The following is a 44,773-nucleotide window of genomic DNA, read 5'->3' as shown; positions in this document are numbered from 1 at the left end:
GCCGACGCGACGGCGGGCAGCGCGAGCGCCGGGGCGGGCACGGGCGCGGTCTCGACGGGCACGCCCTGCGGCGGGACGGCCGCGCCGAGCGCCGGCCGGGCCTGCGCGCCCTCGGCGGCGGTCACGACGGCGCCCTCGGCGGGCCGGCCACGGCGCCGCCCGGTCCCGGAGGGATCCGTACCGGTGGTGTTCTGGGCGGGGATCAGCTCATGGGGCGTACCGGCGGCCGGGGTGTCGTCCATGCGGCCGCGGCGGCGCCCGGTCGGCCGGGCGGTCTCCGGGGCGAGCGGGCTCTCCAGGAACGCGTCCGTGGAGGCCCGGCGGGCGCGCCGGCGCCCGCTGCCGAGAGTGGCGTCGGCGGACGCCTGCGCGGGCAGCGAGGGAACGGGGGGCAGCGCGAGCTGCTCGGAGCCCTCCTCCTTCGCGGGCTCCGGCTCCGGCTCGGGCTCCGCGGGGACGGTCCCGCGTCCGGCGCCGAGGGGAACCTCGACGACGTACGCGCCGCCGGTCGTCCCCGGCACCTCGTGGGTCTGCACGACACCGCCGTGCGCGGCGACGATCCCGCGCACGACGGGCTGGTGGACGGGGTCGCCGCCCGTGTACGGGCCGCGGACCTCGATCCGTACGACGTCACCGCGCTGGGCGGCGGCGACGACGATCGTGGAGTCGCCGGACGCCTCGCCCGGCGCGGCCTTGCTCTTGCCGGTGGCGTCGACGCCGGCCACGTCCGCGACGAGGTGCGCGAGCGCGGTGGTGAGCCGTGCCGCGTCCACCTCGGCCTCGATCGGCGGCGCGTGCACGGCGAACTGCGCCCGCCCGGGCCCGATCAGCTCGACGGCCGCGTCGATGCCGCCCGTGACGATGCCGTGGAGCAGGGCGGGGGCCTTCTCCAGCTCCTCGGCGCCGGAGTCGAGGCGCTGGTAGCCGAGGACGTTGTCGACGAGGGTGGTCATCCGGGTGTAGCCGGCGGCCAGATGGTGCAGCACCTGGTTGGCCTCGGGCCACAGCTGCCCGGCGTCGTCGGCGGCGAGGGTGCCGAGCTCGGTGCGCAGCTCCTCCAGGGGCCCGCGCAGCGACTCGGCGAGCACGGCGGTCAGCTGCTCGTGCCGGGCGGCGAGCGCCTCGTACCGCTCCTTCTGCTGCTCCAGCTCGGTCGAGTACCGCTCGGCGCGGTCGGCGAGCTCGACGGCGTGCTCCTCGACCAGCTGCTCGTACGGCCTGCGGTCGGTGAAGGTCATGACGGCGCCGACGAGCTGGTCCCCGTCCCGTACCGGCGCGGTGGTCAGGTCGACCGGCACCCGGTCGCCGTTCTTCGCCCACAGCACCTGGCCGCGGACGCGGTGCTTGCGCCCGGACTTGAGCGTGTCGGCGAGCGGCGACTCCTCGTACGGGAACTCGGTGCCGTCCGGGCGCTTGGCGAGGATCAGCGGGTGCAGCTCGGCGCCGCCCAGCTCGCCGGCGCGGTAGCCGAGGATCTGCGCGAAGGCCGGGTTCACGAGGACCACGCGGCCCTCGGTGTCCGTGCCCACGACGCCCTCGGACGCGGCGCGCAGGATCATCTCCGTCTGGCGCTGGGAGCGGGCGAGTTCGGCCTCGGTGTCGACGGTGCCGGTGAGGTCCCGTACGACCAGCATGAGGAGTTCGTCGCCGGTGTAGCCGCTGTACGAGTCGTACGCCTCGCGCCCGTCCTCCAGGCTGGCGCTGGTCACCTCGACCGGGAACTCGCTGCCGTCCGTGCGGCGCGCGACCATCCGGCTCGGGCGGGTGCGGCCCCGGTCGTCGGCCGGGTCGGGCCGGCGCATCGAACCGGGGATGAGCCGCGAGTCGAACTCCGGCAGCAGATCGAGCAGCCCGCGCCCGACGAGCGCGGTGCCGGGGGTCTCGAACATGCCGAGCGCGATGGTGTTGGCGTTGACGACCGTGCCGTTGCAGTTGACGAGGACGAGGCCGTCGGGGAGCGCGTCGAGTATGGCGGCGAGGCGAGCAGCGCCTCGGGATGGCCTGCTGCTCACGAGACGCTTCCTCCCTGAACCCACTGCCTGCATGTTGCCTGCAGCCCTTGCCTGGTGCGTGTGCCTGGTGCGTGGTGCCTGGTGCCAGTGACGGGGGCCGACGGGCCCCTATCTTGCCGCCGGGGGCCCCGGCCTGTCACGGAGGGAGTCTAAGGGAGGACGGCCCTCCGCCTGGGGACACGGGGTGCGGGTTTGGTGATCAGCCCTTGACGTGCGGAAGGACGGGGCGGAGGTTCTCCCAGCGGTCGATCTCGCAGCCGTTCACGCGGGAGAAGCGGGCGTCGACGGTCCGCCCCTGCCAGTTCCCGGTGATGTGCGCGGTGGCCGGGCCGCCGTACTGCTCCGTGCACATCTGCCCCTCCGGCACCGCCGCGAACGGATCGTCCGCGCCCCCGCCGGCGCGCGTCAGCTGTTCGAGCCGCTTGCACGCGTTCTCCGCCGCCGGATGCGTCCCGCCCGGCGCCGCCGTCCCTCCGTTCCCCCCGTTCCCGCCGCTCCCCCCGCACTCCAGCCGGAACGTCCCGTCCGCCTCCGCGTACCCGCTGCGCTCGATGCTCACCGTCAGCGAGGTCGCCGGGGCCGGCGCCGAGAGCAACGGCAGCGGCGGCAGCGGCCCGACCCCCACGGCAGAGGCGGCGACGGTCGCGAGGAGAAGAGGGCTGAGCATGCGGACTCCTGTCGGGTGGCGGGGCAGGGCCTGCCCCTGCGGCGTTCCTCCCTCCCTAACGCTCCCGCCCCCGCTCCGTTGCGCAACCGGAACGCGCCGGCCGAGCGGGGCCGAGCGGGGCCACGCGGTCCGCCCAGGGCTTTGCCCTCGGCCCCCGGCGCCTAGTACGGTGATAAGCGATTGGTGGCACACGGTTCGTCTGTGTCATCATCTGCACGCACCACTCGCGTACGCGCGGGGTGCATGGAGGCGTCGCCTAGTCCGGTCTATGGCGCCGCACTGCTAATGCGGTTTGGGTCTTAAAGCCCATCGAGGGTTCAAATCCCTCCGCCTCCGCAGAACGATCGAAGCCCCGGCCCTTGTGGCCGGGGCTTCGATCGTTTTCACGCGGTGCCCTCTTCACGTAGTCACGCAATGCCCTCGCGAGGCGATGGTGTGACCCCGGTCTCTTTCCGCTCGTTTCCGGCCCCCGGCACGCTTCCGCTTCGGGTCGCAGCCCCTCCGGGTGACTCCGCCGCGCAGAGCGTTTCCGCAGGTCAGATGGGGTGCGGTCAATGGATTTCACATGACGCCGGGACTCATGTAATGTTCTTCCTGTCGCCGGGACAGCGGGCCGAAAGGCCGGGAAACGGAGACAAAAACTAAAAACAAGCACTCGTAGCTTAACGGATAGAGCATCTGACTACGGATCAGAAGGTTGCAGGTTCGAATCCTGCCGAGTGCACAGAGTCGAGAGGCCCGGACGAGAGTCCGGGCCTCTCGCGTTATGCAGGCGGACCGCGGACGTGCCGGACGGCGCGGCCGCCAGTGGCCGGTGAGGAGGCCGCCGCCCTGAACCGGGATCAGCCGAGCAGACGCACGAAGCCGCCACGGGTCGCGGGGTCGTGCGCGACCGCGCGGACGTCTGTCGGGGCGGGAAGGGTGGGCGTGGAGAGGACGAGCGCGCCGCCCGCGTGTTCCGCGTCCGCGCACCAGTCGGCGATCGCTCCGTCCCCGACGAGCGGGGCGACGAAGGCCGGGATCATCACCCCGAGGTCGCCCGGGCCGTCCACGACACACAGGGTGAGCCTGGGGACGAGGCCCCAGCCGTCGAGGGGCGGGGCCTCGCCGTCCGGAGCGAGGACGAAGGGCGGGAGGGCGTCGTGGAGGGCGGACTCGGCGAGGACGAGGGCCGGGGTGGTGCCACGGACGAAGAGCGTGGACTCAGGGGACTGAAGCATGGCGCCACTGTCGCACGCCCGCGTTAGCCTCGATCCCGTGGACGAGGGGGAGTTGGCGCCGGGGAAGAAGTGGGCCGCGCGGGGGTTCGTCCTGCTGGTCGGGGCGGCGGTCACCGTGTCCGGGGTGCTGCTGGCCGTGCGGCTGTGGGGCGAGGCCGGGGTCGGGATGGGGTTCGGCGGGGAGCCGGGGCGGTTCGTCGCCACGGCCTGCACGAAGGAGGGGGGCGGGCGCGGGGGGCCGCGGACCGTCTGTACGGGGACGTTCACTTCCGACGACGGGCGAACGGTCGCGCGGGGCAGCATGAGCTCGCCCGGAGCGGACAGCATGGCGGTGGGGGACGCGTTCGACGTGCGGCGGGGCGGCGACGGCACGTGCGTGCGGGTCGGGGTGACGGACGTGGCGGGGGCGGTCGTGAGCGCCCTGATGACCACCCTCCTCACCCTCGTCGTCGCCGTGGCGAGCGTCGTCCTGGCAAGGCGCGTCGGGGACCGGCGGACGGCCCTCGCCGAGAACGGCTGGGATCCCTTCGACAGGGCCGTGCCCGCCCGGCGGCCGCCACGCCCGCCCTCCTACGGCTACCGCAAGCGCCGTCGTCCCAGGCGGTAGCGTCCGGCGGCATGGTCGCCGAGGTCTGGTACGTCGCTTACGGGTCGAACATGTGCGGGGCGCGGCTCAGCCGCTACCTGGCGAAGTGCCGGGACCGGTGCGCGCCGCGGGAGTCGCGGGCGGTGGTGGTGCCCGGGGCGGTGTACTTCGCGACCGAGTCGGCGGTGTGGGGCGGCGGGCGCGGGTTCTACGACCCGGGGGCGGACGGGGTCGTGTGGGCGCGGGCACATCTGCTGACCGCCGGGCAGTTCTCGGACATCGTCACGCAGGAGATGTACCGGGAGGTGGGGGCGGGAGCGGGAGGGGGCGGGGGCGCGGACGGGGACGGGGAGCTGGATCTGGCCTCGGTCGTGGCGTGCGGGCGGGTGGAGTTCGGGACCGGGCGGTACGAGACGGTGGTGTGCGCCGGGGAGCTCGACGGGCTGCCGATGCTGACGTTCACCGCGCCGTGGGCGATGGACGAGGTGGAGCACCGGGAGCCCTCGGAGGCGTATCTGCGGCAGCTCGTGGCCGGGTTGCGGGAGGCCGGCGCCTGGAGCGCCGACGAGATCGCCGGCTACCTCGCGGCCCTGCCCGGGGCCGTGGGCCGGTGGTCGGTCGAGGAGATTCTTGGGATCGCTCCCACACCTTCGGGTGAACCGGGCTGATTTCCATGTCAGTTGAATATGCCCTCGGCTTAACGTGCAGACGGAGGTGAAGTCCGATGAACGCCACCGATGCCATCGACGTCGACGACTTCGTGTACGCCGCCACCGGAGCGCGGCTCCGCAGGCTCACGCTCCCGGACGGGACGCACTGGTTCCCCGCCGTGGACGCCGCCCGCCAACTCGGCTACGCCAGCGCCCGCCAGGCCCTCCGGGCCCATGTCGCCCCCGCACTCCACACCACCGTCGCCGAACTGCCCACCGGCGGCGACGGCGACGACGCCGGCCTGAAGGCCGCCACCCGCGTCGTCTGCCTCGAAGGCCTCGTCCAGCTCGTCAACGCCTCCGCCCGCCCCGCCGCCGCGCCCTTCAAGGCATGGGTCGCCGAGGTCGTCGCCGGCGTGCAGCGCGACGGCTCGTACGGTCTCGAACTCTCGCCCCTCCGCGCCGCCGGGTTCGTCCTGCCGCAGCACCTCCTCGACGTCCTCGTGCGCCTGGAGGAGGGCGACCTCCGGCTCGACGAGGAGCAGACCGCCCTGCTGCGCGAGGCCGGGCGGGAGCTCCACCGGATCGCCGAGTCCCTCCAACGGATCCCGCTTCCCGCGATCCCGGCGATCCCGGCCCAGCGCGGTGTCCCCGCCCTCACCTCCCAGGAACTCCTCGACTCCTGGCGCGCCCGCAACCTCGTCGTCGGCGCCGACGTCCACGCCGTCGCCGCCTATCTCGCCCCCGCGCTCGTCCGCGGCGGCGTCCGCTACCGCCTCGAAGAGGTCGCCCGCCGCACCGGCCTCACCGCCGAACGCGTCCGCGACTGCGTCCGCACGCTCGTCGAGCGCGGCTGCATGCGGTACGCGGGAAGCGGTGGCGCCGACGGAGGGCTGCTGTACGTGCTCCCCTGAACCCGCGCTGAAACCCCGCGTTGTCCGCGTTGTCAGCGTTGTCAGTGGGGCGTACGACACTGGACGCATGGTCGGCATGGGCGTGTGGCGCAGCAAGGGTGTCTCCTGGCGCGACGGCGTCCCCGCCCTGCGCTGGGCGGGCGGTCGCGTCAGCCCGCTCGCGTACGGGCGGGACATCGCCTTCCGGGCCGTGGGCGAGCGGCACTGCGCCGGCGCCCGCGGCAACGCCTGTCCGACGGCCGCCGTCGTGCCCGGGCGCAGTACGGGCGGGCGGTGCGCCGAGTGCGCGCGGCTCGACCGGGCGCACTCCGTGGCCGCCGACACGATCGCCGACGACCCCCGCCCCTACCGCGTCTACCTCGCGTGGTCGGGGCCCGGGATGGTGAAGGTCGGCATCACCGCCGAGGAGCGCGGCGACGCCCGGCTGCTCGAACAGGGCGCGGTCGCGTTCAGCTGGCTCGGACGCGGGCCGCTCATGGCCGCGCGGCGCACGGAGGAGGTGCTGCGGCACGCGCTCGCCGTGCCCGACCGCGTCCCGTACGCCCGCAAGCGCGCCGTCCGGCACACCCTGCCGCCGGCCACCGAGCGGGCGCGCGAGATCGGCGAGCTGTACGGGCGCGCGACCGACGTCCCCGCCTGGGCGGAGACCCTGGAGGTGCTGCCCTGCGAGGTCCACGACCACGCGCGGCTCTTCGGGCTCGACGCCCTCACGTCGTACGACGCCGCGGTCACCGCACTCGTCGACGGCGGAGTCGTCGCCGGCCGGCTCCTCGCCGCCGCCGGGCCCGACCTGCACCTCCTCGACCGCGCCGGGCGGACCGTCGTCCTCGACACCCGGCTGCTCACGGGCTGGGACCTCCACCGCGCCGCACCCGACGAGGCCGTGACCGTGCCACTGGCCTGCGAGGACCGACAGGACTCCCTCTTCTGAGGTCCTGAGGTCCTGAGGTCCTGGAGCCCCGAGGCCCCGAGGCCCTGAAGCCCCGAAGCGCCGAAGTCCCGAGGCCCTGAAGCCCCGAGGCCCTGAAGTCCCGAGGCCCTGAAGCCCCGAAGCGCCGAAGTCCTGAACCGTAAAGTCTTGGATCCCTTCGCCGGGCTCCCATGGACACCGGCCGCCCGGCCCCCGCAGGGTGATCACATGACCCAGAGCCTGGTGGCGGGCCTCGAACCGCCTTACTACACCGCTGTCTTCACCTCGATCCGGCCCGACGCCCCCGAGGGCTACGCCGAGACCGCCGCCCGTCTGAACGAGGTCGTCAAGGACATCCCCGGCTTCCTCGGCTACGAGTCCGCCCGCACGCCCGGCGGCATCGGCATCACCGTCGCCTACTTCCGCGACGAGGAGGGCCTCATGGCCTGGCGGCAGAACCCGGAGCACGCCGCCGCCCAGCGGCGCGGCCGCGCCGAGTGGTACGAGGCGTACAGCCTGCACATCGCGAAGGTCGAGCGGAGCTACAGCTTTGTCCGCGAGTGAGGCCGAGGGGGTCCGGGCCTTCGCCCGGCGCCTCGGGCTACCCGGGCTCGTCGACGTCCACACCCACTTCATGCCGCAGAACGTCCTCGACAAGGTGTGGGCCTACTTCGACTCCGCCGGGCCGCTCACCGGCCGCCCGTGGCCCATCACCTACCGTGCGGAGGAGGAACGCCGGGTCGAGCTGCTGCGCGAGTTCGGGGTGAGCGCGTTCACCTCGATGGTCTATCCGCACAAGCCCGGCATGGCGGCCTGGCTCAACGACTGGGCCGCCGGCTTCGCCGCCCGCACCCCCGGCTGTCTGCACACCGCGACCCTCTTCCCCGAGCCCGGGGCCGCCGGCTACGTCCGCCGGGCCCTCGACGAGGGCGCCCGGGTCTTCAAGGTGCACGTCCAGGTCGGCGGCTTCGACCCGGGCGACCCGCTCCTCGACGAGGTGTGGGGGCTGCTCGAGGAGACGGTGACGCCCGTCGTCATCCACTGCGGGTCCGGTCCCGCGCCCGGCGCGCACACCGGCCCGGCGCCGGTCGCGGCGCTCCTCGCCCGCCATCCCCGCCTGCGGCTGATCGTCGCGCACATGGGGATGCCGGAGTACGGGGAGTTCCTGGACCTCGCCGAGCGGTACGAGGGCGTCCACCTCGACACCACCATGGCCTTCACCGACTTCGCCGAGGAGCTCGCGCCCTTCCCGGCGGGCGAACTCAAGCGGCTGGAGGTCCTCGGGGAACAGGCCGGCCGGATCCTGCTCGGCACCGACTTCCCCAACATCCCCTATCCGTACGTCCACCAGCTCCACGCCCTCGAACGGCTCGGCCTCGGCGACGACTGGCTCCGGGCGGTCTGCCACGACAACGCCGTGCGGCTGTTCCGCCTCTCCGCTCTTCCGCTTTCTCAGGAAATTCACAGGGAAGCGAAAGAAACGTCTCACTAGCCGTGGACACCTTGGTCGCATGACTGCTGCGACCACTTCCCGCTCGCGGACCACCTCGCGGACCACCTCGCGGACCTCGCGGACCACTTCGCGCACCGCCGCCGATGCCTCCGCCGTCCGCGTCCTCGTCGTCGACGACGAGGCGTCGCTCGCCGAGCTCCTCTCGATGGCCCTGCGCTACGAGGGCTGGCAGGTGCACAGCGCGGGCGACGGGGCCGGCGCGCTGCGGACCGCGCGGAGCTTCCGGCCCGACGTCGTCGTGCTCGACATGATGCTGCCCGACATGGACGGGCTCTCGGTCCTCGGGCGGCTGCGGCGCGAGCTGCCCGACGTGCCGGTGCTGTTCCTGACGGCGAAGGACGCCGTCGAGGACCGGATCGCCGGGCTGACGGCGGGCGGCGACGACTACGTCACCAAGCCGTTCAGCCTGGAGGAGGTGGTGGCCCGGCTGCGCGGGCTCATCCGGCGCTCCGGGGCCGCGCAGGCGCGCAGCGAGTCGCTGCTCACGGTCGGCGACCTCACCCTGGACGAGGACAGCCACGAGGTGACCCGGGGCGGCGACTCGATCCACCTCACCGCCACCGAGTTCGAGCTGCTGCGCTATCTGATGCGCAACCCGCGCCGGGTGCTCAGCAAGGCGCAGATCCTGGACCGGGTGTGGTCGTACGACTTCGGCGGCCAGGCGAACGTCGTCGAGCTCTACATCTCCTACCTGCGGCGGAAGATCGACGCCGGGCGCGAGCCGATGATCCACACCCGGCGCGGGGCCGGCTATCTGATCAAGGCGGCGGAGTAGCCCCCTGTGAAGTCCCTCAGAGCGGGCGGTCGCCCCTGCGTTCGCTCCTGCCGTCGCCCCTGGTCGCTGCGCACCCGCCTCGTCCTCTCCGCCGTCGGCCTGATCGCGGTCGTCTGCGCGGTCATCGGGACGGTGACGACGATCGCGTTCCGGTCGTACCTGTACGAGCAGGTCGACCGGCAGGTGCAGGAGGTCGCCAACCGGGCCGCCGGGCCGCCGGCCTCCGCGCCCGGTCCGGGCCCCGGTCCCGGTCCCGGCCGCTCCGGGACCCCGCTGGGCTTCGTCATCGGGCCCGGCGCGCCGCTCGGGACGGTCGGCGCCCGGGTGGTGGACGGGGAGGTGACGTCCGCGGACGTCTCCGTGGCGCCGCCGGAAGGGGTGTACGGGCCGCTGTACGTACGCCGGCAGCTCGACGCCGGGCAGCTCGCCGCCCTCGCGGCCGTGCCCCGCGACGCCGACCCGCACACCGTGGCGCTGCCGGGCGGCCTCGGCGACTACCGGGTGGTGTACGGGACCGGCAAGAACGGCGACTTCCTCATCGGCATCCCCCTCACCGGCCTCCAGGACTCCCTCTCCACCCTCGTCGTCGTCGAGCTGAGCGTGACCGCCGCCGGGCTGGTCGCCGCCTCGCTCGCCGGGACGGTGCTCGTACGGGTCGCGCTGCGGCCGCTGCGGCGGGTGGCGGCGACGGCGGCGCAGGTCGCGCGGTTGCCGCTGCACAGCGGTGAGGTGGCGCTCGACCACCGGGTGCCGGAGGCCGAGGCGGATCCGCGTACGGAGGTCGGGCAGGTCGGCGCGGCGATCAACCACATGCTGGACCACGTGCATGCGGCGCTCGACGCCCGGCAGCGGAGCGAGACCCGGGTCCGCCAGTTCGTCGCGGACGCCAGCCATGAGCTGCGCACGCCGCTGGCCTCGATCCGCGGGTACGCGGAGCTGACCCGGCGCGGCCGCGAGGAGCAGGGGCCCGACACCCGGCACGCGCTCGGGCGGATCGAGTCCGAGGCCGTCCGCATGACGGGCCTGGTGGAGGACCTGCTGCTGCTCGCGCGGCTCGACAACGGACGCCCGCTCTCGTACGAGAGCACCGATCTCGCCCTGCTCGTCGTCGACGCCCTCTCCGACGCCCGCGCCGCCGGACCCGACCACCACTGGCGCCTCGAACTCCCCGAGGGCGACGCCGCGGTGAAGATCCCCGCCGACGGCGCCCGGCTCCACCAGGTCCTGGTCAACCTGCTCGCCAACGCCCGCACCCACACCCCGCCCGGCACCACCGTCACCGCCCGCCTGCGCGAGACCCCGGGCCACGCGGTCGTGGAGGTCGAGGACGACGGACCGGGCATCCCGGCCGACCTCCTGCCCTCCGTCTTCGAACGGTTCGCGCGCGGCGACGCCTCACGGTCCCGGGCCGACGGAAGCGCCGGCAGTACGGGCCTGGGCCTGGCCATCGTCCGGGCCGTCACCCTCGCCCACGGCGGCGAGGTGACCGTCGACAGCGCGCCCGGCCGCACCCTCTTCGCCGTGAGGCTCCCGCGCCGTCCGTGAGGCTCCCGCGCCGTCCGTGAGGCTCCCGCGCCGTCCGTGAGGCTCCCGGGCCGGCCGTGAGAATCCCGCGTGGCCGCTGAACTCACAGGCCGGCCACAGCCTCAGCACACGGTCATGACAGCCGCCCCGCCGAGGCTCTCCGTCATGCGAACGCTTCCCGCGCGGGAGCACCTTCCCGTGGGCGCGGCCGGCGGTCCCAGCCGCCGGCCCGTCCTCGACGTGGTGATCCCCGTCTACAACGAGGAGAAGGACCTGGAGCCGTGCGTGCTGCGGCTCCACGACCACCTCTCCCGCACCTTCCCGTACGCCTTCCGCATCACCGTCGCCGACAACGCCTCCACCGACTCCACCCCCGACGTGGCCCGGGCGCTCGCCGCCCGCCTCCCGGACGCCGTCCGCTCCGTACGGCTGGAGGAGAAGGGCCGCGGCCGGGCCCTCCGTACGGTCTGGTCGGCCTCGGACGCGCCGGTCCTCGCGTACATGGACGTGGACCTGTCCACCGACCTCAACGCGCTCCTGCCGCTCGTCGCCCCGCTCATCTCCGGCCACTCCGACCTGGCGATCGGCTCCCGGCTCGCCCGCTCCTCCCGGGTCGTGCGCGGGCCGAAGCGGGAGTTCGTCTCCCGCGCCTACAACCTGATCCTGCGCGGCTCGCTCGCCGCCCGCTTCTCGGACGCCCAGTGCGGCTTCAAGGCGATCCGGCGGGAGGTGGCCGAGCGGCTGCTGCCGATGGTCGAGGACTCGGGGTGGTTCTTCGACACCGAGATGCTGGTGCTCGCCGAGCGGGCCGGGCTGCGGATCCACGAGGTGCCGGTCGACTGGGTCGACGACCCGGACTCGACCGTGCACATCGTCCGTACCGCCACCGAGGACCTGAAGGGCGTGCTGCGGGTCGGGCGGGCGCTCGCGACCGGGTCGCTGCCGCTCGACCGGCTGGCCCGGCCCTTCGGCGACGACCCGCGCGACCGCGAACTGAGCGGCGTGCCCCGCGGTCTTGCCCGCCAGTTGGTCGGCTTCTGCGTGATCGGCGCCCTCTCCACCCTCTTCTACCTCGCCCTCTACTCCCTCTTCCGGCTCGGCGCGGGCCCCCAACTCGCCAACGCCGCCGCCCTCCTCGTCTCCGCCGTCGCCAACACGGCCGCCAACCGGCGCCTCACCTTCGGCGTCCGCGGCCGCGAACGCGCCGCCCGCCACCAGGCGCAGGGCCTCGTCGTCTTCGGCATCGGCCTCGCCCTGACCAGCGGCTCGCTCCTGGCGCTCGGCGCGGCGACCGGCGAACCCGCGCACTCCACCGAAATCGCCGTGCTGATCGTCGCCAACCTGGCCGCGACCGTCGTGCGCTTCCTCCTCTTCCGGCTCTGGGTCTTCCCGGAGCGCTCCCCTCGTACAAGGACCTCCACTCGATGAACTCGCCGAACGCACGGCTCCGACGCCTCTGGCGCGGCCGGCCCGAGGACGCGCCCTGGGTGCGGCCCGCCTTCCTGGGCCTGCTCCTCGCCACCGCCGCCCTCTACCTGTGGAACCTGGGCGCCAGCGGCTACGCCAACTCCTTCTACTCGGCGGCCGTCCAGGCCGGCAGCCAGAGCTGGAAGGCGTTCTTCTTCGGCTCGCTCGACGCGGCCAACGCCATCACCGTCGACAAGCCGCCGGCCGCGCTGTGGCCGATGGCGCTGTCCGTCCGGCTCTTCGGGCTCGGCTCCTGGCAGATCCTCGTCCCCGAGGTGCTGATGGGGGTCGCCACGGTCGCCGTCCTGTACGCGGCGGTCCGCCGCCGCTTCGGCGCGGGCGCCGGCCTGCTCGCGGGCGCGGTGCTCGCGCTCACCCCGGTCGCCGCGCTGATGTTCCGCTTCAACAACCCGGACGCGCTGCTCGCGCTCCTGATGACCGTCGCCGTCTACTGCGTGCTGCGCGCCCTGGAGCTGGACGAGGGCGCGGCGCGGTGGCTGGTGTGGGCCGGGGTGGCGCTCGGGTTCGCGTTCCTCGCCAAGACCCTGCAGGCGTTCCTGATCCTGCCGGCGCTCGCGCTGGTGTACGTGGTGTGCGCGCCGGGCGGCCTGGCGCGGCGGCTCGGACGGCTCGGCCTGGGCGGGCTCGCGCTGGTCGGGTCGGCGGGCTGGTGGGTGGCGCTGGTCGAACTGTGGCCGGCGTCCTCGCGCCCGTACATCGGAGGCTCGCAGAAGAACAGCTTCCTGGAACTCACCTTCGGCTACAACGGACTCGGCCGGCTCAACGGCGACGAGGTCGGCAGCGTGGGCGGGGGCGGCAAGGGCGGCGGCCCCGGCCGGATGACGGTCGACCTGCCGGCCGGCATGGAGCTGCCCGGGCGCGGCGGCGCCGGGGGCGGGCCCGGTGGCGGCTGGGGCGAGACGGGCCTCGGGCGCATGTTCAACGAGCAGCTCGGCGGCCAGATCTCCTGGCTGCTCCCGGCCGCGCTGATCCTCCTCGTCGCCGGGCTCGTGGTGACCTGCCGGGCGGGCCGCACGGACACGGCCCGTTCGGCGTTCCTGGTGTGGGGCGGCTCGCTGCTGCTCACGACGGGCGTTTTCAGCTTCATGGCCGGCATCTTCCACGAGTACTACACGGTGGCCATGGCCCCGTACGTCGCCGCTCTCATCGGCATGGGCGCGGCGGTCCTGTGGGAGGAGCGGAACCGGTTCCTCGCCTCGGCGACCCTGGCGGCGACGGTCGCGGTGACGGCGGTGTGGGGATGGCTGCTCCTCGGCCGTACGCCCGACTGGCAGCCGTGGCTGCGCTGGCCGGTGCTCGTCGGCGGCTGCGTGGCGGCCCTGGGGCTGCTCCTCGCGGGCCGGATCGACCGTCGGCTCGGCCTCGCGGCGGCGGGCCTCGCCGTCGCGGCCGGTCTCGCGGGCCCCTTCGCGTACACCCTCACCACGCTCGCGGAGGGCCACCGGGGCTCGATCGTGACGGCGGGCCCGGGCGGCATGCGCGGCCCCGGCGGGCAGAGGATGCCTGGCAACGGCCGGATGCTCGTCCTGTACGGGCCGGGGCCGGGCGGCGGTCAGGGCATGGGGCAGCCCCCGGCGGGCGGTCAGGCTCCCGGCGGCCCCGGAGGCGCGCCTGGCGGCCCCGGAGGTGCGCCTGGCGGCCCCGGAGGTGCGCCCGGAGGCGGCCCCGGCGGTTCCGGAAACGGCCCCGGCGGTCCCGGCGGCGAGAACCAGGGCGGCCCCGGCGGAATCGGCGGTCTCCTCAACGGCCCGACCGTCGGCACCGAGGCCAAGCGGAAGCTGCTCGCCGACGCCGACTCCTACACCTGGGTCGCCGCCGCCGTCGGCTCGCAGAACGCCGCCGGCTATCAACTGGCCACCGAGAAGCCGGTGATGGCGATCGGCGGCTTCAACGGCAGCGACCCGTCGCCGACCCTCGCGCAGTTCAGGCAGTACGTGGCGGAGGGGCGGATCCACTACTTCATCGCGTCCGGCGGCGGTTTCGGCGGCGGCATGGGCGGCGGGAGCACGATCAGCTCCTGGGTCGAGTCCACCTTCGAGAAGGTCACCGTCGGCAGCGCCACCTTCTACGACCTGACCAGCAGGAAGTAGCCTCGCCTCCGAGAAAAAACCCCTATACAGCGTAAGAGAGCTCCTATACGGTGTACGAGAACTCGCCTCGTACACCGTATAAGGAGTTGCCATGTCGGCGTCGACCGCCGCGAACGAACCGGCCGCCACCGGCGGCCACCCGCAGCGCTGGCTGATCCTCGGCGTCATCTGCCTCGCCCAGCTGACCGTGCTGCTCGACAACACCGTGCTCAGCGTCGCCATCCCCTCCCTCACCGCCGAACTCCACGCGTCCACCAGCGACATCCAGTGGATGATCAACGCGTACTCGCTCGTCCAGTCCGGCCTGCTGCTCACCGCCGGCAACGCCGCCGACCGCTACGGCCGCAAGAAGCTCCTGGCCCTCGGCCTCGCGCTCTTCGGCCTCGGCTCGCTCACCGCCGGACTGGCCGGATCCACCGCCCAGTTGATCGCCGCGCGCGCCGGAATGGGCGTCGGCGGGGCGCTGTTGATGACCACCACGCTCGCCGTCGTCATGCAGATCTTCGACGACTCGCAGCGGGTCAAGGCCATCGCCGTCTGGGCAACCATCGGCTCCCTCGGCTTCGCCGCGGGCCCGCTGATCGGCGGCGCGATCCTGAACCACTTCTGGTGGGGAGCGATCTTCCTCGTCAACCTGCCGGTCGCCGTCATCGGCCTGGTCGCCGTGCTCAAGCTGGTCCCGGAGTCGAAGAACCCGCAGGGCGAGCGCCCGGACCTGCTCGGCGCGCTGCTCTCCACCATCGGCATGGCCTCGGTCGTCTACGCGATCATCTCGGGCCCGACCCACGGCTGGACCTCCGCGCAGGTCCTCGTCCCGGCCGCGATCGGCGTCGCCGTGCTCGCCGCCTTCGCGTGGTGGGAGCTGCGCATCCCCTACCCGATGCTCGACATGCACTTCTTCCGCAACCAGAAGTTCGTGGGCGCGGTCGCCGGCGCGATCCTGGTGATGCTCGGCATGGGCGGTTCGCTCTTCCTGCTCACCCAGCACCTGCAGTTCGTGCTCGGTTACGAGCCGCTGGAGGCCGGTCTGCGGATGGCGCCGCTCGCGCTCACCATCGTCGTGCTCAACCTCTCCGGCATCGGCCCGAAGCTCGTCATGAAGATCGGCACGCCGCCGGCCGTAGCGCTCGGGCTGTCGCTCGTCGCCGCTGGTCTGACCTCGATCGCCGTGCTCGGCGGCGGCACCGACGGTTCGTACGGCGGCATGCTGCTCGGCCTGGTCCTGATGGGCGCGGGCATCGCGCTCTCCAACCCGGCCATGGCCAACGCCATCATGAGCGCCATCCCGCCGGAGAAGGCCGGCGTCGGTGCCGGCGTCAACGGCACCCTCGCCGAGTTCGGCAACGGCCTCGGCGTCGCCATCCTCGGCGCCGTCCTCAACGCCCGCTTCGCCGCGCTCGTCACCGTCACCGCGACCTCCCTCCCGGCCGCCCTGGCCGCGGCGGGCGGCGACGCCGAGCGCGCCCAGATCCACGACGCCTTCGCCACCGGTCTCCAGACCAGCCAGCTGGTCGGCGCCGTCGCCGTCTTCGCCGGCGGTCTGGTCGCCGCAGCCCTGCTCAAGCGGGCCGAGCGGGCGGAGGAGCGGGCGAAGCAGCACGAGATGGCTGCCTAGCATGGTCGGGAACCACTGAGCAGACGGAGGAACGCGACCATGGTGAAGGCAGCGGACAGGGCCAAGAACCCGGCGCGTTCCAGCGTCTGGCTGGAGAACCGGGCCGCCCGCAGCGGCGGCGGCCCGGCCGGGCTCGACCGGGACCGGATCGTCGCCACCTCGATCCGGATGCTCGACGAGGAGGGCCTGGCCAAGCTGTCGATGCGCAGGCTCGCGACCGAGCTGAACGTCACGGCGATGTCCCTCTACTGGTACGTGGACACCAAGGACGACATCATCGAGTACGCCATCGACACGGTGTACGGGGAGATCGACCTGGCCGCGGTGGCCGGCGTCGGCGGCTGGCGGGACCGGATCCGGGCGCTCGCGCTCGACTACCGGCGGATGCTGGTGCGCCACCCCTGGATGTCGGCGGTCGCCGGCCAGTACCTCAACATCGGCCCGAACGCGCTCGCCGTCGGCGTCAAGATCCAGGAGGCGATCCGGGAGACCGGACTGCCGATCTCGCGCCAGCCGAGCGCGATGTCGGCGGTCTTCCAGTTCGTCTACGGCTACGGCACGATCGAGGGCCAGTTCAGCCGGGTGGCGCAGCAGGCCGGGATGTCGCAGGACCAGTACTACCTGGACTCGCTGAAGGCGTTCCGCGAGGACGAGAGCTTCATGGGCGCCCTGGAGGAGATGACCGAGATCCTCGACGAGCGCCAGTCGCACGGCAGCGTCACCGAGATCTGGGACCGGGACTTCGACTACGCGCTCGACGTGCTGGTGGCGGGCATCGAGGTCATGGTCGAGCGGAGCCGTACGGAGGAGGCTCCGGAGAAATGACGGAGCGGCGGGCCGTCCCCTGCCCGCCGCTCCGTACCGAACCCGGCCGCGCCTCCGCTCGAAGCGCGGCCGGGAGCTTTCTTACTTGGCCTCCGCCTTGGCCTTCGGGGCCGCGTTGCTCTTGAGCGCGACCTCCTTGATGAACAGCGTCACCAGGAAGGCGAGCAGCGCGAACGGCGCCGCGTAGAGGAAGACGTCGCCGACGCCGTGCCCGTACGCGCTCTCCATGACCGTGCGGATCGGGGCGGGCAGCTTGTCCAGGTCCGGGATGCCACCGCCGCCGCCCTGGCCCATGGCCGCCGCGGCCTTCGGGCCGAGCTCGGTCAGGCCGTCCTTGACGTAGTCGGTGACCCGGTGGGCCATGAGCGCGCCGAGCGCCGAGACACCGACCGCACCGCCGAGCGAGCGGAAGAAGGTGACGACGGAGGAGGCGACGCCGAGGTCGGACGGGGCGACCTGGTTCTGGGTGCAGAGGACCAGGTTCTGCATCATCATGCCGAGACCGAGGCCGAGCAGCGCCATGAAGAGCGCGATGTGCCAGTACGGGGTGTCGTAGCGCAGGGTGCCGAGCAGGCCCAGGCCGGCGGTGGCGAGGGCGCCGCCGCTGATGAGCCACGCCTTCCAGCGGCCGGTCTTGGTGATGATCTGGCCGGAGACGGTGGAGGAGACGAACAGGCCGCCGATCATCGGGATGGTCAGCACGCCGGACATCGTCGGCGACTCGCCGCGGGCCAGCTGGAAGTACTGGCTGAAGAAGACCGTGCCGGCGAACATCGCGACGCCCACGAAGAGCGAGGCGAGCGAGGCCAGGGTGATGGTGCGGTTGCGGAACAGGCGCAGCGGGATGATCGGCTCGCTCGCCCTGGACTCCACCAGCACGAAGACCGCGCCGAGCAGGACCGAACCGCCGACCATGGCGGCCGTCTGCCAGGACATCCAGTCGTACTTGTCGCCGGCGAAGGTGACCCAGACGAGGAGCAGGGAGACGGCGGCGCTGATGAAGAAGGCGCCGGCCCAGTCGACCTTGACGTCGCGCTTCACGACCGGGAGCTTCAGGGTCTTCTGCAGCACGATCAGGGCGATGACCGCGAAGGGCACACCGACGTAGAAGCACCAGCGCCAGCCGAGCCAGTCGGTGTCGGTGATGACGCCGCCGAGCAGCGGGCCGCCGACGGTGGCGACGGCGAAGGTGGCGCCGAGGTAGCCGCTGTACCGGCCGCGCTCACGCGGGGCGATCATGGCGGCCAGGATGATCTGGGAGAGGGCGGTCAGACCGCCGACGCCGATGCCCTGGACGACGCGGCAGGCGATAAGCATGCCGGTGTTCTGGGAGAGACCGGCGACGATCGAGCCCGTGACGTAGACGACCAGGGCTATCTGGACCAGCAGCTTCTTGGAGAAGAGGTCGGCGAGCTTGCCCCAGAGCGGGGTGCTCGCGGTCATCGCCAGGAGGGCGGCGGTGACGACCCAGGTGTAGGCGGACTGGCCGCCGCCGAGGTCGCTGATGATCTGCGGGAGGGCGTTGGAGACGATCGTCGAGGACAGGATGGCGACGAACATGCCGAGCAGGAGCCCGGAGAGCGCCTCCATGATCTGCCGGTGCGTCATGGGGGCGGCGCCGGAGCCGTCGGTCCGGCCTTCCGTGGCACCCGTGGCAGGTGCGGTGGTAGCCATGAAATTCCTTTACGTGTGCGGTGAAGTCTCGGACCGTGAGGTCCCGGGCCGGGAGGGCTCAGGCGTGGGCCCGGCAGTCCCCGAAGGAGTCGCGGAGGCGGCCGAGCAGGGTGGTGAGCAGTTCGACGTCGTCGTCGGACCAGTCGGCCAGGTGGTGGGCGAGCATGGCGGTCAGCCGGCCGTCGAGTTCGGCCAGCTTGTCCTCGCCCGCGGGGGTGAGGCGCAGGATGCGGGAGCGCTTGTCGGCGGGGTCGGGCAGGCGCTCGACCCAGCCGCGCTCGGCGGTGTGGGCGACGTGCCGGCTGCTGACCGACATGTCGACGGCCATCAGCTCGGAGACGCGGCTCATCCGCATGTCCCCGTGGTGGTGGAGCAGGGCCATCACGATGGCGGAGCCGCCGGGGCAGTCGGCGGGCAGGGAGCGTGCCATGCCCCGCTTGACCGCGCCGATGGCGCTCACCTGGCGGGCGAGGGCCTCGTACCGGCTCTGCCTGTCCATCGGAACACCTCTCCATGTTGTTGCTTAGGGCAACCATAGATATGGATGGTTGCTTCAGGCAAACTAAATCGGTCAAAGCGACCTAAAGAATCGGCAAAGCGGGGAGGGGAGGTGTGGGTACGGGGCGGGGAGCGCGACCGCGGCTTGGGGCGGTGGCGGCGACTTCGCTAGGGTCCGGGCCATGGCACACAACCCCCAAGCACCGTACGGCCAGGGCGGTCAGGCCCCCGAGGGCTCCTACGACCCCGCCGGCAGCACCCAGATGTTCCGCGCCTTCGTCGACGAGGGCACCACTCCGCAGCGCCCCGGCGCCGGCACCGGCCACTCCGCCGCGACCACCCATTCCGCCGGGCCGCGCGTCGGCCTGATCGTCGGCATCGTGGTCGCGATCGCGGTCCTCGCGGGAGTGGCCTGGCTGGCGCTGGGCTGACGGTTCGCGCGACGGCGTGATGTCTGGCGGCTCCTGGAGGCGGGGCCGTCAGAGATCGCGGTAGACCTCGCGCCGGTGCTCGACGGCGAGAACCCAGATGACCAGAACGCCGTCCTCTAGCGTGCAGACGACGCGATAGTCGCCGACGCGCAGGCGCCGGCGCTCGCTGTGGCCTTGCGGCGCCTTGATGCCGAAGCCCGACGTGTCCCAGGCGTCCTCGGCCGCTTCGGCCAGCCGCGTCAGGCGCCGGTACTCCTCGATGTCGATCACGACCGCTTCCTGCTTCCCGCGGCGCGTGATGATCGTGGGGGTCTCGTCCCGGTGGGCGCGGTCGAGGATGTCCGCGAGCAGATGTACATCTGCTACATCTCGGCCGTGGCCGGTGCCGGCCGGACAGGCGGCACCGGCCACGAGGGAGCGCTCGCTCAGCCGCCGAGCGGCAGGCCGCCCAGGCCGCCGAGGCCCGAGGTCGCCAGGCCACCGAGACCCGAGGTCGTCGGGCCGTTGGCGCCGGGCGCCTTGGCGGCGTGGTTGGTGAGGCCGCCGAGGCCGTCCGTCAGCTGGCCCAGCGGCAGCGGCGCGGCGCTCGCGGCGGGGGCGGCGGCAGCGGCGACGGCGAGGGTGCCGATGACAGCGGCGGCGACCTTCATCTTCTTCATGGGGAACAACCTTTCTCGGCAACGCAGGGTCGCCCGGGGGTCGGTACGCCGTGCCTAACGACCGGGTCACGGCGGGGAAACCCCCCATCGGGGGTGACCGGCGGGGCATGAACCCCGGCGAGTGCCGCCTCAGGCGATCGTGAGGCGAATGGACGAGTCCGCGGATGCGGGTGGCCATCCGATGCCGCAGGGTCGGATCGTGGCGTCGATCATCGTGCTCTTCGAGTTGGATCCGGACGCGGCGATCGGCCCGGACGGTGTCGAGCCGGTCGTGCTCATGGTGCACGCGGCCGGCTCCGATCCCGACGTGCCGGAGGATCCGCAGGGGCGGACCCTGTGCGGGTTGGACACCAGCGGGATGGAGCACGCCCACTACCGCGCCGGGCGGCCGGGCGAGCCCTGGTATCCGCCCGCGCTGTCCGAGAAGCGGTGCCGGGAGTGCGAGGCCGTGCTGCGGAGCCTTTGACGTCCCCCTTCGTCGAAAGGCATCGCCCATGACCGGTATCGCCGACCCGAAGAACCTGCAGGCCGCCTGGGCCGAGCGGTTCAACGCCCGCGACGTCGCGGGCCTGCTGGCCCTCGGCGAGCCCGGCTGCGTCTTCGCGCCGCAGCCCGGCGTGGTCGTCATCGAAAACCCCTTCGGCGCGCTCTGACGAACGGGCGTGGCCGCCCGGCCGCCGGGACGGCGCGTCAGTAGACGGCGAGCCGGTCCACCAGCAGCTCCACCCTCCGCTCGGCGTACTCCGCCGGCTGCCGTCCCGCCCGGGCCAGGGTGGCAAGGCCGTGCAGGGCCGCCCAGAACGTCTCCGTGAACACTCCGGGGTGTACGGCCTCTCCGGCGACCTCGCCGAGGCATTCAAGGAGGGCCGCGAAGGCGTCCTTCAGCGGCTCCGGGGTGTCCTCCTGCGCGAACGCCAGCCCGCCGTCGAGCTGGAACATGGCGTCGTAGACCGCCGGATTGCGCTCGGCGAAGTCGAGGTACGCGCGGGCGAGCGCGGCGACCCGGGCGCGCGGCCCGTCCGCGGCCGAGGTCGCGGCCCGCAGCGCCGCGGCCAGCTCGGCGGCACCCTCAAGGGCGACGGCCCCGATGATCTCGCGCTTGCCGCGGAAGTGGCTGTAGAGGACGGGCTGGCTGTATTCGATGCGCTCGGCCAGCCGCCGGGTGGTGACCGCGTCCCAGCCCTGCTGCTCGGCGAGTTCGCGGGCCGCCGCCACGATGAGCCGCTCGCGGTCCGCCCGTTCACGCTGCTTGCGTTCCTGTACCGACATGCATCGATGCTAGCACTGCTAGACAATCGAGCGGCAGTAGTACTAGCGTTGCTTCATCAGCTAGCAGCGCTAGATCCCAGGGGGTCGTCATGCTCAACGCACTTCAGGTCTTCACCACCGTGGTCGTCGGTCTGATGGTGGGGGTGGAGTTCTCCGTCGCCTTCGTCATGAACCGGATCTTCAACGCGCTCCCCGAGGACAGCGACCAGCTCGCCCGCGCCCACGGCGGCCGGATGCTCGGCGCCCTGATGCCGTTCTGGTACATCGGCTCGCTCGTCCTGAGCGCGGTGTGGGCCGTCGCCGGATGGCACGACCACGGCGCCGGCCTCGTCGTCACGGCAGCAGGGCTGCTGATCCTGAGCGTGGTCATGTCGCTGCTCGTGCTCGTCCCGATCAACAACCGGGGCAAGACGTGGACCCCCGAGAACCGGCCGGAGGACTGGAAGGAGCAGATGAACCGCTGGGACCGCTGGCACTACGTCCGCGTCGCCGTCATCATCGGCGCCTTCACCCTGCTGGTCACCGCCCTCTGAAAAAAAGTCGGGCGACGCGGTCACACGTACGTCGCGTGCGGTGTCAGTGCAGTGCGAGCGCGGGAAACGCCCGCCGCCGCACGAGCGAGGAGCCCGAGATGTCCACCACCGCCACCGTCGTCACCGCCGTCGCCGCCTTCATGGCCGGTTTCTCCGGTGTCTCGATCTTCGTCCGCGCCAAGTTCGTCGTCGAGCCGCTCGCCGAGTACGGGGTCCCGCGCTCGATGTGGAACCTGCTGGGCGCCCTGAAGCTGGCGGGCGCGGTCGGCCTCCTGGTCGGCTACGTGGTTCCGGCGATCGGGATCGCCGCCGCGATCGGCCTGGTCCTCTACTTCGCCGGCGCGGTCATCACGGTCGCCCGCGCCCGCGCGTATGGCCACATCCCGTTCCCGCTGATCTACATGGCCCCGGCCGTCGCGGTGCTGGCCCTGGCGGCGTGAAGGGTCTTACAGGCCCCGGACGAACGAGTCCCAGGCCGCCCGCCCGAAGACGACAGCAGGGCCCTCAGGGGCCTTGCTGTCACGTACGGGGACGAGGCCGGGGAATCCGGGGGCGACTTCGATGCAGTCGCCGCCGTTGGCGCCGCTGTAGCTGCTCTTGATCCAGGTCGACGCGTCGAGTTCATTCGCCTGCATGGCGCGTGTCCTTTCGGCAGTCAGCCCCGAAGGGCTCCGACGAACGCCGCCCAGGCAGGAGCGGAGACCGCGACGACCGGCCCGGAGGGCGTCTTGCTGTCGCGTACGGGGACCAAGTCGGCGAGCCCGATGGCGATCTCGATGCAGTTGCCGCCGTCGTTGCCGCTGTAGCTGCTCTTGACCCAGGTCGCCTTGCTCAGCGCGCGTTGCTGCACGGCGGGTCCCTTCAGCTTCGGATGGATTCGACGAATGTCGCCCAGGCCGGAGAGGAGACAGTGAAGACCGGCCCTTCGGGCGTCTTGCTGTCACGTACGGGGACGAGGTCGGGGAATCCGGGGGCGACTTCGATGCAGTTGCCGCCGTCGCTGTCGCTGTAGCTGCTCTTGATCCACGTTGCGGAGCTGAGCTCGTGCCTCTGCATGGTGCCCGTACCCTTCCATCAATTCGCTGATCAGAGTGGCGGACTCCTGGGCTGACAGAGCGTCCGCCCTCAGCACATCATAGGTCTGCGCATGGCGCGCGTAGAGGCTCGGATCATCGCTGAAATGGCCCTTGTTGAGGGATTCCCAGTAGACCCACTGCTCTCCTTCGGGCAGCGTGATCAGCGACATGGACGTCTTGGGACGGATGATCTCGCGCGGGCCGGCCGGTGCCACTTGGATGCGGATGTTGGGATGAGCTCCCACACGCAGCAGGTGTCCGCACTGACCAGCCATGACGGCTGCATCCCGGACGACATTCCGCAGGCAGCTCTCGTCAAGTACCGCCACGTACAGCGGGCCGCCGCTCGCCAAGAAGCGCTGCTGGCGGCTCAGCCGAGCCCGAACGCGATCCTCCAGCTCTTCGCCGCCAGCGACGCGCGAGAACAGGGCGTGCGCGTACTCAGGAGTCTGCAGGAGACCCGGCATCACCTGCACCTGGTACTCCCGTAGGGCAACGGCCTCGGCGTCCATGTCCGCCCGGCGCTGGAACCAGTCGGGATGTTCCACCTCCGGATACCAGTCGATCCGCCCCCACAGCCTCAGTAACACCCCTCCCGTCCCCAGCACCTCGTCGCACGCCTTCGCGAACGTGTCCGTCGGTACCCGTTTCGCCGCCTCCACCCGGGCCACCAGCGACCGGTCGCAGTGCAGCTGGCGTGCCAGGGTCTCCTGGGTCAGGCCCGCCGACTCCCGGTAGTGGCGGAGGAGTTCGCCGAACATCTCCGCCGTCGTGGCGGCCTCCGCGCCCGCCCTCGCGCCCTTCTGACTCACACCGGCCCCCCTCGTGACAGCAGCCCTTGGCACGCGTCGCGCGTTGTGGCCGCACCTCCCATTGAGCAACGCTGGGAGTACAGAGAGTAATCGCCCGATCGGGTGAGGCGGAGGAGGAGCGGCGAAATGGCGGCGTGCATGGGACCGGAGCGCGGGGACTTCTTGTACGACCCGGTGGCGCGGAAGGTCGGCGAGTACCGGGGGCAGGCCGGGCCGTACGCGATGCTGCGGCCCGTCGGGGGTGGCCGGGAGTGGCAGGCGGATCCGGGGCGGGTGCGGCCGGCGACGCGGGACGAGCGGATCACGGCCGGGGTGCGGGCCGTCAACGAGCGGGCGGGTGCGGCGTACGGGCTGAGCCGCCCGCCGATGCCCGTGGCCGGCTGCGTCCGGTGCGCCGACCTCGACGACTCCCGCGCCGCCGCCCGTGCCCGGTTCGACTGGAGTGCCGAGACGGACGCGAACGTGCTCCTGCGCCGGCACCAGGCCGACGCGCATCCGGAAAAACCTCTGCGTCCCCTTCCCTAGGGGTGTTAGGTTCTTGCCTAGGGGCTCTAGGAAGGCAGGACGGTCCAGCATGGTGCGCGCAGGAATCACCGCCGAGCGGCTGGTGCGGGCGGCCGCCGAACTCGCCGACGAGGCGGGGTTCGAGAAGGTCACCGTCTCCGCGCTCGCCCGGCGCTTCGGGGTGAAGGACGCGAGTCTGTACTCGCACATCAAGAACCTGCGCGACCTGCGCGTCCGCCTCGCCCTCCTCGCCTCCGGTGAGATGAACGAGGCCATCGGCGCGGCCGTCGCCGGCCGCTCCGGCAAGGACGCGCTGGTCGCCTTCGCCGACGCGTACCGCGACTACGCGCTGGCGCACCCCGGGCGTTACGCCGCCACCCAGCAGCGGATCGAGCTCGACGAGGTCGCCGACACCGCCGTCTTCCAGCGGGCCGTCGAGCTGACGTACGGCATGCTGCGCGGCTACGGCCTCGCCGAGCCCGAACTGACCGACGCCGGGCGGCTGCTCCGCGCCACCTTCCACGGATACATCCACATCGAACTGAGCGGCGGCTTCGCGCACGCGCGCCCCGTCACCGCCTCCTGGGCGCGCTCGCTCGACGCGCTCCACGACCTGCTCGACAACTGGGGGAAAGCATGAACGTCGGAACGGTGAAGGTGCCGGGGGCCACCCTGCGCTACGAGGCGCGCGGCAGCGGGCCCGTGCTGCTCCTGATTCCCGGCGGGGCCGGGGACGCCGGACTGTTCGAGGGGATGGCGGACCTGCTCGCCGCCGCCGGGTACACGGTGGTCTCGTACGACCAGCGCGGGCTCTCCCGCAGCCCGCTCGACGGGCCGCTCGCCGACCAGCGGGTCGCGGAGTGGCGCGAGGACGCCCTCGCGGTCCTCGACGAAGTGAGCCCTCACGAGCCCGCGTACGTCTTCGGCAGCAGCTCCGGGGCCATCGTCGCCCTTGATCTGCTCGCCGCCCATGCGGGCCGGCTGCGCCGGGTGGTCGCTCACGAGCCGCCGCTGGTGGAGCTGCTCGCCGACCCGGGTCCGTACCGCGACCACTTCGCCGAGGTACGGGAGCTGCACCGCACCCAGGGGCTCGGGCCTGCGATGGCCCGGTTCGCCGAGACGCCCGACGGCCGGAAGCCGGCGCAGCAGGACCGGCACGCCGAACTCCCGCCGTCCATCCGTCCGATGGCCTCCCGCATGGCGGCCAACATGCCCGTCTTCCTGGAGCACGTCCTGTGCCCCTTCTCCTCCTCCCCACCGGACCTCGACGGCCTGGCCGTTCCCGCCGCCGCCGGCAGGCTGGTCCTCGGTATCGGCCGGGACAGCGGCGGTCAGGAGGCGCTGAGCGGGCCGGCCCGGCGGATCGCCGAGCTGACCGGGGCCGCGACCGTGGAGTTCCCGGGCGGGCACGTGGGGTGCGTCGAGCACCCGGAGGAGTTCGCGAAGCGGCTCCTCGACGTGCTCATTGCCATACGGCCGTGACCTCGCGGGTGTCGACCCGCATGCCGAGCGGCACCCGCCAGGAGTCCACGCAGACCGTGTACGTCCGGGTCTTCGCCGCCCCGGCCGCGATCGGCGCGGGCAGCGGCTGGCTCGACTTCACCGTCGCCCAGTCGATGCCGAGCGCGCCGATCACGTGCGTGGCGAAGGTGACCGTGCCCGAACGGGCCGCGGTGCCACCGGTGTTGCGGAAGGTGACGGTCACGTTCTCGCACCAGCGCGCGTCGGTGTCGCCGAGCACGGGCGCGGAAAGGGTGAGCGCGGCGGGAGTCGGAGGGCTCGTCGAGGGCGCCGGGGTCGGGGTCTGGGTCGGGGACGGTGCGTGCGTCGCCGGCGGGGGAGTCGTCGTCGCTGATGTGGCCGGCGTCCCCGGGGTACGCGGCGGGGCAGCCGGCGTGGCCCGCACGGGTGGCGGAGCGGTCGCCCTCGGGGCCGTACCGCCCGGAGCCGTACCGCTCGGAGCAGTGCTGCCGGGGCCAGGCGGTCTCGGGGACGGGGAGGACGTGCTCGACGTGAGTCCCGGGCCCGTCGGGTCCAGCGGCACCAGCGTCACCGCGCCCGACGGCTTCACCGCGCCCTTCGGGCCGCCCTGGCCCGCGCCCACGGCCGCGTACCCGTCGCCGTCGTCGCCCGCACTGCACGCGGTCAGCGTCGCTCCGCCGAGGCAGAGCGACGCGACCACAACGAGTCCGAGATGCTTCCTCTGGAGCATGGCGCCAGTGTGACTGACGATGTGTCAACAAGGAAGCGGAACAGCGAACTTCGCCGAAGCTCAGTCCGCGATCAGGCCCTCGCGCAGCTGGGCCAGCGTCCGCGTCAGCAGTCGGGACACGTGCATCTGCGAGATGCCGACCTCCTCGCCGATCTGCGACTGGGTCATGTTGGCGAAGAACCGCAGCATGATGATCTGCCGCTCACGGGGCGGGAGTTTGGCGAGCAGCGGCTTGAGCGACTCGCGGTACTCGACGCCTTCCAGGGCCGCGTCCTCGTAGCCGAGGCGGTCGGCGAGCGAGCCCTCGCCGCCGTCGTCCTCGGGAGAGGGTGAGTCGAGGGAGGAGGCGGTGTACGCGTTGCCGACGGCGAGGCCGTCGACGACGTCCTCCTCCGACACCCCGAGCACCGCGGCGAGTTCGGGCACGGTCGGGGAGCGGTCGAGCTTCTGCGCGAGCTCGTCGCTGGCCTTCGTGAGTGCGAGGCGCAGCTCCTGGAGGCGGCGCGGGACGCGGACGGACCACGAGGTGTCGCGGAAGAAGCGCTTGATCTCGCCGACGACGGTCGGCATCGCGAACGTCGGGAACTCCACGCCGCGTTCGCAGTCGAAGCGGTCGATCGCCTTGATCAGGCCGATGGTGCCGACCTGGACGATGTCCTCCATCGGCTCGTTGCGGGAGCGGAAGCGGGCGGCCGCGTAGCGCACGAGGGGGAGGTTGAGCTCGATGAGGGTGTCGCGGACGTAGGTCCGCTCGGGGCTGTCCTCGGCGGCGCCCGTCTCGTCGAGGGCGCGCAGGCGCAGGAACAGGGAGCGGGAGAGGGTGCGGGTGTCGATGGCTCCGGGCGTCACGAGCGCCGGCGGGGCGGCGACGAGGGCCTCGTCGTGCTCCGCCGTCACGGCGCTGTCCGTCGCGGTCCCGGTGTTCTCCGCAGCGGTCGGCGCCGTCGTCTGCGCGGGCAGGGGAACGGGCGTGAGCGTGAGCACCTTCGAGCTGCCCTGTTCTGCGGACATGCCACCCCCTTGAGGTCGCGGACGGTCGTGCGGCCACGACCATCTGAGGAACGCAGCCTCCACCTGAATACCGGCGGCAGGGCCGCGGCAAACGCGCTTCCAGCAGAATGTCACATGTCGGCAACACGCTGTAGTGACTTGTCGACACAGCGGAGGCGAATATCCGCAGGAAACAAGGGGTGTGCGGCATTTGACGGGGTGTCGGACTAGGCCGAAACGGTCTACCCGTTCCGGTTACGCCTCGATCCGATTTGCGGATCTCAACCGGGCGAAGCTCCGGGCGAGGAGCCTTGACACGTGCATCTGCGAGACGCCGAGTTCCTGGCTGATCTGGGACTGCGTCAGGTTCGAGTAGTAACGCAGCATCAGGATCCGCTGCTCGCGCTCGGGCAGCTGGACGAGCAGGTGCCGTACGAGATCGCGGTGCTCGACGCCGGCGAGCGCGGGGTCCTCGTACCCGAGCCGGTCGAGCAGTCCGGGCAGCCCGTCGCCCTCCTGGGCCGCCTCCAGGGAGGTGGCGTGGTACGAGCGGCCGGCCTCGATGCAGGCGAGCACCTCGTCCTCGCCGATCTTCAGCCGTTCGGCGATCTCGGCGGTGGTGGGGGAGCGGCCGTGGGCCGTGGTGAGGTCCTCGGTGGCGCCGTTGACCTGCACCCACAGCTCGTGGAGGCGGCGCGGGACGTGGACCGTCCGGACGTTGTCGCGGAAGTAGCGCTTGATCTCGCCGACGACGGTCGGCATGGCGAAGGTCGGGAACTGCACGCCCCGGTCCGGGTCGAAGCGGTCGATGGCGTTGATCAGGCCGATCGTGCCGACCTGGACCACGTCCTCCATCGGCTCGTTGCGGGAGCGGAAGCGGGCGGCGGCGTACCGCACGAGGGGCAGGTTGGCCTCGATGAGCGCGCCGCGCACCCGGTGGTGCTCGGCGGTGCCCGGTTCCAGGTTCTTGAGCTGTCCGAAGAGCACCTGGGTGAGGGCGCGGGTGTCGGCGCCGCGGGTGCTCTGGGGCCGGGGGCGGGGAGTGTCCAGGGGCCGGGGGGCGTCCGGGGGGCGGGAGGTGTCCGGGGCGTGAGGGGCGTCCGGGAGGCGGGGGGTGTCCGGGGCCCCGGCCTCGTTCTGGGGCGGGACCTGAGGCGCTGTACTGGCCGGCACGTTCACGCCACCCCTTCACGTCAACGTCGTTAGCGTCAACTTCGGTCGACTCATCCGTCAAAAGCGGTCATAGCATCACAAGACATGTCCACTGTGTGCAAGCACCGCATAACGACGTGTTGGGGGTGGGGCGGGCGGGTAATAATTCGGGCCCTCCGTCGTGGTCGACGAAGGGCCCGGACAGGCGAAGGCGTAGGGTCAGCCTTCGATCTCGTAGTCGGCGATGACCCACGTGGAGAACTCGCGCCACTGCGCCACACCCGCCTGGTGAGCAGGGTGGTCCAGGTAGCGCTGAAGGGCGTCCTTGTCCGCGACGGCCGAGTTGATGGCGAAGTCGTACGCGATCGGCCGGTCGGTGATGTTCCAGTCGCACTCCCAGAACTTCAGCTCCGGGATCTGCGAGCCGAGGGCACGGAAGGCTTCGACGCCCGCGACGACGCGCGGCTCGTCACGCTGCACTCCGTCATTGAGCTTGAAGAGGACCAGATGGCGGATCACTGTCGTCTCCTAATTCACGAGCTCGGTCATGAACTGACCGACACCTTGAGCGGCGCTCGATATGCCTTCGAACCCTACCTGGACGAGTTCCGCCGCCCGGGCCGGGGACGTGATGATCGTGTACAGCACAAAGACCACGACCGCATAGAGCGCGATCTTCTTCGCCTGTGCCATCCGTCTGCCCCTCCCCGTGTCTCCCCTGTGTCCGCCCGCGGGCGGTCGCCGAGTCTAGCCGAGCGCCTTCTGGCGGGACCTGATCGCGCGTGACCGATTCACGGATACGACGAAGGCCCGGTGTCTTACGACACCGGGCCTTCAATCTGAGCGGTAGCGGAGGGATTTGAACCCTCGGTGAGTTTCCCCACACTCGCTTTCGAGGCGAGCTCCTTCGGCCGCTCGGACACGCTACCGAGAGAGAGCTTAGCCCAAAGGTGCCCAGGACTGAAATCCGTTCGTTCCCGCAGGTCGGAGCCGGGTCGTGTGAGGGTCAGCGGTCGCGGAAGAAGCGGGTCAGCTGGGCCGAGCACTCCGCCTCCAGGACGCCGTGGACCACCTCGGGCCGGTGGTTGAGCCGCCGGTCCCGTACGAGGTCCCAGAGGGAGCCGGTGGCGCCGGCCTTCTCGTCCCAGGCGCCGAACACCACCCGTTCGACCCGCGCCTGGACGAGCGCGCCCGCACACATCACGCAGGGCTCCAGGGTCACGACGAGCGTGCAGCCGGTCAGCCGCCACTCGCCGAGCGCCGCCGCGGCCCGGCGCAGCGCCAGGACCTCGGCGTGGGCGGTGGGGTCGCCGGTGGCCTCGCGCTCGTTGTGGCCGAGCGCGAGGACGTCGCCGTCGGGCGAGAGCACGACCGCACCGACCGGCACGTCACCGGCCAGCGCGGCCTTGCCGGCCTCGTCGAGCGCGCGCCGCATGGGCTCGCGCCAGGGGTCCCGTACGGGATCGGGGGTGTGACCCGGGTCCCGTACGGGATCGGGGGCCTGACCTGGGTCCCGTACGGGATCCGGGCCTCCGCCAGGGCCGGGCCCGGGGTCGGGTACGGGTACGGCGAGCGGCACTAGCGCACGGCCTCCAGGATCTCCCCGGCACCGATGGCGTCCGCGATCTCGCCGAGGGCGTCGCCGGTCTCCAGGGCGAGCAGGTCCCGCTCGGACATGCCGAGGTCGGCCAGGACCCGGCCCTCGCCGAGCGGACCGGCCGGCGCGATGACGCCGTCCGTGTCGTCCGCGTCCGCGCCGGCCTCCGCCGCTTCCGGCTCGCCGTCCTCGGTGCCGTCCAGGTCCAGCGCGTCCAGGTCGGTGTCCGCGTCGTCACGGTCCTTGCCGAGCAGTTCGCCGGTGAGGATCTCCCCGTACGAGGAGCGGGCCGCGGCGGCGCCGTTCGACACGAAGACGCGCGGGTCGTCCTCGCCGTCGACGCGGACGATGCCGAACCACTCGTCCTCCTGCTCGATGAAGACGATCACCGTCTCGCCTTCGTCGGCCGCGGACTCGCGGGCCAGATCGGCGAGGTCCGCCAGCGTTTCCACGTCGTCGAGCTCGATATCGCTCGCTTCCCACCCGTCTTCGGTGCGCGCGAGCAGTGCGGCGAAGTACACCTGACTCTCCCACTGATCAGAGGTGTGATGATCCGGCGGCGCGCTCCTGATGCCCCGCCCAATCGGCATCGTGACAGAAACCTCGCCCGTTGGAGAGGTCTTCGGCTCTTGCGTCGTGCATCAGTCTGAACGACGCCCGGATCGGGCGGGCGTGCGACCCCGGCGCACGGAGGGGGCGCACGGCCGGGCCTCCTTCCCACCCGTCACCCGCCGTTCACCCGGCCGCTCACCCGGCCGTTCACCCGGCCGCTCACCCCGCCGTGCACCCCGCCGTTCACCAGCGGAACGTCCGCATGCGCATCGCCTGCCGCATCCGGGCTGCCCGGGCGCGCCGCGGCTGGACGCGGTCGCGCAGCGCCTTGGCCTCGTTCAGCTCGCGCAGGAACTGCGCGCGGCGTCTGCGGCGCTCCGCGTCGGTCTCCTGGCGGGGCTCCTCCACGGGAGCCTCGTCGCCCGGCTCGTGCTGTTCCAGGTCGGGCATAGGCCACACCACCCCATCAGCGGGTTCCCTGTGCCCCCACCTTCCCCCGCCCGCGAGGGTTGACGCCAGTTCCGGCCACCGTTCCCGGCTACTGTTGAGTCATGCGTCTCCATGTTGTTGACCACCCGCTGGTCGCCCACAAGCTCACCACCCTGCGCGACAAGCGCACGGATTCCGCCACCTTCCGCCGGCTCGCCGACGAGCTGGTCACGCTGCTCGCCTACGAGGCGACGAGGGACGTGCGCACCGAGCAGGTCGACATCGAGACCCCGGTGACGCCGACGACCGGCGTGAAGCTGTCGCACCCGCGGCCGCTCGTCGTCCCGATCCTGCGCGCCGGTCTCGGCATGCTGGACGGCATGGTGCGGCTGCTGCCGACGGCCGAGGTCGGCTTCCTCGGCATGATCCGCAACGAGGAGACGCTGGAGGCGTCGACCTACGCGACGCGGATGCCGGAGGACCTGTCCGGCCGCCAGGTCTACGTCCTCGACCCGATGCTGGCGACCGGCGGCACGCTCGTCGCGGCGATCCAGGAGCTGATCCGGCGCGGCGCCGACGACGTGACCGCGGTCGTGCTGCTCGCCGCCCCGGAGGGCGTCGAGGTCATGGAGCGCGAGCTCGCGGGCACGCCGGTGACCGTCGTGACGGCATCGGTCGACGAGCGGCTCAACGAGCACGGCTACATCGTGCCGGGCCTGGGCGACGCGGGCGACCGCATGTACGGCAGCGCCGAGTAGTCCGGACCCGTATCGGCTCGAACGGCTAGCTCTTGCAGGGCGCGGCAGGCTTCGGCTTGTTGAGCGCGACCAGCGCCGCGTCCGCCGCCGCCTTCGGGTCGAGCTGCTTGAAGGCCGTACCGATGATCAGGTCGACGTCCGCCGTGGGGCGGGCGTCGACCTTTGTCGTGGCGCCCTTCAGCTGCGTGCCGACGACGGAGAACGTGCCCTTGGTGGCCCCGGGTGCGCCGAGCAGCAGTCCGGTGCCGGGGACCTTCTTGTCGTACGCGGCGGGCGCGTTGCCGACCTTCCCGATGACGAAGCCGCGCTTCTTCAGCTCGTCCGCGGTCGCCTTCGCGAGCCCGCCGCGCGGGGTCGCGTTGTAGACGTTCACGGTGATCTGGGCCGGCTTGGGGAGGGCGGCGGCGTCGGGCTGCGCACTCGCCTTGGGGACGGGCTTGCAGTCGTTCTGCTTGCCGGCGGCCGTGGTGGTCTTCTCGTCGCCGCCGGAGAAGACGTCCACGAGCTGCAGCGTCCCCCAGCCGGCCGCGCCGAGCACGAGCACGGCGGCCGTAGCCCCGAGGACGATCCTGCGCCGGCGGTGGGGGCGGCGCATGCGCGGGTAGACATCGCCCGTGATGCGGTACTTTCCGCCCATTCCGGGGGGAGTGAGCATGCTCATGAACGCAGCGTAATGCGACCCGCCGGGGATGCCTACTGGATGATCATGTGATCGCGTCCGGATGGGCGCGAAGAGACCCCGAAAGGATCAGCCGGAGGCCCGGAGGGGGCCTTCGGGGCTCAGTCCGGTTCGGGGCTGAGTCCGGTTCGGGGCTGAGTCCGGTCCGGGGCCTCAGTCCAGTTCGAGGACGCGCGCGTGCAGCACCTGGCGCTGCTGGAGCGCGGCGCGGACCGCGCGGTGCAGTCCGTCCTCCAGGTAGAGATCGCCGCGCCACTTCACGACGTGCGCGAAGAGGTCGCCGTAGAAGGTGGAGTCCTCGGCGAGCAGCGTCTCCAGGTCCAGCTGGCCCTTGGTGGTCACCAGCTGATCGAGGCGGACCGGGCGCGGTGCCACGTCCGCCCACTGCCGGGTGCTTTCCCGGCCGTGGTCGGGATACGGCCGGCCGTTTCCGATGCGCTTGAAGATCACACGGAAAGCCTACCGGGCGAGCGGCTCCCGGCGCAGCCACGCGACCCCGGTGGGAAGCTGGGCAAAACGCCTGAAACCAGGACAGGGGTCCGCCATGACCGAGAGCGCGCAGCCGTCGTCCGAGCCCTGGGCGGAGATCGCCGCCGGGTACGCCTTCGACGGAGCGGCACTCGAATTGGGGGCGGTGCTCTGGGACGGCGCGTGTCACCCGGACGCGCGGGTGCGCGTACCGCTGCCGATGCTCAACCGGCACGGACTGGTCGCCGGCGCCACCGGCACCGGCAAGACCAAGACCCTCCAGCTGCTCGCCGAACAGCTCTCCGCGAACGGCGTGCCCGTCTTCCTCGCCGACGTCAAGGGCGACGTCTCCGGCATCTCCGCGCCCGGCCAGGACGGCGAAAGGGTGCGCGAACGGGCGGGGCAGGTGGGCCAGGAGTGGACGGCGACGGGATTCCCGTGCGAGTTCTACGGGCTCGGGGGCGAACCAGGCGGTACCGGCATCCCCATCCGGGCCACCGTCACCGGCTTCGGTCCGCTGCTCCTCTCCAAGGTGCTCCAGCTCAACCACACCCAGGAGCAGTCGCTCGGCCTGATCTTCCACTACGCCGACAGCAAGGGCCTGGAGCTGATCGACCTCAAGGACCTGCGGGCGGTGGTCGCGTTCCTCGTCTCGGACCAGGGCAAGGCCGAGCTGAAAGGCATCGGCGGGCTCTCGACGGTCACCGCCGGGGTGATCCTGCGCGCCATCACCGCCTTCGAACAGCAGGGCGCGGCCGGTTTCTTCGGGGAGCCGGAGTTCGACACGGCCGAGTTCCTGCGGACGGCGCCGGGCGGTGACGGGCGCGGCATCGTCTCCGTACTCGAACTGCCCGCCGTACAGGACAGGCCGCAGCTCTTCTCCACCTTCCTGATGTGGATGCTCGCGGATCTGTACGGGGAACTGCCCGAGGTCGGCGACCTCGACAAGCCCAAGCTGGTCTTCTTCTTCGACGAGGCCCATCTGCTGTTCAACGGGGCCTCGAAGGCGTTCCTGGAGTCGGTCACCCAGACCGTGCGGCTCATCCGCTCCAAGGGCGTCGGCGTCTTCTTCGTGACGCAGACCCCGAAGGACGTGCCCGCGGACGTCCTCGCCCAGCTCGGCAACCGCGTCCAGCACGCGCTGCGCGCCTTCACCCCGGACGACGCCAAGGCGCTGAAGGCGACCGTACGGACCTTCCCGAAGTCGGCGTACGACCTGGAGGAGGTGCTGACCGGGCTCGGTACGGGCGAGGCGGTCGTCACCGTGCTCAGCGAGAAGGGCGCCCCGACCCCGGTGGCGGCGACCCGGCTGCGCGCCCCGCAGTCGCTGATGGGACCGGTCCCGGCGGCCGACCTGACGGCGGCGGTACGGGCCTCGCCGCTGTACGGGCGGTACGCGGAGGCGGTGGACCGGACGTCGGCGTACGAGAAGCTGACGGCGGAGCAGCGGGCGGCGGAGCACGTCGCTGAGCAGGCCGCCGCCGAACAGGAGAGAGCGAGGACCCCTCAAGCGAATGAGGAGCCCTCGCTTGTCGAACAGGTCGTGGGAAGCGGCCTGTTCAAGTCCCTGGCGCGGTCCGTCGGCACCCAGCTGGGCCGGGAGATCAGCCGCTCGCTGTTCGGGACCGCGCGCCGGAAGCGCTGACTACTCGGTCACCTCGTCGTGGTCGCCGTGCAGGCCGCCAGTTGGGCCGAGCCCTCCGGGCCGGCGCCCGCGCCGGGGTGATGCGAACGTGCGTGCCTGTGATCGCTGGTTGGGGTGGCGGCTGAGGGATTGGGGTACGCGTGTGCGGCGGTCGTGCATACGCTCCTTCGAGGGGTTCGGGATGCCGTGGCGTCCTGAACCGGGGTTGGCGAGGGGGCGAGATGGTGCTTATGGGGGCGGTTGTGGGGGCCGGCCATGCCCGGTATACCTACCGGCTGCGCGTGTCGTCCACGGCCCGCGCTGCCTTGTCGGCGGAGTGGGATCGGTGTCGGTGGGTGTGGAACGAGTGTGTCGCCAAGTCCAGGGCCGTACACCTGCGCAACACGGCCACCGGGCAGAAGGCCACGTGCGGCCCGGCTCAGCTCGACAGGATGCTGACCGAGGCCCGTGTCCGTATGCCGTGGCTGCGTGCGGGATCGTCGGTTCCCCAGCAACAGATCATCCGCGACTTCGGCAAGTCCCGCGCCAAAGCACACAAGGACGTCAAGGACCGCCTGCCCATGGCGCGCCGGGCCGGCATGCCGAATTGGAAGACCAAGCGCGACGCATTGCCGACTCTCAACTACACCAGGCACGGGTTCCGGCTGAAGGACGGCCGTCTGCACCTGGCGGGCGGGATCGAGCTGAGGGTGGTGTGGTCGCGGGAGTTGCCGGCTGAGCCGTCATCGGTGCGTGTGTACCAGGACAGCCTCGGGCACTGGTACGGCTCGTTCGTGGTTCCCGCCGAGGTGCGGCCGCTGCCGGAGACCAGTCGTGTGCTCGGTGTCGACTGGGGCGTCAGGGAGACCGCCACCACCACGTCCGACGCCCACGATCTGCCGCACGCCGAGCACGGCCATAGGGCCCAGGTGAGGCTGAGCCAGTATGACCGGATGATGGCCCGCCGCAGGCCGAAGGAGGGGCAACCGGCGTCGAAGGGCTACCGCGAGGCAAGGAAGCTGCGGGCGAGGGCGTACAAGAAGGTGGCCCGGCAGCGTGAGGACACCGGCCGCAAGTGGGCCAAGAAGGTCGTACGAGATCACGACGCTGTCGCCGTGGAGGACTTCCGGCCGAAGTTCCTCGCCAAGACCAACATGGCCCGCAAGGCCGCTGACGCCGCCATCGGCGCCACCAAGCAGGCCCTGATCGAGATGGGTCGCAAGCACGGGCGGGACATCCGCCTCGTCCACCCCGCGCACACCACGATGGACTGCGCGCAGTGCGGAGCGAGAGCCAAGCACGCACTGCCCCTGGGTATGCGCACCTACACCTGCACCGCATGCGGAGCCTCGTCCCCGAGGGACAAGAACTCCGCACGCGTGATGCTTGTCCGGGCTGGTCTCATCCCGGCTGGTGGTGATGGCGCAAGACCTCCTGGAGCGCCGCTCCAGGAGGCAGCCTGAGCCAGGAATCCCCTCCCCTCAGGGAGGGGAGGATTCAAAGAAGTCCTTCCCGATGGCCATGGCCGCCGCCTGCTGATTTCGCGGCCTTGGCAGCGGCCTTCATCTCCTGCTTGTGGGCCCGCACTTTCGCCAGTGAGTCCGCGTCGGTGATGTCGGCGGCCGAGCGGTAGCAGTTCTGCTCCCCGTACGGCCCGGCCGCCTCCCGCCAGCCCTTCGGGTGCACTCCGTACTGCTTGCCGAGCAGCGCGAGGAAGATCTGCGCCTTCTGCTTGCCGAAGCCCGGCAGCGCTTCCAGGCGGGCCAGCAGCTCCCTGCCGTCGGCCGCGTCGCGCCACACCGCCTCCGCGTCGCCGCCGTACTCGTCGACGAGGAAGCGGCACAGCTGCTGGATCCGCTTGGCCATGGAACCGGGGTAGCGGTGCACGGCGGGCTTCTCGGAGAGCAGCGCGGCGAACGTCTCGGGGTCCTGGGCGGCGATCTCGCCCGCGTCGAGGTCGTCCCGGCCCATGCGGGTCGCGATGGTGTACGGGCCGGAGAAGGCCCACTCCATCGGCACCTGCTGGTCGAGGAGCATGCCGACGAGCGCGGCGAGCGGGGAGCGGGCGAGGAGCGCGTCGGCGTCGGGCTGCTGGGCGAGGTGGATCGTGGGGCGCGTGGGGCTCATGCCCTGATCATCGGGCCGGGCGGGTGGCCCCGCCCGGTGGGTCACCCCTCCGGGTCACCCTCCCGCGTCACCCTTCCCTGTCACCCCTCCGGGTCCGTTTTCGCGAAGCGTTCGAGAGCGGTGACGAGGTGCCCGTGGGTCTCGTCGTCGCCGAGGTGGCCGGCCGCCTCGACGATGTGCAGCTCGGCGTCCGGCCACCCCTTGGTCAGCTCCCAGGCGGTGGTCAGGGGGCCGCCCATGTCGAGCCGCCCGTGCACGAGGACGCCCGGGATGCCGGCGAGCCGGTGGGCATCCCTGATCAGGGCGCCCTCCTCCAGGAACGCGCCGTGCGCGAAGTAGTGCGAGCAGATCCGTACGAAGGCGAGCCGGGCGGCGTCGGCGCGGTCGGCGTACGGGGTGCCCTGGCCCTCCAACGACAGGACGGCGTCCTCCCAGGCGCACCAGTCGTTCGCCGCCTTCTCCCGTACGGCCGGGTCGGGGTGGGCCATGCGCGCGCCGTACGCCTCGATCAGCTCCTGGGCGCCGGCGTGCGCGGGCGCGCCCACGGCCTCCCGGAAGCGCTCGTGCGCCTCGGGGAAGTAGGCGCCGACGCCTCCGTACAGCCAGGCCGTCTCGGAGCGGCGGGTGGTGGTCACGCCCGCGATCACGATCTCGGTGACGCGCTCCGGGTGCGTCTCGGCGTACGCGAGGATCAGCGTGGAGCCCCAGGAGCCGCCGAACAGCAGCCAGCGGTCGATGCCGAGGTGGACGCGCAGCCGCTCCATGTCGGCGATCAGGTGGGCGGTGGTGTTGACGGTCAGGTCGGTGGCCGGGTCGCTCGCGTGCGGGGTGGAGCGGCCGCAGCCGCGCTGGTCGAACTGGACGATCCGGTACCGCGCCGGGTCGAAGAACCGCCTGGCCCCGGGCGACGCCCCGGAACCCGGTCCGCCGTGCACGAGGAGCGCGGGCTTTCCCGCGGGGTTGCCGGCGACGGACCAGTGGACGCGGTTGCCGTCGCCGACGTCGAGCATGCCTTCGTCGTACGGCTCGGTGCGGGGAAACGTCTCGATGGGCATCCGCCCGACGCTAGCGGTTGCCCCCCACCCGCGCCTGCGGGTTTTCGCACCAGGCGAGCACATCCGGCCATGCCCCGTACCCGGCGTCGAGGTCCAGGTGCGCGCCCCCGGGCACGTGGTCCGCGTCGAGCCCGAGCGGTACGCCGTAGTGCACGTCGGCGCCCTCGGGGCAGTACGGGTCGCCGCCCCCGTACACGAGCCGGGCGTTCTTCACGTCGAGGCCGGTCAGGTCGAGGCCCTCGGCGAACTCCGCGATCTCCGGGATCGAGGCCGCCACCCCCGGCGACGGCGGCGCGACGAGCAGCACCCGGTCCGCGTCGGGCGCCCGCCCCGCGGCCACCGCCCGCAGCCACAACAGCACGCTCAGACTGTGCCCGAGCACGACGAACTCGCCCCCGTCGTCCGGCCGTTCCCCCTGCCCGTCCAGTGCGTCCAGCCACTCCCCGAGCCGCGGCGCGTCCGCCTCCGGCAGCTGCGGATACCGCACCTCGTGCCCGCGCTCGCGCAGCGCACCGGCGAGCCAGTGCTGCCAGTGGCCGGGCGGGCGGTGGTTCTGGAAGCCGTGCAGGATGAGGAAGGTCTTGGAAGCGCTGGTCATGGCCTGATCATGCGCCGGGGGCGCGGGGCCGGTCCAGCGTTTCCAAGGGGCGGACAGGCGGGGAGATCAGAGGCTCCGCAGACTCAGCAACTCCCGTACGCCCGCCTTCAGTTCCTCCGCCGACAGCTGCTGCTCCTGGGACAGGTGGTGCATCAGGCTCGGTGAGAACGGGGCGAGGAGGAGGTGGGCCAGGAGCGGGGCGTTCGCGGTGGGGCGGGCCTGGGTGATCAGCATCGTGACGTGTGCGTGCGTCGCGAGGTAGGCGCCGCTGGTGTAGCGGGCGCTGGGGGCGGCGGTCTGGGCCGCGAGGAGGATGGCGCGCTGTTCGACGACGCGGTCGACGAGGGCGTCGAGGAACGCGTCGAGGCGCTGGGCGGCGGGGGCGCCGGGGCCGAGCGGGGGCGGGCCGCTCAGGTACGCCTCCTGGAACTGCCGCTCGCGGTCGTCGAGGAGCGCCCACAGGAGCTGGGAGACGTCGCCGAAGCGGCGGTAGACGGTTCCGACGCCGATGCCGCTGGCGTGCGCGACCAGGTTCATGGTGACCGCCTCGGGGCCCGACTCGGCGACGATCCGGGCGGCGGCGTCGAGGATCCTGCGGCGGTTGCGGGCGGCGTCGGCGCGCTCCGGGGCGGGGGCGCCGGCGGTCGGCAGCAGGCTGAGCAGCGGCGCGGGCCGGGCCGTCGGCCCGCCCTCGGCCCGCGGTTTCCTCGTGCTCATCGGCTGCTGCCTGCCCTTCCGTGCCTCTTCCCCCATCGGTCGTTTCCTGCTCCTGAGCATACTCGCCCCTCCGGGTAACCGGATAGCTGTCCGCTTAGCTGGGCCTGGATACCCCCGGGGGTACTTCTGTTATCGTCGGCCAGGTCGAATACATACCCCGGGGGGTAATTGAGGGGGTCGGCTATCTCGTTCCTGGAAGGAGTACGGGCGTGTTGGTGACCGTGACCGTGACGGCCCTCGCGGCCGGTGCCGTCGTCGGGCTCGCGCTCGGCGCGCTCGGCGGAGGGGGCAGCGTGCTCGCCGTCCCGGCCCTCATCTACCTGCTGGGCTTCACCCCGGCCGCCGCCGCCACCGCGAGCCTGCTCATCGTGCTCGCGACCTCCGCGACCGCGCTCTACGGGCACGCCCGCGACGGCCAGGTGCGCTGGCGCACGGGCGCGGTGTTCGCCGCGGCCGGCCTCGTGCCGGCCGCGCTCGGCGGGCTGCTCGCCGCACGCGTGCCGGAGTGGCTGCTGACGGTCGGCTTCGTGGCGGTGGCGGGGTTCGCGGCGGTACGGATGGTCCGCCGCGCTCCCGCGCCGGACGCGGGGCCGAGGCGCCGCTCCGCCCCGGCCGTCGCGGGCGCGGGCGCCGGGCTCGGCGCGGTCACCGGGGTCCTGGGCGTGGGCGGCGGCTTCCTGACCGTACCGGCGCTCGTCCAGGTCGTCGGCCTGCGGATGCGCCCGGCCGTCGGCACGAGCCTGCTCGTCGTCGCCGTCAACGCACTGGCCGCGCTGCTCGCCCGCTCGGGTACCGCCGCGCCACTCGATTGGGCGGTCGTCGCGCCGTTCGCGGGGGCGGCGGTGCTGGGCGCGTGGGACGGGCGGCGGCTCGCCGCCCGCGTACCGGCCGACAGGCTGCGAAGAGCCTTCGGCCTCCTCCTGCTCGCGGTGGCGGCCCTGATGCTTCTGGACCTGCTGCTCTGATTCGCTGATTCGCTGCCTACGCCAGCGACAGGAAGAGCTTCTCCAGCCGGGCCCGCATCTGATCGGGGTCCTCGCCCGTCCTGCGCCCGCTCTCCATGTCCGTGAGGCACTGCTGGAGCCCGGTCGCGATGATCGCGAACCCGGCCCGGTCCAGGGCGCGGGAGGCGGCGGCCAGCTGGGTCACGACCTCCTCGCAGTCGCGGCCCTCCTCGATCATCCGGATGACCCCGGAGATCTGCCCCTGCGCCCGGCGCAGCCGGTTCAGTACGGACTTCAGCTCGGCGCCCGCGAGATCCAGTTCCACGACCACTCCTCCACAGATACCCCAGGGGGTAATTTACTCCCCGCCACGGGGTCCCGTCGAAGACCAAGGATGACACCTGCCATGGCCCTGACCACCGCCCTCGACGCCGACCAGGCCCACGCCCGCCTCGCCGAGCTCACCGTCGTCGACGTCCGCAGCCCCGCCGAGTACGCCGGCGGCCACGTCCCCGGCGCCCTCAACGTCCCCCTCGACCGCCTCGACCAGGCCGTTCCCGCTCTCAGGGAAGCCGCCGCCCGCGGCGCACTCCTCGTCGTCTGCCAGTCCGGCAACCGCTCCCGCACCGCCTGCGCCCGCCTCGCCGCCCATGGCATCCCCACCCTCGACCTCACCGGCGGCACCGCCGGCTACGCCACCCGCGGCCACACCCTCGCCCGCCCCACGGGCGCCCCCGCCCGCACCCCCTGGGCCATGGACCGCCAGGTCCGCCTCACCGCCGGCACCCTCGTCCTCCTCGGCCTCCTCCTCGCCCTCCTCCTCCACCCGGCCTTCCAGCTCCTCTCCGCATCCGTCGCGGCCGGCCTGGTCTTCTCGGCCCTCACCAACACCTGCGGCATGGCGGCGATGCTGAGCAGGCTCCCGTACAACCGGACGACGTCATGCGGACCGAACCTGGACACGACACTGGCCCGCCTGCGGGACGGCGGTCAGGGGGCGTGACGCCGAGGGGCCGCCCGACCAGCGGGCGGCCCCTCACGCCGACACTCGGCTCAGGGGCTCAGGCCCGGCCCTGACTCACTGCCCCCGGGCGGCCGCCGTCCGGCGCTCGAACTGGCCGAGGTGGACGACGACGGAGCCGTAGAAGCGGTCGACGGCTTCGTCCACGCTGCGGATGAACCCGGACTCCGTGCTGCCGCGGCTCCCGCCCATGCCCTTGAACAAGGAGAGCCGGAAGCCCGTGATCGCGGCCCCGTCCTTCGGCAGCAGATCACCGGGCTCCGGCCGCAGCCGCTCCAGCGTGCCGCGCGGCCCGTTCCGGCCCTCCACCAGCGTCTCCACGTGCAGGTCCGCCGGGGCTTCGGCCAGGACACGGACGAGCCGCTTCGCCACGGACAGCGGATAGCCGCTCTCCGGGGCGGGCACGTCGACGGAGGTACGGATCTTGCCCGTGCGCAGATCGGCGGTGATCGCCAGGATGCTCTGCGCACCGTCCATCCGCACCTCCGCCGAGAGCCGCCCCTCCTCGCACAGCCGGTCCCCGAGCTCCGCACGGCGGGACGCGGGATCCGTACCGCGCTTGGCCCGCTGCACGGGCAGCACCTTCTGGCCGAGCTCGCCGCCCAGCCGCAGGCACACCTGGCGGACGAGCCGCTCCCAGCTCTCCACGACCTCGACGGCGCGCGGATCGCCCTGGCAGAGGGTCTCCGCGTCGATGCCGTTGCGTACGGGGACCCAGGACGGGCCCATGTTCTGGAAGCCGTGGCAGCCGGAGTTGTCGTGCTGCAGGTAGTGCAGCAGCTCCTGGAGCAGCCAGACGTGGGCGGCGTTGCCCACGCCCTCGTGGCGGATCAGGAGCTGGGCCTGATGGGCGACCTCGGCCCATGACAGGTGCCGCAGTGCGACCTTGTGCTTCCGCCGTCCGTCGATCTTCACGTCGACGAGCGGACTGCCCTCCAGGGCCACGTCGTTGGAGAGCGTGATGACGGCCTCGTAGCCGCGCCGGGCGGCGATGTCCATGTAGTTCTGGACCTGCTCGGCCTTCAGCGGATTGCCGTTGGTCTTGGTCTCGACGAGCGCCGTCCAGAGCTTGCCCGCCCGCTCCACGCGGATCACGCCGTCGGGCCGCTTCGGGGTGTCGCCGTGCGGGAGCGACACCTCCGTGAAGGTCTGCATCCGTCCGGCCGGTGCGCCGAACGCGGCGGTGAGCCGCCGCCCGAACTCAGGCACCTCCGCCATCACCGACAGCAGCACGGAGGTCGCCCGGACCTCGCGCTCCCGGTCGCTCTTGTAGGACGGGACCGGAAACAGCCGGGCCGGCCGCCAGGAGTCGTTCTCGGCCAGGGACTTCCTGGCGGTCCTGGGGAGCGTGACCTTCTTCTTCGCGGTGCGCGGGCCGCGTCGGCGCGTGGCGGCCGTGCCCGACGATTCGGCCGACGGGCCGGTGGCGTCGGGGACGTCAGGAGAGGTGGTGGCCTGGGCGGGCAGGGCGATGCCATGTGCGGAGGGAATCGCGGCGGCCGCGTGGCCCCCGGCGCCGCCGTCGGCTCCGGACCCGGCGGCGCTCCCCGCGTCGGCCTCCCCGGCCTCCTTGCCCTCTCCGCCATCGTCCTCGGTGCCGGCCTCGTCCTCGACGATGTCGATGCCGAAGTCGGTGGCGAGACCGGCCAGCCCCGTCTCGTACCCCTGGCCCACGGCGCGGAACTTCCACTCCTCCCCGCGCCGGTACAGCTCCCCGAAGATGAACGCCGTCTCCACCGTAGCGTCCGTGATGGAGAAGCCGAGCAGTTCCTCGCCGGCCCGGTCCGAGACCGTCATGCGAAGGTCTTCCAGGTCGCCGAACCGAGCGCCGCCGTACTGGCTGGCCGCGACGAGGATGCTCGACACGTCCTCGGGGACGGCCGACAGGTCGAGCCCGATCCGGTCCTCGCTGCCGTCCGCGGTGGGCGTCTTCCCGAGAAGCTGCACGCTGCCGTCCTCGGCGGCCGGGTGGTTGTAGAAGTAGAAGTCCGCGTCGCTGCGCACCTTGCCGTCACCGTTGAGGAGCAGGACGGAGACATCGGCGTCGCCGTCACCCGACGCGCTGCTCCAGCTCAGGCTCACGACGACCGCGCCCGTGTCCTCGCTCAGCGTGGCGAGGCCGACGTTGGCTCCCTTGGACATTTCGTGCATGCGTCCCCCCGGACCGTTCCGTTCGCTTCCGATACGTGCGCCCCGGGGGAACCGTAGCGTCCGGTAAGGGGAATTGAGGAGGCATTGTGAAACTCGGGCGTCCCGACGTCACGGGTCGAGCCGCGCCGCCCGCATCTGCAGATAGCGCCGTTCCGGGAGGCTTTCGGTCGCGCGGGCGGCCGTGCGGTAGGCGGCGGCCGCGGCTCGGTGGGCGCCGGTGCGTTCGAGGAGGTGGGCGCGGACGGCGGGGAGGCGGTGGGCGGTCACCGGGGCCGGGAGACGGGGTTCGAGGGCGGTGAGGGCGGCCAGGCCCGCCTCCGGGCCGTCGGCCATCGCGAGGGCGACCACGCGGCCCAGTTGCGCCATCGGGTCGTCCGGGATCTTCGTGAGCAGGACGTCGTAGAGGGCGAGGATCTGCGGCCAGTCGGTGTCGGCCGGGTCCGTCGCCTCGTCGTGGAGGGCGGCGATGGCGGCCTGGAGCTGATACGGGCCCGGCGGGCCCTCCGTCAGGGCCTCCTCGACCAGGGCCGTGCCCTCCGCGATCGCCGCCCGGTCCCAGCGGGAGCGGTCCTGCTCGTCGAGCGGGACCAGCTCCCCGTCCGGCCCGGTGCGGGCCGCGCTGCGCGCCTCGGTCAGCAGCATCAGGGCGAGCAGCCCGGTCACCGCGCCCTCGCGGGGCAGCAGCCGTCGGACCGCTCGGGTCAGCCGGATCGCCTCGCGGGCCAGGTCGGCGCGGTGGAGCGCGGGGCCGGAGGTGGCCGTGTACCCCTCGTTGAAGATCAGGTAGAGCACCCGCAGCACGGAGCCGAGGCGGGCGTCCCGGTCCGCCGGGCCGGGCGGGCGGAAGGGGTGGTCCGCCCCGGCCGCCCGCAGCTTCGCCTTCGCCCGGCTGATCCGCTGCGCGACCGTCGCCTCCGGCACCAGGAACGCGTGGGCGATCTCCGCCGTCGTGAGGCCGCCCACCGCCCGCAGCGTCAGCGCGATCCGGGCGGCGGGCGCCAGCACCGGGTCGCAACACAGGAACAGCAGCGTGAGCGTGTCGTCGTCGGCCGGCGCCGCCCGTACCTCGCGCGGCTCCAGACGCACCGCCGTCTCCTCGCGCCGCGCCCGCGCCTCCTCCGACCGCAGCGCGTCCACGAGCCGTCGCGACGCCACCCGGATCAGCCACCCGCGCGGATTGCCCGGCACCCCGTCCCGCGGCCACTGCCCGGCGGCCGCGAGCAGCGCCTCCTGTACGGCGTCCTCGGCGGCGTCGAAGTGCCCGTACCGGCGCACGAGCGCGCCGAGGACCTGCGGCGCGTGCAGCCGCAGCAGGTCCTCGACGGCGTACGAAGGGTTCAACGAGGTCAGCCGGGGGCGTTCGGGTCGATCGGGGGCGGTCGGGGTGGGTCGGGTTGGTCGGGGTCGGTCGGGTCGGTCGGCGGCGCCCGCCGGCCCGGGCGGGGGCCGCCCGG

General features: G+C 72.4%; 54 protein-coding genes and 3 tRNA genes. 27 read left to right on the top strand and 30 right to left on the bottom strand.

Annotated elements, in window-relative coordinates:
- Together ACWEJX_RS25745 and ACWEJX_RS25740 are read right to left on the bottom strand one after the other, a co-directional pair.
- A partial coding sequence (locus ACWEJX_RS25745) for a PAS domain S-box protein (protein ID WP_451609767.1) occupies window positions 1-2,012 on the bottom strand: 2,012 nt, incomplete at its 3' end.
- Between the two features lie 199 nt (window positions 2,013-2,211).
- On the bottom strand, window positions 2,212-2,679 hold the full coding sequence (locus tag ACWEJX_RS25740) for an SSI family serine proteinase inhibitor (RefSeq protein WP_451609766.1): 468 nt from the start codon (window positions 2,677-2,679) through the stop codon (window positions 2,212-2,214).
- A 245-nt stretch (window positions 2,680-2,924) separates the two neighbouring features.
- Between ACWEJX_RS25740 and ACWEJX_RS25735 the strand changes: the two genes are divergently transcribed.
- A tRNA-Ser gene (locus tag ACWEJX_RS25735) sits at window positions 2,925-3,015 on the top strand.
- Window positions 3,016-3,330: 315 nt separating this feature from the next.
- Window positions 3,331-3,403, top strand: a tRNA-Arg gene (locus tag ACWEJX_RS25730).
- A gap of 118 nt (window positions 3,404-3,521) precedes the next feature.
- Here ACWEJX_RS25730 and ACWEJX_RS25725 read toward each other — a convergent pair.
- Window positions 3,522-3,899: a hypothetical protein gene (locus ACWEJX_RS25725; RefSeq protein ID WP_451609765.1), complete on the bottom strand. Its 378-nt coding sequence runs from the start codon at window positions 3,897-3,899 to the stop codon at window positions 3,522-3,524.
- A gap of 37 nt (window positions 3,900-3,936) precedes the next feature.
- On the opposite strand from ACWEJX_RS25725, the gene ACWEJX_RS25720 reads away from it, so the two are divergent.
- From ACWEJX_RS25720 to ACWEJX_RS25665, 12 genes are all read left to right on the top strand, one after another.
- The gene (locus ACWEJX_RS25720) at window positions 3,937-4,506 is read left to right on the top strand and encodes a hypothetical protein (RefSeq protein ID WP_451609764.1); all 570 of its coding nucleotides are present in this window, start codon (window positions 3,937-3,939) and stop codon (window positions 4,504-4,506) included.
- Between the two features lie 11 nt (window positions 4,507-4,517).
- Window positions 4,518-5,153 (top strand): histone deacetylase, encoded by a 636-nt coding sequence (locus ACWEJX_RS25715; RefSeq protein ID WP_451609763.1) that lies wholly within the window; start codon window positions 4,518-4,520, stop codon window positions 5,151-5,153.
- Between the two features lie 56 nt (window positions 5,154-5,209).
- Window positions 5,210-6,049, top strand: coding sequence for a BRO-N domain-containing protein (locus ACWEJX_RS25710; RefSeq protein WP_451609762.1), 840 nt, complete (start codon window positions 5,210-5,212; stop codon window positions 6,047-6,049).
- 67 nt (window positions 6,050-6,116) lie between these two features.
- Window positions 6,117-6,980 carry a DUF2797 domain-containing protein gene (locus ACWEJX_RS25705; protein ID WP_451609761.1) on the top strand — a complete coding sequence of 288 codons (864 nt, stop codon included), beginning with the start codon at window positions 6,117-6,119 and terminating at the stop codon, window positions 6,978-6,980.
- A 207-nt stretch (window positions 6,981-7,187) separates the two neighbouring features.
- On the top strand, window positions 7,188-7,523 hold the full coding sequence (locus ACWEJX_RS25700) for an antibiotic biosynthesis monooxygenase family protein (protein WP_451609760.1): 336 nt from the start codon (window positions 7,188-7,190) through the stop codon (window positions 7,521-7,523).
- On the top strand, window positions 7,510-8,451 hold the full coding sequence (locus ACWEJX_RS25695) for an amidohydrolase family protein (protein WP_451609759.1): 942 nt from the start codon (window positions 7,510-7,512) through the stop codon (window positions 8,449-8,451). Before ACWEJX_RS25700 ends, ACWEJX_RS25695 begins: the two co-directional genes overlap by 14 nt.
- 19 nt (window positions 8,452-8,470) lie before the next feature.
- Window positions 8,471-9,247 (top strand): response regulator transcription factor, encoded by a 777-nt coding sequence (locus ACWEJX_RS25690; protein ID WP_451609758.1) that lies wholly within the window; start codon window positions 8,471-8,473, stop codon window positions 9,245-9,247.
- A gap of 6 nt (window positions 9,248-9,253) precedes the next feature.
- Window positions 9,254-10,792 (top strand): sensor histidine kinase, encoded by a 1,539-nt coding sequence (locus ACWEJX_RS25685; RefSeq protein ID WP_451609757.1) that lies wholly within the window; start codon window positions 9,254-9,256, stop codon window positions 10,790-10,792.
- Window positions 10,793-10,936: 144 nt separating this feature from the next.
- On the top strand, window positions 10,937-12,199 hold the full coding sequence (locus ACWEJX_RS25680) for a glycosyltransferase (RefSeq protein ID WP_451609756.1): 1,263 nt from the start codon (window positions 10,937-10,939) through the stop codon (window positions 12,197-12,199).
- The gene (locus ACWEJX_RS25675; RefSeq protein WP_451609755.1) at window positions 12,196-14,349 is read left to right on the top strand and encodes a glycosyltransferase family 39 protein; all 2,154 of its coding nucleotides are present in this window, start codon (window positions 12,196-12,198) and stop codon (window positions 14,347-14,349) included. The genes ACWEJX_RS25680 and ACWEJX_RS25675 overlap by 4 nt, the downstream gene beginning before the upstream one ends.
- A 91-nt stretch (window positions 14,350-14,440) precedes the next feature.
- On the top strand, window positions 14,441-15,964 hold the full coding sequence (locus tag ACWEJX_RS25670; RefSeq protein ID WP_451609754.1) for an MFS transporter: 1,524 nt from the start codon (window positions 14,441-14,443) through the stop codon (window positions 15,962-15,964).
- Window positions 15,965-16,003: 39 nt separating this feature from the next.
- Window positions 16,004-16,789, top strand: coding sequence for a TetR/AcrR family transcriptional regulator (locus ACWEJX_RS25665; RefSeq protein WP_451609753.1), 786 nt, complete (start codon window positions 16,004-16,006; stop codon window positions 16,787-16,789).
- An 81-nt stretch (window positions 16,790-16,870) separates the two neighbouring features.
- Here ACWEJX_RS25665 and ACWEJX_RS25660 read toward each other — a convergent pair whose 3' ends face one another.
- Together ACWEJX_RS25660 and ACWEJX_RS25655 are read right to left on the bottom strand one after the other, a co-directional pair.
- A complete protein-coding gene (locus tag ACWEJX_RS25660) occupies window positions 16,871-18,463 on the bottom strand; it encodes an MDR family MFS transporter (protein WP_451609752.1) in 1,593 nt (530 codons plus the stop codon).
- 58 nt (window positions 18,464-18,521) lie between these two features.
- Entirely contained in the window at window positions 18,522-18,962 is a 441-nt protein-coding gene (locus tag ACWEJX_RS25655; protein WP_451609751.1) for a MarR family winged helix-turn-helix transcriptional regulator, read from the bottom strand.
- A gap of 181 nt (window positions 18,963-19,143) precedes the next feature.
- Between ACWEJX_RS25655 and ACWEJX_RS25650 the strand changes: the two genes are divergently transcribed.
- Complete coding sequence (locus ACWEJX_RS25650) at window positions 19,144-19,392, top strand: hypothetical protein (protein WP_403794640.1); 249 nt, start codon at window positions 19,144-19,146, stop codon at window positions 19,390-19,392.
- Between the two features lie 48 nt (window positions 19,393-19,440).
- Here the strand turns inward: ACWEJX_RS25650 and ACWEJX_RS25645 are convergent, their stop codons facing one another.
- Both ACWEJX_RS25645 and ACWEJX_RS25640 read right to left on the bottom strand, forming a co-directional pair.
- The gene (locus ACWEJX_RS25645; RefSeq protein ID WP_451609772.1) at window positions 19,441-19,743 is read right to left on the bottom strand and encodes a type II toxin-antitoxin system prevent-host-death family antitoxin; all 303 of its coding nucleotides are present in this window, start codon (window positions 19,741-19,743) and stop codon (window positions 19,441-19,443) included.
- Window positions 19,744-19,817: 74 nt separating this feature from the next.
- The gene (locus ACWEJX_RS25640; RefSeq protein WP_451609750.1) at window positions 19,818-20,051 is read right to left on the bottom strand and encodes a hypothetical protein; all 234 of its coding nucleotides are present in this window, start codon (window positions 20,049-20,051) and stop codon (window positions 19,818-19,820) included.
- 199 nt (window positions 20,052-20,250) lie between these two features.
- On the opposite strand from ACWEJX_RS25640, the gene ACWEJX_RS25635 reads away from it, so the two are divergent.
- Entirely contained in the window at window positions 20,251-20,517 is a 267-nt protein-coding gene (locus tag ACWEJX_RS25635) for a hypothetical protein (protein WP_451609749.1), read from the top strand.
- Between the two features lie 28 nt (window positions 20,518-20,545).
- Entirely contained in the window at window positions 20,546-20,704 is a 159-nt protein-coding gene (locus ACWEJX_RS25630; RefSeq protein WP_451609748.1) for a hypothetical protein, read from the top strand.
- A 37-nt stretch (window positions 20,705-20,741) separates the two neighbouring features.
- Here ACWEJX_RS25630 and ACWEJX_RS25625 read toward each other — a convergent pair whose 3' ends face one another.
- Window positions 20,742-21,320, bottom strand: coding sequence for a TetR/AcrR family transcriptional regulator (locus ACWEJX_RS25625; RefSeq protein WP_451609747.1), 579 nt, complete (start codon window positions 21,318-21,320; stop codon window positions 20,742-20,744).
- Window positions 21,321-21,409: 89 nt separating this feature from the next.
- On the opposite strand from ACWEJX_RS25625, the gene ACWEJX_RS25620 reads away from it, so the two are divergent.
- Window positions 21,410-21,853 carry an anthrone oxygenase family protein gene (locus ACWEJX_RS25620; protein WP_451609746.1) on the top strand — a complete coding sequence of 148 codons (444 nt, stop codon included), beginning with the start codon at window positions 21,410-21,412 and terminating at the stop codon, window positions 21,851-21,853.
- Window positions 21,854-21,951: 98 nt separating this feature from the next.
- Entirely contained in the window at window positions 21,952-22,293 is a 342-nt protein-coding gene (locus ACWEJX_RS25615) for a DoxX family protein (RefSeq protein WP_451609745.1), read from the top strand.
- 6 nt (window positions 22,294-22,299) lie between these two features.
- Here ACWEJX_RS25615 and ACWEJX_RS25610 read toward each other — a convergent pair whose 3' ends face one another.
- The 4 genes from ACWEJX_RS25610 to ACWEJX_RS25595 are packed head-to-tail and all read right to left on the bottom strand — an operon-like array spanning window position 22,300 to window position 23,690.
- Window positions 22,300-22,488, bottom strand: a complete 189-nt coding sequence (locus ACWEJX_RS25610; RefSeq protein WP_451609744.1) for a DUF397 domain-containing protein — start codon at window positions 22,486-22,488, stop codon at window positions 22,300-22,302.
- A gap of 20 nt (window positions 22,489-22,508) precedes the next feature.
- Window positions 22,509-22,703 (bottom strand): DUF397 domain-containing protein, encoded by a 195-nt coding sequence (locus ACWEJX_RS25605; protein ID WP_451609743.1) that lies wholly within the window; start codon window positions 22,701-22,703, stop codon window positions 22,509-22,511.
- An 11-nt stretch (window positions 22,704-22,714) separates the two neighbouring features.
- Complete coding sequence (locus tag ACWEJX_RS25600; protein WP_451609771.1) at window positions 22,715-22,837, bottom strand: DUF397 domain-containing protein; 123 nt, start codon at window positions 22,835-22,837, stop codon at window positions 22,715-22,717.
- Window positions 22,794-23,690 (bottom strand): helix-turn-helix domain-containing protein, encoded by an 897-nt coding sequence (locus ACWEJX_RS25595; protein ID WP_451609770.1) that lies wholly within the window; start codon window positions 23,688-23,690, stop codon window positions 22,794-22,796. The genes ACWEJX_RS25600 and ACWEJX_RS25595 overlap by 44 nt, the downstream gene beginning before the upstream one ends.
- Window positions 23,691-23,867: 177 nt before the next feature.
- Here ACWEJX_RS25595 and ACWEJX_RS25590 point away from each other — a divergent pair, with 177 nt between their 5' ends.
- From ACWEJX_RS25590 to ACWEJX_RS25580, 3 genes are read left to right on the top strand one after another with little or no spacing between them, the layout of a single operon-like run.
- Entirely contained in the window at window positions 23,868-24,266 is a 399-nt protein-coding gene (locus tag ACWEJX_RS25590; RefSeq protein ID WP_451609742.1) for a hypothetical protein, read from the top strand.
- Between the two features lie 49 nt (window positions 24,267-24,315).
- Window positions 24,316-24,885 (top strand): TetR/AcrR family transcriptional regulator, encoded by a 570-nt coding sequence (locus tag ACWEJX_RS25585; protein ID WP_451609741.1) that lies wholly within the window; start codon window positions 24,316-24,318, stop codon window positions 24,883-24,885.
- Complete coding sequence (locus ACWEJX_RS25580) at window positions 24,882-25,727, top strand: alpha/beta fold hydrolase (RefSeq protein WP_451609740.1); 846 nt, start codon at window positions 24,882-24,884, stop codon at window positions 25,725-25,727. Before ACWEJX_RS25585 ends, ACWEJX_RS25580 begins: the two co-directional genes overlap by 4 nt.
- On the opposite strand, the gene ACWEJX_RS25575 is transcribed toward ACWEJX_RS25580, so the two are convergent.
- The 9 genes from ACWEJX_RS25575 to ACWEJX_RS25535 form a co-directional block, all read right to left on the bottom strand.
- Complete coding sequence (locus ACWEJX_RS25575) at window positions 25,708-25,986, bottom strand: hypothetical protein (RefSeq protein ID WP_451609739.1); 279 nt, start codon at window positions 25,984-25,986, stop codon at window positions 25,708-25,710. The two genes, ACWEJX_RS25580 and ACWEJX_RS25575, sit on opposite strands and share 20 nt — an antisense overlap.
- A 531-nt stretch (window positions 25,987-26,517) precedes the next feature.
- Window positions 26,518-27,468, bottom strand: coding sequence for an RNA polymerase sigma factor SigF (locus ACWEJX_RS25570; protein WP_451609738.1), 951 nt, complete (start codon window positions 27,466-27,468; stop codon window positions 26,518-26,520).
- Window positions 27,469-27,702: 234 nt separating this feature from the next.
- Entirely contained in the window at window positions 27,703-28,620 is a 918-nt protein-coding gene (locus tag ACWEJX_RS25565) for an RNA polymerase sigma factor SigF (RefSeq protein ID WP_451609737.1), read from the bottom strand.
- 198 nt (window positions 28,621-28,818) lie between these two features.
- A complete protein-coding gene (locus tag ACWEJX_RS25560; protein ID WP_451609736.1) occupies window positions 28,819-29,118 on the bottom strand; it encodes a Dabb family protein in 300 nt (99 codons plus the stop codon).
- Between the two features lie 9 nt (window positions 29,119-29,127).
- Window positions 29,128-29,292, bottom strand: a complete 165-nt coding sequence (locus tag ACWEJX_RS25555; RefSeq protein ID WP_389210533.1) for a hypothetical protein — start codon at window positions 29,290-29,292, stop codon at window positions 29,128-29,130.
- Between the two features lie 151 nt (window positions 29,293-29,443).
- Window positions 29,444-29,528 (bottom strand) — tRNA-Ser (locus tag ACWEJX_RS25550).
- Window positions 29,529-29,605: 77 nt separating this feature from the next.
- Window positions 29,606-30,034, bottom strand: a complete 429-nt coding sequence (gene tadA, locus ACWEJX_RS25545; RefSeq protein WP_451609769.1) for a tRNA adenosine(34) deaminase TadA — start codon at window positions 30,032-30,034, stop codon at window positions 29,606-29,608.
- 143 nt (window positions 30,035-30,177) lie between these two features.
- Window positions 30,178-30,717 (bottom strand): tRNA adenosine deaminase-associated protein, encoded by a 540-nt coding sequence (locus tag ACWEJX_RS25540; protein ID WP_451609735.1) that lies wholly within the window; start codon window positions 30,715-30,717, stop codon window positions 30,178-30,180.
- Window positions 30,718-30,991: 274 nt separating this feature from the next.
- Window positions 30,992-31,198 (bottom strand): hypothetical protein, encoded by a 207-nt coding sequence (locus ACWEJX_RS25535; protein ID WP_403794687.1) that lies wholly within the window; start codon window positions 31,196-31,198, stop codon window positions 30,992-30,994.
- A gap of 101 nt (window positions 31,199-31,299) precedes the next feature.
- On the opposite strand from ACWEJX_RS25535, the gene upp reads away from it, so the two are divergent.
- On the top strand, window positions 31,300-31,935 hold the full coding sequence (upp, locus tag ACWEJX_RS25530; protein WP_389210526.1) for a uracil phosphoribosyltransferase: 636 nt from the start codon (window positions 31,300-31,302) through the stop codon (window positions 31,933-31,935).
- Window positions 31,936-31,960: 25 nt separating this feature from the next.
- Here upp and ACWEJX_RS25525 read toward each other — a convergent pair whose 3' ends face one another.
- Window positions 31,961-32,596, bottom strand: coding sequence for a LytR C-terminal domain-containing protein (locus ACWEJX_RS25525; RefSeq protein WP_451609734.1), 636 nt, complete (start codon window positions 32,594-32,596; stop codon window positions 31,961-31,963).
- A gap of 171 nt (window positions 32,597-32,767) precedes the next feature.
- Window positions 32,768-33,064 (bottom strand): type II toxin-antitoxin system VapB family antitoxin, encoded by a 297-nt coding sequence (locus ACWEJX_RS25520; RefSeq protein ID WP_003949502.1) that lies wholly within the window; start codon window positions 33,062-33,064, stop codon window positions 32,768-32,770.
- 94 nt (window positions 33,065-33,158) lie between these two features.
- Between ACWEJX_RS25520 and ACWEJX_RS25515 the strand changes: the two genes are divergently transcribed.
- On the top strand, window positions 33,159-34,727 hold the full coding sequence (locus ACWEJX_RS25515; RefSeq protein WP_451609733.1) for a helicase HerA-like domain-containing protein: 1,569 nt from the start codon (window positions 33,159-33,161) through the stop codon (window positions 34,725-34,727).
- A gap of 221 nt (window positions 34,728-34,948) precedes the next feature.
- Window positions 34,949-36,169 (top strand): RNA-guided endonuclease InsQ/TnpB family protein, encoded by a 1,221-nt coding sequence (locus ACWEJX_RS25510; RefSeq protein ID WP_451609732.1) that lies wholly within the window; start codon window positions 34,949-34,951, stop codon window positions 36,167-36,169.
- Window positions 36,170-36,203: 34 nt separating this feature from the next.
- Here ACWEJX_RS25510 and ACWEJX_RS25505 read toward each other — a convergent pair whose 3' ends face one another.
- The 4 genes from ACWEJX_RS25505 to ACWEJX_RS25490 all read right to left on the bottom strand — a co-directional run bounded on the left by ACWEJX_RS25505 (window position 36,204) and on the right by ACWEJX_RS25490 (window position 39,203).
- On the bottom strand, window positions 36,204-36,833 hold the full coding sequence (locus ACWEJX_RS25505; RefSeq protein ID WP_451609731.1) for an HhH-GPD-type base excision DNA repair protein: 630 nt from the start codon (window positions 36,831-36,833) through the stop codon (window positions 36,204-36,206).
- Between the two features lie 80 nt (window positions 36,834-36,913).
- Window positions 36,914-37,888, bottom strand: a complete 975-nt coding sequence (pip, locus tag ACWEJX_RS25500) for a prolyl aminopeptidase (protein ID WP_451609730.1) — start codon at window positions 37,886-37,888, stop codon at window positions 36,914-36,916.
- Between the two features lie 10 nt (window positions 37,889-37,898).
- Window positions 37,899-38,486 carry an RBBP9/YdeN family alpha/beta hydrolase gene (locus ACWEJX_RS25495; protein ID WP_451609729.1) on the bottom strand — a complete coding sequence of 196 codons (588 nt, stop codon included), beginning with the start codon at window positions 38,484-38,486 and terminating at the stop codon, window positions 37,899-37,901.
- Window positions 38,487-38,552: 66 nt separating this feature from the next.
- Window positions 38,553-39,203, bottom strand: a complete 651-nt coding sequence (locus ACWEJX_RS25490; protein WP_451609728.1) for a TetR/AcrR family transcriptional regulator — start codon at window positions 39,201-39,203, stop codon at window positions 38,553-38,555.
- Between the two features lie 215 nt (window positions 39,204-39,418).
- On the opposite strand from ACWEJX_RS25490, the gene ACWEJX_RS25485 reads away from it, so the two are divergent.
- Window positions 39,419-40,168, top strand: coding sequence for a sulfite exporter TauE/SafE family protein (locus tag ACWEJX_RS25485; RefSeq protein ID WP_451609768.1), 750 nt, complete (start codon window positions 39,419-39,421; stop codon window positions 40,166-40,168).
- Between the two features lie 16 nt (window positions 40,169-40,184).
- Here the strand turns inward: ACWEJX_RS25485 and ACWEJX_RS25480 are convergent, their stop codons facing one another.
- On the bottom strand, window positions 40,185-40,472 hold the full coding sequence (locus ACWEJX_RS25480; protein WP_451609727.1) for a metal-sensitive transcriptional regulator: 288 nt from the start codon (window positions 40,470-40,472) through the stop codon (window positions 40,185-40,187).
- Window positions 40,473-40,553: 81 nt separating this feature from the next.
- On the opposite strand from ACWEJX_RS25480, the gene ACWEJX_RS25475 reads away from it, so the two are divergent.
- Window positions 40,554-41,150 (top strand): rhodanese-like domain-containing protein, encoded by a 597-nt coding sequence (locus ACWEJX_RS25475; RefSeq protein WP_451609726.1) that lies wholly within the window; start codon window positions 40,554-40,556, stop codon window positions 41,148-41,150.
- A 75-nt stretch (window positions 41,151-41,225) separates the two neighbouring features.
- Here the strand turns inward: ACWEJX_RS25475 and ACWEJX_RS25470 are convergent, their stop codons facing one another.
- Together ACWEJX_RS25470 and ACWEJX_RS25465 are read right to left on the bottom strand one after the other, a co-directional pair.
- Window positions 41,226-43,319 (bottom strand): TerD family protein, encoded by a 2,094-nt coding sequence (locus ACWEJX_RS25470; RefSeq protein WP_451609725.1) that lies wholly within the window; start codon window positions 43,317-43,319, stop codon window positions 41,226-41,228.
- Window positions 43,320-43,427: 108 nt separating this feature from the next.
- Window positions 43,428-44,660 carry an RNA polymerase sigma factor gene (locus tag ACWEJX_RS25465; protein WP_451609724.1) on the bottom strand — a complete coding sequence of 411 codons (1,233 nt, stop codon included), beginning with the start codon at window positions 44,658-44,660 and terminating at the stop codon, window positions 43,428-43,430.
- Window positions 44,661-44,773 lie beyond the last annotated feature (113 nt).

Source organism: Streptomyces sp. NPDC004788 (genome assembly GCF_053601115.1).
Note: the sequence above shows the minus strand (reverse complement) of the source record. Positions and strands in the feature narration are given on the sequence as shown.

Bases quoted from the DNA above. Each gene is read 5' to 3' on its own strand.
- ACWEJX_RS25710 (WP_451609762.1), top strand. From the start codon at position 5,210: ATGAACGCCACCGATGCCATCGACGTCGACGACTTCGTGTACGCCGCC.
- ACWEJX_RS25725 (WP_451609765.1), bottom strand. From the start codon at position 3,899: ATGCTTCAGTCCCCTGAGTCCACGCTCTTCGTCCGTGGCACCACCCCG.
- ACWEJX_RS25495 (WP_451609729.1), bottom strand. From the start codon at position 38,486: ATGACCAGCGCTTCCAAGACCTTCCTCATCCTGCACGGCTTCCAGAAC.
- pip (WP_451609730.1), bottom strand. From the start codon at position 37,888: ATGCCCATCGAGACGTTTCCCCGCACCGAGCCGTACGACGAAGGCATG.
- ACWEJX_RS25490 (WP_451609728.1), bottom strand. From the start codon at position 39,203: ATGAGCACGAGGAAACCGCGGGCCGAGGGCGGGCCGACGGCCCGGCCC.
- ACWEJX_RS25525 (WP_451609734.1), bottom strand. From the start codon at position 32,596: ATGAGCATGCTCACTCCCCCCGGAATGGGCGGAAAGTACCGCATCACG.
- ACWEJX_RS25615 (WP_451609745.1), top strand. From the start codon at position 21,952: ATGTCCACCACCGCCACCGTCGTCACCGCCGTCGCCGCCTTCATGGCC.
- ACWEJX_RS25625 (WP_451609747.1), bottom strand. From the start codon at position 21,320: ATGTCGGTACAGGAACGCAAGCAGCGTGAACGGGCGGACCGCGAGCGG.
- ACWEJX_RS25680 (WP_451609756.1), top strand. From the start codon at position 10,937: ATGCGAACGCTTCCCGCGCGGGAGCACCTTCCCGTGGGCGCGGCCGGC.
- ACWEJX_RS25510 (WP_451609732.1), top strand. From the start codon at position 34,949: ATGGTGCTTATGGGGGCGGTTGTGGGGGCCGGCCATGCCCGGTATACC.
- ACWEJX_RS25655 (WP_451609751.1), bottom strand. From the start codon at position 18,962: ATGGACAGGCAGAGCCGGTACGAGGCCCTCGCCCGCCAGGTGAGCGCC.
- ACWEJX_RS25515 (WP_451609733.1), top strand. From the start codon at position 33,159: ATGACCGAGAGCGCGCAGCCGTCGTCCGAGCCCTGGGCGGAGATCGCC.
- ACWEJX_RS25505 (WP_451609731.1), bottom strand. From the start codon at position 36,833: ATGAGCCCCACGCGCCCCACGATCCACCTCGCCCAGCAGCCCGACGCC.
- ACWEJX_RS25475 (WP_451609726.1), top strand. From the start codon at position 40,554: ATGGCCCTGACCACCGCCCTCGACGCCGACCAGGCCCACGCCCGCCTC.
- ACWEJX_RS25570 (WP_451609738.1), bottom strand. From the start codon at position 27,468: ATGTCCGCAGAACAGGGCAGCTCGAAGGTGCTCACGCTCACGCCCGTT.
- ACWEJX_RS25580 (WP_451609740.1), top strand. From the start codon at position 24,882: ATGAACGTCGGAACGGTGAAGGTGCCGGGGGCCACCCTGCGCTACGAG.
- ACWEJX_RS25590 (WP_451609742.1), top strand. From the start codon at position 23,868: ATGGCGGCGTGCATGGGACCGGAGCGCGGGGACTTCTTGTACGACCCG.
- ACWEJX_RS25650 (WP_403794640.1), top strand. From the start codon at position 19,144: ATGGCACACAACCCCCAAGCACCGTACGGCCAGGGCGGTCAGGCCCCC.
- ACWEJX_RS25715 (WP_451609763.1), top strand. From the start codon at position 4,518: ATGGTCGCCGAGGTCTGGTACGTCGCTTACGGGTCGAACATGTGCGGG.
- ACWEJX_RS25595 (WP_451609770.1), bottom strand. From the start codon at position 23,690: ATGTTCGGCGAACTCCTCCGCCACTACCGGGAGTCGGCGGGCCTGACC.
- ACWEJX_RS25700 (WP_451609760.1), top strand. From the start codon at position 7,188: ATGACCCAGAGCCTGGTGGCGGGCCTCGAACCGCCTTACTACACCGCT.
- ACWEJX_RS25670 (WP_451609754.1), top strand. From the start codon at position 14,441: ATGTCGGCGTCGACCGCCGCGAACGAACCGGCCGCCACCGGCGGCCAC.
- upp (WP_389210526.1), top strand. From the start codon at position 31,300: ATGCGTCTCCATGTTGTTGACCACCCGCTGGTCGCCCACAAGCTCACC.
- ACWEJX_RS25620 (WP_451609746.1), top strand. From the start codon at position 21,410: ATGCTCAACGCACTTCAGGTCTTCACCACCGTGGTCGTCGGTCTGATG.
- ACWEJX_RS25535 (WP_403794687.1), bottom strand. From the start codon at position 31,198: ATGCCCGACCTGGAACAGCACGAGCCGGGCGACGAGGCTCCCGTGGAG.
- ACWEJX_RS25690 (WP_451609758.1), top strand. From the start codon at position 8,471: ATGACTGCTGCGACCACTTCCCGCTCGCGGACCACCTCGCGGACCACC.
- ACWEJX_RS25675 (WP_451609755.1), top strand. From the start codon at position 12,196: ATGAACTCGCCGAACGCACGGCTCCGACGCCTCTGGCGCGGCCGGCCC.
- ACWEJX_RS25470 (WP_451609725.1), bottom strand. From the start codon at position 43,319: ATGCACGAAATGTCCAAGGGAGCCAACGTCGGCCTCGCCACGCTGAGC.
- ACWEJX_RS25660 (WP_451609752.1), bottom strand. From the start codon at position 18,463: ATGGCTACCACCGCACCTGCCACGGGTGCCACGGAAGGCCGGACCGAC.
- tadA (WP_451609769.1), bottom strand. From the start codon at position 30,034: ATGCGGCGCGCGCTCGACGAGGCCGGCAAGGCCGCGCTGGCCGGTGAC.
- ACWEJX_RS25555 (WP_389210533.1), bottom strand. From the start codon at position 29,292: ATGGCACAGGCGAAGAAGATCGCGCTCTATGCGGTCGTGGTCTTTGTG.
- ACWEJX_RS25665 (WP_451609753.1), top strand. From the start codon at position 16,004: ATGGTGAAGGCAGCGGACAGGGCCAAGAACCCGGCGCGTTCCAGCGTC.
- ACWEJX_RS25740 (WP_451609766.1), bottom strand. From the start codon at position 2,679: ATGCTCAGCCCTCTTCTCCTCGCGACCGTCGCCGCCTCTGCCGTGGGG.
- ACWEJX_RS25640 (WP_451609750.1), bottom strand. From the start codon at position 20,051: ATGAAGAAGATGAAGGTCGCCGCCGCTGTCATCGGCACCCTCGCCGTC.
- ACWEJX_RS25585 (WP_451609741.1), top strand. From the start codon at position 24,316: ATGGTGCGCGCAGGAATCACCGCCGAGCGGCTGGTGCGGGCGGCCGCC.
- ACWEJX_RS25705 (WP_451609761.1), top strand. From the start codon at position 6,117: ATGGTCGGCATGGGCGTGTGGCGCAGCAAGGGTGTCTCCTGGCGCGAC.
- ACWEJX_RS25610 (WP_451609744.1), bottom strand. From the start codon at position 22,488: ATGCAGGCGAATGAACTCGACGCGTCGACCTGGATCAAGAGCAGCTAC.
- ACWEJX_RS25630 (WP_451609748.1), top strand. From the start codon at position 20,546: ATGACCGGTATCGCCGACCCGAAGAACCTGCAGGCCGCCTGGGCCGAG.